The sequence below is a fragment of the Amycolatopsis arida genome, from assembly GCF_900115565.1.
In the GTDB taxonomy this organism is placed as follows: domain Bacteria; phylum Actinomycetota; class Actinomycetes; order Mycobacteriales; family Pseudonocardiaceae; genus Yuhushiella; species Yuhushiella arida.
In genome coordinates this window covers 479,651-536,452 of the sequence record NZ_FOWW01000001.1, presented here as the reverse complement: position 1 = coordinate 536,452, position 56,802 = coordinate 479,651, and the positions used below count along the sequence as shown (strand labels likewise).

Here is a 56,802-nt window from a genome sequence, read left to right as displayed (position 1 = left end):
GCTGGAGACGCTCGGCAAGCCGGTGGTGGCCGCGATCAACGGCGCCGCGCTCGGCGGCGGTCTGGAGATCGCGCTGGCCACCCACCACCGCATCGCGGCCGACGTCAAGGGCAGCCAGATCGGCCTGCCGGAGGTCACCCTCGGCCTGCTGCCCGGTGGCGGCGGCGTGGCGCGGACCGTGCGGCTGCTCGGCATCCAGAGCGCGGTGCTGAACGTGCTCGTGCAGGGCCAGCGGCACCGGCCGCGCAAGGCGCTGGAGCTGGGCCTGGTGCACGAGGTCGTCGACTCCGTCGACGAGCTGCTGCCCAAGGCGAAGGAGTGGATCAAGGCCAACCCCGAGGGCGGCGTGCAGCCCTGGGACGTCAAGGGCTACAAGATCCCCGGCGGCAGCCCGTCGAACCCGAAGTTCGCGGCGAACCTGCCGGCGTTCCCGGCCAACCTGCGCAAGCAGACCAAGGGCGCGCCGATGCCGGCGCCGCGGGCCATCCTGGCCGCCGCGGTGGAGGGCTCGCAGGTCGACATCGACACCGCCACGCAGATCGAGACGCGCTACTTCGTGAGCCTGGCCGTCGGGCAGGTCGCGAAGAACATGACCAAGGCGTTCTTCTTCGACCTGCAGCACATCAACTCCGGGGGCAGCCGGCCGGACGGTTACGACAAGTACACGGCCAAGAAGGTCGGCGTGCTCGGCGCGGGGATGATGGGCGCGGGCATCGCCTACGTCGCCGCCAAGGCCGGGATCGAGGTCGTGCTCAAGGACGTCTCGCTGGAGAACGCCGAGAAGGGCAAGGGCTACGCGGTCAAGCTCGAGGAGAAGGCGCTCTCCCGGGGCAAGACCACGAAGGAGAAGTCCGACGCGCTGCTGGCCCGGATCACCCCGACCGACAAGGCCGAGGACTTCAAGGGCGTCGACTTCGTGATCGAGGCCGTGTTCGAGAGCACCGAGCTCAAGCACAAGGTGTTCCAGGAGATCGAGCGCGTCGTGAACCCGGACGCGGTGCTCGGCTCGAACACCTCCACGCTGCCGATCACCACGCTCGCCGAGGGCGTGCAGCGGCAGGAGGACTTCATCGGCATCCACTTCTTCTCGCCGGTGGACAAGATGCCGCTGGTGGAGATCATCCGCGGGGAGAAGACCTCCGACGCCACGCTGGCGAAGGTGTTCGACTTCACCCTGCAGATCAAGAAGACGCCGATCGTGGTCAACGACAGCCGCGGCTTCTTCACCAGCCGGGTGATCGGCACGTTCATCAACGAGGCGATCGCCGCGCTGGGCGAGGGCGTGGAGCCGGCCAGCATCGAGCAGGCCGGGCTGCAGGCCGGGTACCCGGCGCCGCCGCTGCAGCTGATGGACGAGCTGACGCTGACCCTGCCGCGCAAGATCCGGCAGGAGTCCCGGGCGGCGGTGGAGGCCGCGGGCGGCACCTGGCAGGAGCACCCGGCCGAGGCCGTCATCGACCGGATGATCGACGAGTTCGACCGCAAGGGCCGCTCGTCCGGCGCCGGGTTCTACGACTACGACGCCGAGGGCAAGCGGGTCGGCCTGTGGCCGGGGCTGCGCGAGGCGTTCAATTCAGGTTCCGGCACCGTGCCGTTCCGCGACCTGCAGGAGCGGATGCTCTTCGCCGAGGCGCTGGAGACGGTGAAGTGCTTCGACGAGGGCGTGCTGAACTCGGTGCCCGACGCCAACATCGGCTCGATCTTCGGCATCGGGTTCCCGGCGTGGACCGGTGGTGTCATCCAGTACATCAACCAGTACGAGGGCGGCCTGAAGGGCTTCGTCGCTCGGGCCCGTGAGCTCGCCGAGCGCTACGGCGATCACTTCACCCCGCCGCGGTCCCTCGTGGACAAGGCCGAGAAGGGCGAGATCGTCGAGTAGTCGGGTGACGCGCGAAGGCCCGGTGCCGGTTCGTCCGGCACCGGGCCTTTCGTGTTCACCCCGGTGGTGCCGGAGATGCCCGAGCTGCGATGGTCGCGGGGGCCCACGTCATCCCTGTGCGACGGATGTCGACGTTTCGTCCTGGACGGGTCAGGGCCAGAGCCGGTCGATGACGACCGCCGTGGCGTTGTCCGTGCCGCCGAGCTCGTGGGCGGTGCCGACGACCGCGGCGGCGGTGTCGCGGGTGGACCGGTCGCCGGTGAGCAGCGCGCGGAGGTGGAGCAGGTCCAGCGGCTTGTGCACGCCGTCGGTGCAGAGCAGCAGTCGGCCGGGACCCGCGCCGATCCTGGCGTGGCCGAGGTCCAGCGGGCTCGCGGTGCGGACGGAGTCGATCACGACGTGCTCGGCGCGGGGCGCGGTCGGCACGCCACGGGCCCGCCAGAACTCGGCCAGGCTGTGGTCGACGGTGATCTGGTGCAGCACGCTCCCGTTCCACCGGTAGGCGCGGCAGTCACCCACCCAGGCGATGTCGATCGTCTCCTCCTGGCCGCCTGCCGGCGGCAGCACGGCCACCACCAGCACGCAGTCGGCCTGCTTCTGGTCGAACTCGGCGCGGAGGGCGCGTTGGGCGTCCAGCAGCCCGCCGGCCGGGCCGTGCTGGACGGCCGCGGTCGCGGCGGTGTGCGCGGCCAGCCGCGCGGCCCTGGCGGCGAGCAGGTGGTCGCCGATGCCGTCGGCCACGACGAAGGCGGCGCGGCCGGTGGCCGGATCGGTGGCGGTGGCCACCGCGTCGGCGTTGATCTCCCGCGGGCCGCGGCTACTGGCGGCGTCCGAACGGGTGAACCTGGGCGTGTTCAGGTGCGGTGTGGTCTGCACGGCCGACCTCCTCGGGATGGCCGACCCCCCGACGGCCGGCCTGCTTCCAGTGGACCACGCGAACCCGTCAAAACCCCCATAGAAGTCTGGGAGGAACCTGTGAGATCTACGTTCGGGACCGCGAGTTCGACGTTCGGGGCGCTGTGTCCGCGTTCTGTGCACACGTGTTCTGCGTCCCCGGGCGTGTTTGCCGTCCGCGCCACCCGCTCCGCCATCCGCGTCGAGGTGGTGCGTGGTTGCGGGTGTGCCCGTAGGTGGTTGAGTCCAAAAACCGTTCCGGGTAGGTGATTCCTACCCACGGGTCGTCCTGCGTGGGTGGTCGCCACGGAACCACCCACCCGGCTCGAACTCGGTGGTCACCTCACGAGGTGGAGCTTTTCGGGGAGGCGTCCGCCGAGCGGGCCGAGCGCGATTGTCGGCCGAGTTACCGAGTTGACCGCAGGGTGGCGAGGAAGGCCGACCAGGCGGCGGGGCGGACGTCGAGGTGGCCAAGGTCAGGGTCCTTCGAGTCGCGGACGAACGCGGTCGTCGCCGTGTGGGCAACCTCCACACAGTTGCCGACATTGCCGCTGCGGGTGCTCTTGTGCCAGGCTATTTCGACGCAGTTACCCTCATCGCCGCTGTGCTTGCTCTTACGCCAGGTCAGGCCCCCGTGGTTCACCGTCATCCGGCCCGTCCTCCGAGTCGTCGTACTCGCTTGCCAGCTCGGCAAGCCACAGCAGCGATTGTCCCTCATCGAGGGCAACGTCCGTGAGCTTGCCCAGCACCTTGCGGTACGTGACGATGTCCTGGGGTTTTTCCAGGAACAGACTCGAAGTCTGGTTCTCCAGGTAGACGGCCGGGTTGTGCTCGGTGAACTCCAGTAGGCGGAACGGTCCATTCAGGCCGGCGTGCGGTCCCACCAAGGCGGGTATCACTCGGACAGAGCAACGTGGCCGGGCCGCCATCGTCATCAGGTGCCGCACCTGCCGCTGCATGACATCTCGGCCACCGACCATCAGCCGGGCGGCGTTCTCGTGGATCAGGAACTTGGCGTGCGGTGGGTTGTACCGGCGCAGCAAGGACTGTCGCGCAAGCCGAGCGTTCACTCTCGGCTCGATCCCGTTCTTCGGCACCATGCCGACTTCGGTCAGCAGCGCGCGGGCGTAGTCCTCGGTCTGCAGCAGTCCCGGGATTCGAGCCAGCTCGAAGTCGGTGATCGTGGTGGCCTGGTTCTCCTGCACCACCAGCGACCGCAGCTGTTCCGGCAGTTGTTCGCCGTGCGGGCGCAGCCAGTAGCCGTCGTCCTGCTCGGCGGCGAGGTCGAGTAGGCGGTCCAGCTCCTTGCCGACCACGCCGCACGTGGTCAGGTAGATCGCCACGTCGATCACGGACACGCCGCGCCGGCCGCTCTCCATCCGGGAGATCTTGCTCGGCGACCAGTCCAGCATGTCCGCCAGGTCCGAGGCCAGGAACCCGGCGGCCTCCCGGGCTCGGCGCAACTCCTCGCCCAGCTCGCGGGCGCGGACGGTCGGGGCGATCGCCGGCATGACTCCTCCTTCACGGTCGGGAATGGACCCAACCTACGGCGGTCCGGCGACGAAACCGGGCCAGGACGCGGCGAAGTCACCTGGTCAGCAGGGCCCCTTTCCGGCATGGCAATCCCGCTCCGTACGGTTCGTGCGCCCGATCGTGGGGTGCCTGCACCCGAACGCGGGACTCGCGATACTGAGCGTGGAACTCGCGGTCCCGAACGTAGATCTCGCGGTCAGGTCGACGGGGACGTGATACCCCGCACGAGGGTGTCGATCGCCTCGCGCAGCGCCGCCCGGTCGTATCCGCCGAGGTACGGGCGGGTCAGCGCGTCGTAGAGCAGCCCGTCCATGTGGGCGATCAACAATCGGGCCATCTGGTCGGAGTTGGTCACCCCGGTCCGCCGAATGCCTTCGGCCGCGCGATCGATGAACCGCCGGTTGGCCGCTTCCAGCTCTGGCAACAGCTCCGCGCGCCGGGTCGCGTCCAGGTAGAGCTCCATCCGGGCGAGGGTGCGCGACCGTGCCGGACCCAGCCAGTGGACGAGTAGATCGGTCAGCATGTCCACGATGGCGGCCCGCTGGTCGGGAGTGTCCGTGCTCCAGCCCGCGTCGGGAACCGCCGCCACCACGGCTTCGTCGAGTTCGACCAGGCGATCCAGCACGCCCGCGAGCAGGGCGAGGCGAGTCCGGAAGCAGCTGCTGGTGCTGCCCGGCGGCAGTCCCGCCCTCGCGTCGACCGCCCGATGGGTGAGTCCGCGCAGTCCGTCGGCTGCGATCACCTCGATCGCCGCGTCCGCGGCCCGTTCCTTGCGGCTCCGCCCGTCGGCGTGCGCTGCCGGTGCCACGTCGTTACGCCGGAGTCCGCGCGACGACCTCGACCCGCAGACCGTGGTGCGGGCGCATGGAGATCATGCTGGACGGGCGGATCCGTTGGGCCGGCAGCCGAAGCGACGTCCTGGCCAGCAGCCTGGCGAGCATGACGGTGAGCTCGGTGACCGCCATCGTCGCGCCGATGCAGCGGTGCGGTCCCGCGCCGAACGGCAGGTACTCGTGCAGCGCCGGCTTACGGTAGCCGGGGTCGGCGGGGTTCCAGCGCTCCGGGCGGAACCGCAGCGGGTCCGGCCACACCTCGGGCAGCCGGTGCGTCACGTACGGGCTGATGGCCAGCATGCTGCCCTCGCGAACCCGCCGCCCGCCGAACTCGAAGTCCCGTGCCGCTTTGCGGCCGACCACCATGACCGTGGGGTACAGCCGCAGTGTCTCCTGTACGACGCCGTTCAGATAGCCGAGGTGTTTCAGATCCTCCGCGGCGGGCGGCCGGTGCCCCAGCACCTCCCGCACCTCGTGCTGGGCCCGCTCCCACACCCCCGGGGTGCTCAGCAGTGAGTAGATCGCCCAGGCCATCGCGGCGCTGGTGGTCTCGTAGCCGGCGACGATCAGGGTGACCGCCTGGTCGCGGATCTCGAGGTCACTCAGCGCCGCGCCGTTCTCGTCGCGCCCGTGGACCAGCGACGTCAGGACATAGCCGCCGGGGCCCCCGGGGCCGCCGCCCGCCTCGCGAAGGTGCGCGATCTCGGTGTGGATCCGCTCGTCGATCCGCGCGCGGGCGACCATCGCCCGGCGCCACTCGGGTGTGCGGAGGCGCCGTTTCCACGTCACGGTCTGCGGTAGCCCGTCGCACAGGTCGAGCAGGACCTGCACGTGGTCGCCGAAGAACCGCGCGTCGCCGGCCAGCCGCGGGCCGAACAACGCCTGCAGCGTGCTGCGGCGGATCGCGGTACGGAGTGCCGCGTAGACGTCCACCACCTGACCCGGCCGCCACGAGTCGATGGCCTGGTCCGCGTTGTCCGTCATCGTGTCGAGATAGCCGGCGATCTGCCGGTGGTGCATCGTCGGCTGCACCAGCCGGCGCCGGCGCCGGTGCTCGTCGCCGTCGCTGAGCAGAATCGACGTCGGCCCGTCGACCGGGACGAGCCACTCGAAGGCGTCCCGCCACCGGAAAAGATCGGAGTTGGCGAAGACGAACTTGTTGGCCTCGGGGCCCAGCAGGTAGGTGAAGCCGCTCCGGCCGGCCCCCACCTTGACCACCGGCCCGAACCGGCGGTGCAGGGCTGACAACAGCTCGCCGGGGAAGTACCGCACCGTGCGCTCCCGAAACCGCGGAACCGCGCGATGCGGGCCGGCCGTGTCCGGGACCTGCGTCTCGGTCATGTCACTCCCTCCGGCGCGCTACATCTGTAGCTCGCTACGTTTGTAGCGTAAGCTGACTGTTCGGTCAACCGCGACCCGCTCGTCGCGTTCCCAGCCGAAGCAGGTGTACCCCGTCGGTCATCGGGATCGGCAGGTCGCGCCGTACCTGGACGCGGGTGGCGCGGGTGGGCAGCCCGTATACCGTGCCGAGGAGCTTGCTGACCAGTGGCATGAACGACCCTCGTTCGTGGAGATTGGCGGCCTATGTGGACCAATCATCTCCACGTGTACCAAAACCCGTCCGCGGACACGGTGACGCGAACGGCGGACACGCGTGCAGGGAGCGCGGACACGCGTGCAGGGAGCGCGGACACGCGTCCGGGGTGTGGGTCAGAGGAGTGGGGGGACGTGGGCGTCGATGAGATGGGGGCCGGGTTCGGCCAGCGCGCGGGAGAACTGCTCGGCCAGCTCCTCGGCGGTGGTGGCGCGGCTGGCCGGCACGCCCATGCCCTCGGCGATCCGCACGAAGTCCATGTCCGGTGTGGACAGATCGAGCAGCTGGTTCGCCTTCGGGCCACTGGACTCCGCGCCGACCCGCTGCAGCTCCATCCGCAGGATCGCGTACGCCCGGTTGTTCAGCAGCACCGTGGTGACGTTCAGGTTCTCCCGCGCCTGCGTCCACAGTGTCGAGATCGTGTACAGCGCGCTGCCGTCGGACTCCAGGCAGATCACCGGCCGGTCCGGCGCCGCCACCGCCGCGCCGGTCGCCACCGGGATGCCCTGGCCGATCGCGCCCCCGGTGAGGGTCAGCACGTCGTGCCGGGGCGCGCCGGCCGTGGCCGCGGGCAGTAGCAGCCCCGAGGTGTTGGCCTCGTCGGAGATGATCGCGCCCTCCGGCAGCAGCGCTCCGATCACCTCCACCCAGTTCTGCGGCGTCAGCGGCCCGCTCGGCAGCTCCGGCCGCCCCGCCGGCTGCACCGGCGCCTCGACGTCCCCGGCCACCTGCGCGGCCAGTTCCTCCAGCGCCCCGACGACGTCGTGCCCCACCTCGGCCAGCGGGTGCACCCGCGTGCCCTCCGGCACCAGATCGCTGGCCTTGCCGGGGTAGGCGAAGAACGACACCGGCGCCCGCGTGCCCGCGACCACCAGGTGGCGCACGCCGTCGAGTTGGAACGCCACCTGCTCGGCCAGGTACCCCAGCCGCTCCACGTTCGGCAGGCCCGCGCCCCGCTCCAGCCGAGCCGGGAAGGTCTCGACGAACAGCTTCGCCCCGGTCGCCGCGGCGACCCGCGCCGCCGCCCGCAGCCCCGCCTCCCGGCAGGCTGGTCCGCCGATCAACAGGGCCACCGGCTCCCCGGCGCGCAGCACCTCGGCCACGGACTTCACCGTGGTCTCCGCCACCGCCTTGGCCGCCCGCGGTGGCACCGGCGCGCACACCTGGCCGCCGTCGCCCCACGAGGCGTCGGCCGGCAGCACCAGCGTCGCCAACCGCCCCGGCGGGTCCATCGCCGCGGCCACCGCGGCGGCGGCGTCGGCCCCCACGTCGGCCGGGCTCGTGGAGCGGCGCACCCACCCGTTCAGGGTGCCGGCCAGCGCCTCGATGTCCGACTCCAGCGGCGCGTCGTACTTCTTGTGGTAGGTCGCGTGGTCGCCGACCACGTTCACCACCGGCGTGAACGCCCGCCGCGCGTTGTGCAGGTTCGCCAGCCCGTTGGCCAGTCCCGGTCCCAGGTGCAGCAGCGTCGCCGCGGGCTTGCCCGCGATCCGCGCGTACCCGTCGGCCGCGCCGGTCACCCCGCCCTCGGACAGGGCCAGCACAGCGCGCATCTCCGGCCCACCGTGCCCGCCGGCGCTGGAGGCACCAACGCTGTCGAGTGCGGCGACGAAGTGCATCTCCGACGTGCCCGGGTTGCCGAAGCACACCTCGACCCCCGCGTCGGCGAGGGTGCGGATCAGGGACTGAGCGCCGTTCATGGAACTCCTCTGTGGACGGACCAGGGACTCACGGACGGGGGACTAGGTGAGCAGGACGCCGGGATTGAGAATGCCGACCGGGTCGAAGGACCGCTTGATCCGGCGCATCAGCTCGATCTTGACCGGGTCCTCCAGCTCGAGGAAGTGCTCCCGCTTGGCCCGGCCGATCCCGTGCTCGCCGGAGATCGCGCCGCCGAGCTCGACGCCCTCGGCGAAGATCTCGTGCAGCAGCTCCCGCCGGACGTCCGGGTCCTTGCAGAAGATCGCCAGGTGCACGTTGCCGTCCCCGGCGTGCCCGCAGCCGATCACGCCGGCCTCCCGTCGGTGCCCCGCCGCCCGCGCCGCGCCGAGGAACTGGGCCATCGCCGAGCGCGGCACCACGACGTCGATCACGTCGTCGGCGCCGGCGGCCTTGGCCGTCCAGAACGCCTTCTCCCTGGCCTCGATGAGCTTGCGCGCGGAGCCGCCGTCGAGCACGTACACGTCGGCCGCGCCGAGCTCGCCGAGCAGCTCACCGAGTACCTCGATGTCGGCGTGGAGCCGGTCGGCGTCGCGGTTCTCCATCCCGACCACGAGGTAGGACTGCGAGGCCTCGCGCACCTCGTCCGGCACGCCCAGCGCCAGCTGCGCGGTATGGGTGATCGCGGCCATGGTGAGATTGTCGATGTACTCCAGGATGGTCGGCGCGAGTCCGCTGGCGACGATCCGCGGGACGGCGGCGAGTACCCGGTCCAGGTCGGTGAACGGGGCCAGCACGGTCGCGCCGTGCGCCAGCCGCGGGTGCAGCCGCACGATCACCTCGGTGACCAGCGCGAGCGTGCCCTCCGAGCCGATGATGAGCTGGGTGAGGTCGTAGCCCGACGAGATCTTGGTGATCCGGCCGCCGGTGCGGATGATCTCCCCGGTGCCGAGTACGGCCTGCAGGCCGAGGACGTTGTGCCGGGTCACGCCGTAGCGCACGGCGCGCATCCCGCCGGCGTTGCTGCCCACGTTGCCGCCCACGCTGGCGCTCAACTCACCGGGGTAGACCGTGTACTGCAGCCCGGCCTCCGCGGTGCGGGCGTCCAGTTCGGACAGTGTGACACCGGGCTGCACCACGGCGACGTGGTTGCCGGTGTCCACCTCGAGCACGGCGTTCATCCGCTCGAACGACACGAGCAGCCCGTCCGGCCGGGGCCGGGCCGCACCGGAGAGACCCGTGCCCGACCCGCGCGCGGTCACCGGGACGCCGTGCTCGGTGGCCACCCGCAGCAGGCCGGCGACCTCCTCGGCGGTGGCCGGTTTCGCCACGTACCCGGGGCGCCTCGGCTCGCCGGTGAGCTCCTCGTCGTGGGCGTAGTCCTCGGGCACGGCATCGCCGCTCAGCAGGTGTGCCGCGCCGACGACCTCCGCCAGCCGTGCCGCCACGTCCTCGGCCATGGTGACGTCACCCGCCCTCTCGCTCCGATGCTCGCCGGAAGCCTAGTACGCCGCCGGTCGCACTCGCTATGAAAACGGTTCGCGTTTCACCCGTCTCGCGCCCCCGGCTCACTCCGCCCTGGCGAAGGTGAGGGTCTCGCCCTCGACGCCGCGGAGCCAGAGGTCCTGCGCCGCGGCCGCCATCTCGGCCAGGCCGTCGGTGATCGTGGCGAACACGTTGCCGGGCACCCAGCCGGCGTCGCCGTTGATCAGCAGGTTGTTGCGGCCGTAGAAGATCGCCAGGTCGGTGGCGCCCTGGTCGCCGTGCGCCTCGCTGCCCTCGTCGTAGCCGTAGGCCGGGTTGCCGATCTCCCACGCCTCGAACCCGAAGTACACGACATCGCCCGGGATCGGGGTGACCGTCGGGTTCTCCCGGCCCGGCTTCGGCTCGGCGAACGGCGGCACGAGGGTGTAGACCTCGTTGCGCGCGTACTTGGCGTGGTAGGCAGAGCCACTCTGCGGCAGCGCGTCCCACACCGCCCGGCAGGTCCGCGGCGCCTCGGCCTCGAGCAGCCGGGCGCGGCAGGACACCCCGCGCTTGTCCAGGGTGATCGTGATGTAGCGGGCCACGTGCTCCCTCACTTCCCGCCGGTCACGGTCGCGACGACGTCGGCCCAGATCTCCAGCGCCTCGTCGATTTGCTCGGCGGTGACCACCAGTGGCGGGATCATCCGCACCACGTTCATGTAGGCGCCGCAGGTGAGCAGCAGCAGCCCGCGCTCGGCGGCGGCCTTCTGCGCGGCCTGCGCGGTCGCGGTGTCCGGCGTGCCGTCCGGCGTGGTGAACTCCGACCCGACCAGCAGCCCGAGCCCGCGCACGTCGCCGATCGCCGCGGTCTTCTCCGCGACCGCCCGCGCGCCGTCGAGCAACTGGACGCCCCGGGCGGCGGCGTTGTCCACCAGCCCCTCCTCCTGGATGACCTCCAGGGTGGCCAGCGCGGCGGCGCAGGAGACCGCGTTGCCGCCGTAGGTGCCACCCTGCGAGCCCGGCCACGCCTTGGCCATCAGGTCCTTCGACGCGGCGATGCCGGACAGCGGGAAGCCGCTGGCCAGCCCCTTGGCGATCAGCACGATGTCCGGCCGCAGGTCGAAGTGGTCGTGCCCCCAGAACTTGCCGGTGCGGCCGAATCCGGTCTGCACCTCGTCGACCACCAGCAGGATGCCGTGCCGGTCGGCGCGCTCGCGCAGCCCGGCGAAGAACTCGGTGTTGCCCGGCACGTAGCCGCCCTCGCCGAGCACCGGCTCGACGAAGAACGCGGCGGTCTCGTTCGGCGCGCTCATCGTGGCGAACAGGTAGTCCAGCTCGCGCAGCGCGAACTTCGTGGCGGTCGCCTCGTCCCAGCCGTAGTGGAAGGCGTAGGGGAACGGCGCCACGTGCACGCCCGCCATCAGCGGGGCGAAGCCGGCACTGAACCGGGTGCCGGAGGTGGTCAGCGACGCCGCCGCGACCGTCCGGCCGTGGAACCCGCCCTGGAAGACCACGACGTTCGGCCGTCCGGTGGCCTGCCGGGCCAGCCGCAGCGCCGCCTCCACCGCCTCGCTGCCGGAGTTGGCGAAGAACAGCGAGTCGAGCCCCGGCGGCAGGACCTCGCCGAGCTTCTCGGTGAGCCGCAGCAGCGGCTGGTGCATCACCGTCGTGTACTGGCCGTGGATCAGCTTGCCGACCTGCTCCTGCGCGGCCCGCACCACCTTCGGGTGGCAGTGGCCGGTGCTGGTCACCCCGATGCCGGCGGTGAAGTCGAGGTGGCGGCGGCCGTCGGTGTCGTAGAGGTAGACGCCCTCGCCGTGGTCGACGATGACCGGAGTGGCCTGCTTGAGCAGTGGGGAGAGCTGTGCCATGGCAGCCTGGTCCTAACGGTGCGAGGGGTGTTGTCGATTGTTGACAATATTCGTAGCATGGCGGTCGGACCGGCGCAACGAACGCCGACGTGAAGGCTGGGAGCGGGATGAGCGAGATCACTGAGGCCAGGGAGCGGGCCGTCGTCGAGGCGGTCGCGAAGGAGCTGTTCATCGGCGGCAAGTGGACGCCGGCCACCGAGGGGCGGACCTTCCCGGTGCACGACCCGGCCACCGGCGCGGTGCTGTGCGAGGTCGCCGACGCCTCGCCCGCCGACGGAGCGACCGCGCTGGACGCCGCCGTCGCCGCGCAGGCCGAGTGGGCCGAGCACCCGCCGCGCGAGCGCGGCGAGATCCTCCGCCGCGGCTACCAGCTCCTCGTCGACCGCGCCAACGACCTCGCGCTGCTGATGACCCTGGAGATGGGCAAGCCGCTGGCCGAGGCGCGCGGCGAGATCGTCTACGCCGCCGAGTTCTTCCGTTGGTTCGCCGAGGAGGCCGTGCGCATCGACGGCGGCTACGCGGTGGCGCCCAACGGCAAGGGCCGCTTCCTCGTCCACAAGCAGCCGGTGGGCCCGAGCCTGCTGATCACCCCGTGGAACTTCCCGATGGCCATGGGCACCCGCAAGATTGGCCCCGCGGTGGCCGCCGGCTGCACGATGGTGATCAAGCCGGCCGCGCAGACCCCGCTGTCGATGCTCGCGCTGGCCGGCATCCTGGTGGAGGCCGGGCTGCCGGAGGGTGTGCTCAACGTGCTCACCACCAGCGACTCCGGTGGCGTGATGGAGCCGCTCATCCGGGACGGCCGTGCCCGCAAGCTCTCCTTCACCGGGTCCACCGCGGTCGGCCGGAAGCTGCTCGAGCAGTGCGCGGACAAGGTGCTGCGCACCTCGATGGAGCTCGGTGGCAACGCGCCGTTCCTGGTGTTCGACGACGCCGACATCGACGCCGCGGTGGACGGCGCGATGCAGGCCAAGATGCGCAACATCGGCGAGGCGTGCACCGCGGCCAACCGGTTCTACGTCCAGCGGGGGATCGCCGACGAGTTCGCCCGCCGGCTCACCGAGCGGATGGCCGCGCTGCCGATCGGCCGGGGCACCGAGGACGGTGTGGTGGTCGGCCCGCTGATCGACGAGGCCGCGATCGAGAAGGTCAGCTCCCTGGTCACCGACGCCGCCCAGCGCGGCGCGAGGGTGCTCACCGGGGGCGCCACGGTGGACGGGCCGGGCAACTTCTACCAGCCGACCGTGCTCACCGGTGTGCCCCGCGAGGCGAAGTTGGCGCACGAGGAGATCTTCGGTCCGGTGGCGCCGATCTCGGTGTTCGACAGCGAGGACGAGGCGGTGACCGCCGCCAACGACACCGAGTACGGGCTGGTCAGCTACGTCTACACCCGCGACCTTCAGCGGGCGCTGCGGGTGGTCGAGCGGCTGGAGGCCGGCATGGTCGGGCTGAACCAGGGCATCGTCTCCAACCCGGCCGCGCCCTTCGGCGGGATCAAGCAGTCCGGCCTCGGCCGGGAGGGCGGCACCGTCGGCATCGAGGAGTTCCTGGAGACCAAGTACGTCGCGGTGGCCCTGTGACCACGGCGGGCCGGGCGTACGCGATCGCGAGCATCCCCGGCGACGGCATCGGCGTCGACGTCACTCGCGAGGCCCGCAAGGTGCTCGACCGCGCCGCCGACCGGCACGGCTTCGCGCTGCGCTGGACCGAGTTCGACTGGAGCTGCGAGCGCTACACCCGCACCGGCTCGATGATGCCGGAGGACGGCATCGACCGGCTGGCGGAGTTCGACGGCATCCTGCTCGGCGCGGTCGGGTTCCCCGGCGTGCCGGACCACGTGTCGCTGTGGGGCCTGCTGATCCCGGTGCGACGGGCCTTCGCGCAGTACGTCAACCTGCGCCCGGTGCGGCTGCTGCCCGGCACCACCAGCGCGCTGGCCGGCCGTACGGTTGACGAGCTGGAGATGGTGATCGTCCGGGAGAACTCCGAGGGCGAGTACTCGGAGATCGGCGGCCGGCACAACACCGGCCAGCCGAGCGAGTTCGTGCTGCAGACCTCGGTGTTCACCCGGGTCGGTGTCGAGCGGATCATCCGCTACGCCTTCGAGCTGGCCAGGACCCGGGCCGGGCGGGTGTGCTCGGCGACGAAGTCGAACGGGCTCATCCACTCGATGCCGTACTGGGACGAGATCTTCACCGAGATCGCCGCCGGTTACCCGGACGTCCACAGTGAACAAATGCACGTGGACGCGCTGGCCGCGCGGATGGTGCAGCGGCCGGACCTGCTGGACGTGGTGGTGGCGTCGAACCTGTTCGGCGACATCCTCAGCGACCTGGCCGCCGCGGTCACCGGCGGGCTCGGCATGGCGCCGTCGGGCAACATCAACCCGCCCGGCGAGCACCCCTCGATGTTCGAGGCGGTGCACGGCAGCGCGCCGGACATCGCCGGCAAGGGCATCGCCAACCCGGTGGCGCAGATCCTCGCCGGCGCGATGCTGCTCGAACACCTCGGGCAGCTCGACGCCGCCCGGGCGGTGCACGCGGCGGTGGAGAAGGTGCTCGCCGAGGGTGCGGTGGCGACCCCGGACCTCGGCGGCACGGCGACCACGGCCGAACTCGGGTCGGCCGTCGCCGACGCCGTGGGCTGAAGCACGTTCGGCGGTCACCGGGCGCATAAACTCCGGCCGGACTGGGCACTCTGCGGTCCATGAACATGCTGGGCGTGCGGGTACCGAATCCGTTGTTCGTACTGGGGGCGGCCGGCGAGACGGTCCGGCAGGTGGCCGACCGAACTCTGCCGTCGCTGCCCGCCCTGCCGCGGCCGCTGTCCCGGCGACGGCGCCACGTGTGGTCGTGCCCCGGCCGGCTGTACGTCGAGGTGCACGGCGTGCACGGGGCCGGCGGGGAGCGGGTGGCCCGGCGGGTCGAGCGTGCCCTCGACGGGTGGCCGGGCGTGCTGTGGGCTCGGGTGAACGCGCCCACCTCGCGGGTGATCGTCGCGGTGGACGACCCGGCGCCGTCCCGCGCCGAGCTGGTCCGGCTGGTGGAGGAGGCCGAGGCGAAGCCGTCGTGCCCGGAGGAGCGGGAGGCCGAGGACGAGCTGCACCATCCCGCGGACGGCGCCCGCGGCACCCGACTGGTGCCCACCCTCGCCGTCGACGCGTTCGGCCTCGGGCTGTCGGTGCTCACCAGGATCGCGCCGTGGGCGCCGCTGCCGCCCGAGCTCGCGGCGCTGCCGGCGATCGCCGACCACCATCCGGCGCTGCGCGACCTGCTCGCCAAGCGGGCCGGGGGTCACGAGAAGGCCGACAGCGCCACGTCGATCGCCGCGGCCGTGGCGCACGGGCTGGCCGCGCGCAGCGAGGGCACGCTGCTGGACGTCGCGCAGCGCGCGGTGCAGTGGCGGGAGGCGCGGGCACACGAGCGGGCGTGGTGCGTCAAGGAGGACCAGCTGATCACCGGCCCGCGGGACGCCGCCGCCGACCCGGTGGTGTGCGAGCGCCCGGCACCCCTTCCGGAGGGTGCCGTCGAAGCGTACGAACGACGGGTCATGGCGCTCGGGGCGGCCGCGGGCGCGGCCGCCCTTCCGTTGGGCGGGCCGCGGCGGGCGGTCGCGCTGGGCATCGCCGCGTTGCCGAAGGCCGCCGAGTCCGGGCAGGTCGCGTTCGGCGCGCACCTGGGCCGGGTGCTGGCCGGCCGCGGCGCGCTGGTGATGGGCCGCGGCGCGCTGCGCCGGATGGACCGGATCAGCGCGGTCGTCCTCGACGACGCCGCCCTCGACACCGGCCGGCTGGTGCTGCACGAGCTGGTGCCGCTGGCCGGCGCCGACCCGAAGGAGGTCGCCGAGCACGCCTGGCGGCTGCTCGACCCGGACCGGCCGCGGGAGGTGCGGCGGGACGGGAACTGGTCGCTCGGCCCGGTGGAGGCGCTGTCACTGCGCGGCCGGACCGGCTCGAGGGAGCGTCGCGGGGTCACCGAGGGGGGCGCCGCCGCGGTGCTCGGCCTTGCCCGCGGCGACCAGTTGATGGCCGTGCTCGGGCTCGCCAGGGAGACCCCGGCCGGGGTGCCCGCGGTGGTGGCCGCGGCACGCCGGGGCGGGCTGCTGGTGGTCACCGCCGGCGAGTCCGACGACAGGTCGCCGCGGCACGCCGCCGACCGGACGGTGCCGGGTGGCGGCCGGCTGGTCGCGTCGGTGCGCGAGCTGCAGGCCGAAGGGCACGGCGTGCTGCTGGTGTCCAGCAACCGGCGGGCGCTGGGCGCGAGCGACTGCGGGCTGGGGGTGCACCGGTCGGGCGAGCCGCCGTCGTGGGGCGCGCACGTGCTGCTCGGCACCGACCTCGCCACGGCCGCCGTGGTCGTCGCCGCGGTGTCGGCCGCCAAGGCGGTGAACACCGAGAGCATCCGGCTCGCCCAGGCGGCGACCGGGGTCGGCGTGGTGACCGCGCTGCAGGGCCGGCGGCGCACCGCACCGGCCGCGCGCAGCATGCGGTCGGTGAACATCGGCGCCGCGCTGGCGATGGCCAACGCGCTGCGGCACGCCCGCCGGCTGCGGCCGCCGGAGGCGCCCGGCGCCGGCGACACCGTGCCGTGGCACCTGATGCCCGCGGCGGCCGCGCTGGACCGGTTGCGGTCCACCTCGGACGGCCTGGACGCCGCGGAGGCCAGGCGGCGGGCGCGCGAGCGGGGCATCGCCACCGACCTGCGCACCAGCCTGGGCGCGGCGTTCCTCGCCGAGCTGGCCAACCCGCTCACCCCGGTGTTGGCCGGCGGCGCGGCGCTGTCCGCGGCGGTCGGGTCGCCGGTGGATGCCGCGCTGGTCGCCGGGATCACCGGGCTGGCCGCGCTGATCGGCAGCATCCAGCAGGTGCACACTGACCGCGAGCTGGCCGACCTGCTGAACCGGTCGGCGGTGAGCGCGAACGTGCTGCGCGACGGTGAGGAGCGGGTGGTCAACGCCGGCGAGCTGGTGCCGGGCGACGTCATCACCCTCGACGCCGGCGACGTCGTGCCCGCCGACTGCCGGCTGCTGGAGGCCGAGGGGCTGGAGGCCGACGAGTCGTCGCTGACCGGCGAGTCGCTGCCGGTGGCCAAGGACCCCGCACCCGTGGTGGCGGCGAATGTCGCCGACCGGACGTCGATGCTGTACGAGGGCACCACCATCGCCGCCGGGGAGGCGACCGCGCTGGTGGTGGCCGTCGGCGCGGACACCGAGGCCGGGCGCAGCATGGCGATGGCTCGGGACGCCGCGCCGGTCACCGGGGTGGAGAGCCGGCTGGCCGAGCTCACCGAGAAGAGCCTTCCGTTGGCCGTCGGGTCGGCGGCGGCGGTGGCCGGTGCCGGGCTGCTGCGCGGGGTGCCGCTGCGGCAGAGCCTGTCCGCCGCCGTGAACCTGGCGGTGGGCTCGGTGCCGGAGGGGCTGCCGTTCCTGGTCAACGCCGCGCAGCTGGCCGCGGCCCGCCGGCTGGCCGACCGCGGCGCGCTGGTGCGCAACCCGCGCAGCATCGAGGCGCTGGGCCGGGTCGACGTGCTGTGCTTCGACAAGACCGGCACCCTCACCGAGGGACGGCTGACGGTCAGCGAGGTCGACGACGGGCAGTACCGCTGCCGGGTCGACGCGCTGCGCGACTCCTCCCGGGCCGTGCTGGCCGCGGCGCTGCGGGCCACGCCGCAGGCCGACGACCCGGCCGACCTGCCGCACGCCACCGATCGCGCGGTGCTGGCCAGCGCCCGGCGAGCCCGGATGAGCCCCGGGCTGGGCGCGGCCGGGTGGAAGCTGGTGGACGCGGTGCCGTTCGAGCCGTCCCGCGGCTACCACGCGGCGGTGGGGGAGACGAAGAAGGGCCGGCTGCTGAGCGTGAAGGGTGCGCCCGAGTCCGTGCTGCCCCGGTGCGCGCTCGACGCGAAGGCCCGCAAGCGGCTGTTCGGGCGGATGCAGCGGCTGGCCGCGGCCGGGCAGCGGGTGCTGGCCGTCGCCGAGCGCTCCCTGGACCGGGACGTGGCGGTAACCGAGACGGCGGTGCGTGACCTGACGTTCCGCGGGTTCGTGGCGATCGCCGACCCGGTGCGGGACAGCGCGGCCGAGGCGGCGGCGCGGCTGCGGGACGCCGGGGTGCACATCGTGATGATCACCGGTGACCACCCGGCCACCGGGGAGGCGGTGGCCGGCGAGGTGAACGGCTCCGCCGGCGCACTGCGGGTGGTGACCGGTTCCGAGCTGGACGAGCTGGACGACGCCGCGCTGCCCGAGATGCTGTCCGATGTGGACGTGATTGCCCGGTGCAGCCCGGCGCAGAAGGTGCGGATCATCCAGGCGTACCAGCGGCTCGGCCGAACGGTGGCGATGACCGGCGACGGCGCGAACGACGCGCCGGCGATCCGGCTGGCCGACGTCGGGATCGCGCTCGGCGGGCACGGCACGCCGGCGGCACGCGCCGCGGCAGACCTGGTGGTGACCGACGACCGGCTGGAGACGATCATCGCGGCGCTGGCCGAGGGGCGGGCGATGTGGGCGTCGGTGCGCGAGGCGCTCGGCGTGCTGCTCGGCGGGAACCTCGGGGAGATCGCGTTCAGCGTGCTGGGCGCGGTGGTCACCGGGCGCTCGCCGCTGAACGCGCGGCAGCTGCTGCTGGTCAACCTGCTCACCGACCTGGCCCCGGCGATGGCGATCGCGCTGCGCCGGCCCGACCCGGCGGTGAGCGCGGACCTGCTGCGGGAGGGGCCGGAGTCGTCGCTGGGCGGCGCGCTGCACCGGGACATCGGGGTGCGCGCCGGATTCACCACGCTCGGCGCGACCACGGCCTGGACGCTGGCGCGCTTCACCGGCCGCGGGCGGCGGGCCAGCACGGTGGCGCTGGCCGCGCTGGTCGGCACCCAGCTCGGGCAGACCCTGCTCACCGGCGGCTGGAACCGCTCGGTGCTCGCCGCGAGCCTCGGCTCGGCGGTGGCGCTCGGCGCGGTGGTCCAGACCCCGGGGGTGAGCCAGTTCTTCGGCTGCACCCCACTGGGCCCGATCGGGTGGAGCATCGCGTTCGGCAGCGCCACCGGCGCCAGCCTCCTCGGCACCCTCACCCGCTGACCCGCGTGTTCGCGCCCCCCCGTCACCGTGTTCGCCCGCAATGCCGGCGAGGCAGGAGTACGGTGCAGACGACAAGCGCCTGGTTGCCGCCGCTCGCCACCACGGCCTGCCGTTGGCCGCGCCGTCCTGAGCAGCGGCGTGCCCACGGTGCGGGTCAGGTGAGGGTGGTGCCGGGGACGAGGCGTCGGACGGCGTCCTCCATGTGGGCCTCCAGGTGGTCGAGCACGGCCTGCTCGTCGCCGGCGCGGAGGGCATCGATGATCCGGTTGTGCTCGCGCACCCGCTCCTTGACCGGCTGGTCGGTGCGCTGCAACAGCGACAGGCACATCCGGGTCTCGATCAGCAGCGTGCGGGCCATCCGCACCAGCCGTCTGCTCCCGGAGGCCTCGATGAGCGCCTCGTGGAAGCGCAGGTCGGCCTCGGACAGCGCGGTCGGGTCACCGGAGTGGGCCGCGTCGGCCATCGCCCGCACCGTCTCGGTCAGCAGGTCCGCCGCCCGCTCCCGGTCGCCGCGCAGCACCCGTAGCGCCGCCGCCCGCTCGATCGCCGAGCGCGCCACGTAGATGTCGTAGACGTCGTCGGGCTCGAGCTCGATCACGAACAGCCCGCGGTGCCGCTCGCTGCGCAGCAGGCCCTCCGAGACCAGCCGCTGCATCGCCTCCCGCAGCGGACCCCTGGACACCTGGAACTGCGCGGCCAGCTCGGTCTCGCCGAGCTGCGTGCCCGGCGGCAGTGAGCCGTTCATGATCGCCTCGCGGAGCTGTCTCGCGATGATCGCCGCGGTGGACTCCCGGCTCACCGGCTCGATGTCGGCCAGCGGCATCTCACTGCCCCTCCGATCGGAACAGTGTGCCGAGCGCGGCGACCGGCCGGAGCGCGCCGGCGAGCCGCAGCCCCTCCCACACGGTCACCTGGTTCGCGGTGAGCACCGGCTTGCCCAGCTCCTTCTCCAGGGTGTCCAGCAGCGCCAGGGTGCGCATCGCGGTGTCGGGCACCAGCAGCGCGTCGGCCTCCGGGTGGTCGTGCGCCCTGGCCAGCTCGCACACCGCGTCCGGGGTCAGCCGGCCGACCTCGGCGGCGGTGTCGATGCCGGCGCTGGACATCGCCACGACCTCGACCCCGCCCGCGGCGAGGAAGTCCACGAACAGCCGGGCCACGTCGTCGGGGTAGCTGGCCGCCACGGCCACCCGGCGCAGCCCGAGCGCGCTCGCCGCCCTGACGAAGGCGAACGACGTGCTCGACGCCGGCACTCCGCCGGCCGCCGCGGACAGCCCGGCGGCCTGCTCGGCCGCGCCGTCGCCGTAGACGAAGCTGCCGCTCGTGCAGGCCCACACCACCGCGTCGGGCTCGTGCTTGGCCAGCAGTCCGGCGCCCTCGGCCAGCCGCTCCGGGCTGCCCAGGTCCAGCAACTCGGGGACGGCGTGCAGATCGGTGCCGTAGATGTGCTCGACCACCAGCCGGACACCATCGTCCCGCTGGTCGAGCAGCCGCTCGGCCAGCGGGTAGTCGTCCTCCGCGGCGTGGTCGGGGTAGATGAAGCCGACGGTGACCATGCGCACCTCCCTGTAGATTGTCAACAATCCTAAACCGGTCTCACGACACCTCGCGCAGCCATGCCCCCGGCCCCACGATGGGCAGCTCCATCCGGTCGAGGCAGGCCCACATGGTCAGCTGGTTCGCGGTGAGCACCGGCTTGCCGAGCGCGGTCTCCAGTGGCTCGATCAGGTCGTAGGTGGGCAGGTTGGTGCAGCTGACGAAGATGGCCTCGGCGTCGGCGTGGTTGGCCGCGATGATCCGCTCCGCGATGGTGCGATAGCTGACCTTCCAGATGCCGCCACCGAGGCCGAGATGGTCACTCGACAGGACGTCGACCCCCAGTTCGGCCAGGAAGGCGTGCAGCTTGCCGGTGAGGTCGGCGTCGTACGGGGTGAGCACCGAGATCCGCCGCAGGTCCAGCCGCCGCAGCACCTCGGCCAGCGCTCCCGACGTCGTCACCGCCTCCGGGGCCCCGGCCTCGCAGATCGCCTTGCACAGCGAGTGCTCGTAGTCGACGCCGTTGACGAAGCTGCCCGAGGTGCACAGGTAGGCGACGACTTCCGGCTCCACGTGCAGCACGTCGCGGGTGGCCGCGGCGAGGTGCTGGCTGTTGCTGACCAGCTGGGCCATCTCCATGCTCACCGGCACCGGCTCGTACGGGGTGCGGGCCAGGTGCAGGGAGACCTCCATCGGCACCCAGCGCCACAGCTCGCGCTCCAGCGCCAGGTCGAAGGGGGCGATCACCCCGATGCCCCGCTGCGCCAGCGGCCCTTCGAACGCGGGGACGTCCAACGTGGAGAAATCCAAGGCTCAGCCTCCGGGGTGCATCTGAAGGAGTGGCCTCCGGGGTGGCTCCTCGGATTGTTGACAATCATACGACCGGCTCTTACCGTGTCAACGATGATCGGCACGGACTCCCCGGTGCTGGCGGTGCTGTGCGGCGACCAGCACCCCCCGGACATGGACAGCATCGAGCGGTCCGCGACGGTTCGTTACACCCGTGCCGACGGGCTGGCCGAGGCGCTGCGCGGGGCGGACGTCCTCTTCGTCTACGACTTCCTCTCCACGGCCGTCCCCGACGCGTGGCCCGCGGCCGACCGGTTGCGCTGGGTGCACATCGCCAGCGCCGGGGTGGACCCGGTGATGTTCCCCGAGTTGCGGGCCAGTGATGTCGTGCTGACCAACTCCCGCGGCGTGTTCGACTCCTCGATCGCCGAGTACGTGCTGGGCGTCGTACTGGCCTTCGCCAAGGACTTCGCCGGCTCCCTGCGGTTGCAGCAGGAGTGCCGCTGGCGACATCGGGAGACCGAGCGGATCGGCGGGCGGACCGCCCTGGTGGTGGGCACCGGGCCGATCGGGCGGGCCATTGCCCGGCTGCTGCGCGCCGCCGGGATGCGGGTGGCCGGGGTGGGCCGGAGGGCCAGGGACGACGACCCGGACTTCGGCACCGTGTACCCCTCCGAGCGGCTGACCGAGCACCTGCCCGGCGCCGACTACGTCGTCGCGGTGGCGCCGCTGACCGAGCAGACCAAGGGCATGTTCGACTCGGCGGCGTTCGCGGCGATGCGGCCGAGCGCGCGGTTCGTCAACGTCGGCAGGGGCGAGCTGGTGGTGACCGAGGACCTGGTCGCCGCGTTGCGTGCCGGCGAGCTGGCGGGCGCCGCGCTGGACGTGTTCGACACCGAGCCGCTGCCGCAGGACAGTCCGTTGTGGACGATGCCGAACGTGCTGGTGTCGCCGCACATGTCCGGCGACTTCGTCGGCTGGCGCAACGCGCTGGTGGCGGTGTTCGCCGACAACTTCCAGCGGTGGCGCGGCGGGCAGCCACTCCGTAACGTCGTCGACAAGACTCTGGGCTACGTGCCGTCGGGCCGGTGAGGAGAGAGATGGCAGCCAACACCAGCACCCTGCTGACGGCCAGCGAGCTCGTCGCGGCGTACTCCTCGGGAGAGGTGTCGCCGGTCGAGGCCACCAGGGCCGCGCTGGACGCCATCGACCAGCGTGACCAGGAGCTGCGCGCGTTCGCGCTGGTGGACGCCGACGCGGCGCTGGATCAGGCGAAGGGGTCCGAGCAGCGCTGGCGGGAGGGCAACCCGATCGGCTGGCTGGACGGCGTGCCGACCTCGATCAAGGACATGTTCCTCACCCAGGGTTGGCCGACGCTGCGCGGGTCGCGGTGCATTGACCCGAACCAGTCGTGGGACGTCGACAGCCCGGTGACCGCGCGGATGCGGGAGCACGGACTGGTGCTGCTGGGCAAGACCACCACTCCGGAGCTCGGCTGGAAGGCGGTCACCGACAACCTGGTGGACGGGATCACCCGCAACCCGTGGAACCCGTCCCGCACGCCCGGCGGCTCCAGCGGGGGCAGCGGCGCGGCGGTGGCGGCCGGGATGGGGGAGCTGTCGGTCGGCACCGACGGGGGCGGCTCGGTGCGCATCCCGGCGTCGTTCTGCGGGATCGTCGGGTTCAAGCCGACCGGCGGGCGGATCCCGCTGTACCCGGCGAGCCCGTTCGGTCCGCTCGCGCACGCCGGGCCGATGGCGCGGTCGGTGGACGACGTCGCGCTGCTGCTCGACGTGCTGGCCCAGCCCGACTACCGGGATCCTTCGGCGCTGCCGCCGCCGCTGAGCGCCTACCGGGAGGCGGTGCGCCGGGACGTGCGCGGGTTGAACGTGGCGTACTCGGCGGATCTCGGGTACGTGCGGGTGGACCCCGAGGTGGCGCAGGTGGTGCTGTCGGTGGTGGCCGCGCTGGACGAGGCGGGGCTGCGGGTGGAGGAGACCGACCCGGGCTTCGACGACCCTCGGGAGGCGTTCGAGCTGCTGTGGGCCACCGGCGCGGCGAAGTGGCTGAACACGTTCCCGCCCGGTTCGGAGGAGCGGGTCGACCAGGGCCTGCGCCGGGTGTGGGAGAAGGGGCTGACGTACTCGGCGGCCGACTACCTGGAGGCGTCGGCGACGCGGGCGGCGCTGGGGATCCACATGGGGGAGTTCCACACGCGGTACGACGTGCTGATCACGCCGAGTGTGCCGATCCCACCGTTCGAGGCCGGTCACGACGTGCCGCCGGGGAGCGGGTTCAGCAGTTGGCCGCAGTGGGCGTCGTTCAGCTACCCGTTCAACCTGACCCAGCAGCCCGCGATCAGCGTCCCGGCGGGCTTCACCTCGGACGGTTTGCCGGTGGGGCTGCAGATCGTCGGGCCGCGCCACTCCGACGACCTGGTGCTCGCCGTGGCGAAGCTGGTCGAGGAGGTCCGCCCCTGGCCCACCGACCGCCCCGCCGGGACCGTTCGGTAGTTCCAGACTTGGTACCTGATCAGGTACCAAGTTAGTAGACTGTTCGCATGCCCGCATTGAACCTGCAATTCTCTGATGAGGAGATGGCTGAGCTTCGCGCTGCGGCCGAGCGTGAGGGCAAGTCGTTGAAGGCTCTTGCGCACGACGCGGTGCTCGGTGTGGTGTCGTCTCGGAAGCACTTGGTTGAGCAGGCCGCAGCGCAGGTGGCAGGAATCAGTCGGGAGTTGAACGAGCGACTGGCGCGGTAGTGGGCAACATCTACTTCCTCGACATGGAGGACGTGCTGACCGCGGCCAGCCACGCGGCTGAAGGTCCGGTGGAGGTGTGGGACTTCGGCCTCCTCGCAGCCGCGGTCGCGAGGCCGGCGACAACGGTCTTCGGGCAGGATGCTTACCCCGATCTGTTCGCCAAGGCTGCCGCCCTGCTGCATTCCCTCGTGCGCAACCGCGCGCTCGTCGACGGCAACAAGCGAGCCGGGTGGGCGAGTGCTTGGGTCTTCCTGAAGGTGAACGGGGAGGAACTAGCCGATCCGTTGGACGTCGATGCTGCGGAGGAACTCGTACTGGCGGCGGCCCGAGGTGATATCGACGTACCGGACATCGCCAATGGGCTCCGCCGGTTCTCGAGGGCGTGATCTGGGTAGCGTCCGGATGCGTCGGTCCAGTGGTTGTGCTCTGCTTGGGGGGCATGCGGATGACGACACTGGGCAGGAGTGGACTGACCGTCTCGCGGGTCGCGTTCGGCACCTGGCAGCTCGGTGGCGACTGGGGCTCCTTCGACACCGACACCGCGATCGCCGCCATCCGGCAGGCCCGCGAGCTCGGCGTGAACTTCTTCGACACCGCGCAGGCCTACGGCTTCGGCAAGGCCGAGTCCCTGCTCGGCCGGGCCCTGCGCGACGAGCTGAACCGCGACCGGGACTCCGTCGTGCTCGCCACCAAGGGCGGCATCAACCCGGGCGGCGAGCGCGTCCGCGACGCCAGCCGCGGCTGGCTGCGGCAGGGCGTCGAGCAGAGCCTGCGCGAACTCGGCGTCGACCACATCGACCTCTACCAGGTCCACTGGCCCGACCCGGACACCCCGGCCGAGGAGACCGCGACCGCGCTGCAGGAGCTGGTCGACGAGGGCAAGATCCGGCACGTCGGAGTGTCCAACTACGACAGTGGCCAGCTCGCCGGGTTCGACCGCGTCCGCCCGGTGGAGACGCTGCAGCCGCCCTACCACCTGTTCCGCCGCGCCATCGAGACCGACCCGCTGCCCTACTGCCGCGAGCACGACATCGGCGTGCTCGTCTACAGCCCGCTCGGCAGCGGCTTGCTCACCGGCGCCCTCACCCCGGACACCACGTTCCCCGCCGACGACTGGCGCTCCAGGTCCTCCGCCTTCCAGGGCGACAACCTCCGCCGCAACCTCACCGTGGTCGACGAGCTGAAGGCCTTCGCCGCCGACCGCGGCGCCACGGTCAGCCAGCTCGCCATCGCCTGGACGTTGGCCCAGCCGGGTGTGCACGTCGCCATCGTCGGCGCCCGCAAGCCGCACCACATCGCCGACTGCCTCGCCGCCGCCGACCTCGACCTCACCGATTCCGACGTCGCCGAGATCGAGCGGATCACCGCCAAGGGCGTTCAGGTCGAGGGTGCCTCCCCGGAGGGCATCGCCTGAGCCGCGGCTCGCCCGCCGGCGGGGACCGGACCCCGACCCGGTTCCCGCCGGCGGGTCACCCCTCCCGGCCCTGCGCCACCAGGTCACCCTCCTCCTCGGCCGCCGGGGCCGCCGGGGCCGCCGACCCGGTGCCCGTCCCCGTTCCCCGGAGCAGCGCGGCGGCCGCGACCGTCACCCCGACCAGCAGCACCGTCAGCGCGACGCTCGCCCACTGCATCCCGGCCAGGAACGCCTCCCGGGTGACCGCCAGCAACGGCTCACCGACCCCGGCCGGCAGCTCCCCGGCGGCGGCCACGGCGCCGCCGAGCGTGTCGCGCGCCGCGTCGGCTACCGCCGGGGGCGTGTCGGCCGGCAACACGTCCGCGCTCACCCGCGCCCGGTACACCGCGGCGCCGATGCTGCCGGTGATCGCGACCCCGAGCGCGATGCCCAGCTCGTTGCCGGTCTCCGCGGTGCCCGACGCCGTGCCCACCCGCTCCGATGGCGCGCTGTTGATGATCAGGTCGTAGGTCAGCACCATCGCCGGGTTGAGCGCGAGGTTGAGCACGACGAACCCGGTGATGGTCAGGCCCAACCCCGGCGACCCGACCACCACCAGCAGCATGCCGACCACGGCGAGCGCGAAGCCGGCGGTGATCACCCGGACCGGCGGCACCCGCCTGGTCACCACCGGCACCAGCAGCGTGCCGGCGACACCCGCGGCCATCGCCGGCACGGTCCACAGCCCGGCACGCAGCGGCGAGAGCCCCAGCACGAGCTGCAGGTACTGCATCAGGAAGAACTGCACCGCGGCCAGCACGAACAGCGCGGTGACCTGCGCGCCCAGCGACACGGTGAACCCGCGCCGGGTGAACAGCGCCAGGTCGAGCAGCGGGTGCGCCAGCCGGCGCTGCCGCCGGACGAACGCCCAGCCGAGGAGCAGCCCCGCGACGAGGGTCACCAGCGGCAGCACGGCAGGCCCGTCCTGGGCGAGCTCCTTGATTCCGTAGACCACCGGCAGGATCGCCGCCATCGCCAGCACCACGCTGATCAGGTCGGCCCGGCCGGCCGAGTCGGAGCGGAACTCCGGCAACACGATCGGGCCGAGCACCACCAGCAGCGCCATCACCGGCACGGCCGGCAGGAAGACGGCGCCCCACCAGTACGCCTCCAGCAGCGCGCCGCCCACCAGCGGGCCGATCGCCCCGCCGGCCATGAAGCTCGACGACCACACCGCGATCGCCAGCCGGCGCTGGGTGGCGTCGGCGAACATCGTGCTGATCAGCGAGAGCGTCGACGGCAGCAGGGTGGCGCCGGTGACCCCGAGCAGGGCGCGGGCGGCGATCAGCATCGGCGCGCTGGTGGACAACGCGGCCAGCACCGACGCCGCGCCGAACGCCGCCCCGCCGGCCAGCAGCAGCCGCCGGCGGCCGATCCGGTCGCCGACCGTGCCCATGGTGATGAGCAGGCCGGCGATCATGAAGCCGTAGATGTCGACGATCCAGAGCATCTGCGTGCTGGTGGGCTGCAGGTCGGCGCTGAGGTGCGGCACGGCAAGGTGCAGCCCGGTGAAGTCCAGCGCGATCACCAGCGCGGGCAGGGCCAGCACGACCAGGCCGACCCACTCGCGCACCCCCGCCCGCGTCGCGGTCTCGGACATGAGAGCCTCCCGTGTGGAACGTGATCCCGCCGCGAGGCTAGAACTTCGAGCAAGATGGAGGTCAACAGCCGGGCTCGGGTCAGGCCCCGATCTCGTGCGTGGTGACCGCGCCCTCGTTGAGCCGACACTCGCGTTGAGCCGCTACCCAGGTCCTGGTCACGTGGGGTGCGTGGGGCGCGACGGATCCGTTGTTGCTGCCTCCCCACGGCGTGGGCTGGATTCGCCCACACCTGTTGGGGCCGCGCCGGCACAAGACGGGCGCCCGAGGAATCACCCGACGCGGGGCGTCCCCTTGGTTCTCCCCCGTCCCCTTCGTCCGTGCCGGTCCTGTGCGGGGTGGGGCTCGGGTCAAGGGTGAGCGCAGCGAATCGCGCAGCGACGCCGAAGGCGCCCTTGAGGCGAGCCCCACCCCGTCAGACACTGCCGGCTCCCAGAAGGGGACGCGGGAGGGTGCCCCCCGCCCGCCCCGGGGAGGGTGCGGCCCCGCCCGCCCCGGGGGCCGCCGAGCCGCTCCAGCGTATCGCCGCCCGGAGTGCTGGGACGGTGCGCGGGAAATCTGTGGATCCCTTTCGGGGGATGGGGACAACTCGACGGGTTCACGGCGAGGTGTCTCGCGCCGCGGGGCACATCTCGCATACCCGCTGCGGGTGCATCCCGTGTCGGGGTTACCGCGTCACGGGTGGTGTGGTCCCCACCCCGAAGCCTGATTGTGTTGACGGTCGTCGGCACCGTGTCAAGGCGGGAAAGAGTGCCTTGACACGGCACCGCCGACCGCACAGCGGCTTCGGATCGGGGTGGGGAGGGGGATGGGTGTTGCCCCTTGTCTGGTGGGGCGTGCCCCGACCCGGGTGGGAACAGCGGGTGCTCTCGCGCCTGGTGATGCGTTCCTCGAACCGGGTGGAAACGGCGGTGGTGCCAACGCCTGGTGAGGTGTTCCTCGAGCCGGGATGGAAATGGTGTTGACCCCTTGCTGACGGGGTGTGCCGCGAGCCGTGATCGGTTCAGGTGCCGAACCGGTGAACGGGGACATCGGTGGGTGCCGGAGTCGTGGCGCGGGCTGGACGGCGGGACCGCCGGCTGCTCACAGCACCAGCTCGGTGCCGTCCTCGGGGAGCTCGGCGCCGGCGTCCAGGACCGCCCGGTGCTCTGGCGAGTGCGGGTCCAGCACCGGATTCGTGTTGTTCAGGTGGGTGTACATCCAGCGCACGTCCGGGAAGTCGGCGCGTCGGGCCATGCTGCCGCCGGCGCCGGCGATCGGCAGGTGCCCCATCGACCGCTGCCCCCGACTGTCACCCGCCGCGGCGGCCATCTCGTCGCCGCCGTGGAACGTGCCGTCGAGCAGCACGCAGTCGGCGCCGGCGACGACGTCGTCGAACCCGTCCGGCCAGCTCGCCAGGCACGGCGCGTACACCAGCACCCCACCGGTGACCGGGTCGGCGATCCGATACGCCACCACCCAGGGACCGTCCACATCGGAGGACGCCGCGTACCGCGGTCGCTTGCCGCTCACCGGGACCGTGGTCACCCGCAACCCGCCCACGTCGACCGATCCCGCCACCGGCCGCCACTCCCACGCGCCGTGCCGGGCGAGCACGTCCCGCACGGCGAAGCCGTCCCGCAGCGCGTGCGTCACCGCCTCGGGCGCCCACACCGGCAGCCCGTCGCCCTCCCGCAGCAGCAACAGCCCGAGCACGTGGTCCAGCTCGGCGTCGGTGAGCAGCGCCCCGCGCAGCGGCGTCTCCCGCGGCCCCGGCCCCGGCGCGAGCGCCGGCGTGTCCAGGAGCTGCGCCCGCAGGTCGGGCGAGGCGTTGAGCAGATACCAGTGCGCGCCGTCTGCGCTGACCGCCAGGCAGTCCTGCGTCCGGCTCGCCCCGGACCGGCGCACCGACCGACAGCGCGGGCACGCGCAGTTCCACTGCGGCACCCCGCCCCCGGCGGCGGTGCCGAGCAGCACCACTCGCATCGCTACCCCCGCATCACGAACTCGACGTCGGCGGGCGCCCGCAGCAGCGCGTCCACCATGCCCCGATTCGGCGAGCGCGAGCACACCGGGTCGGTCGCCGCGGCGTCCCCGGTGAGCAGGAACGCCTGGCAGCGGCAGCCGCCGAAGTCGACGGTGCGCCGCGCGCAGCTTCGGCACGGCTCGGCCATCCAGTCCTCACCCCGATAGGCGTTGAACGTCTCCGACGCGTACCAGATCTCGGCCAGCGGCCGCTCCCGCACGCTCGCCACCGGCAGCGTGTCGATCACCGACGCCGCGGGGCACGGCAGCACCCGCCCGTCCGGCGCCACGGTGAATTGCCGCGACCCCCACCCGTACATGCACGGCTTGGGGAACTCCTCGTGGTAGTCGGCGAGCACGTACACGATCTCCATCCGGCCGCGCAGCCGCTCGGTGGCCGCGCGCACGACCGGCTCGGCCGCGGCGAGTTGCTCGCGGGTCGGCTGCAGCGCGGCCCTGTTCCGCAGCGCCCACCCGTAGTACTGGGTGTTCGCCAGCTCCAGCCGCTCGGCGCCCATCCGCTCGGCCAGCGCGATGATGCCGGGGAGTTGGTCGTGGTTGGCCCGGTTCAGCACGGCGTTGACGGTCAACGGCAGCCCGGCCGCGGTGACCACCTCGGCGGCGGCGATCTTGCGCTCGTGCGCCCTGGCCCCGGCGATCCGGTCGGCCCGCGCCGCCTCGGCGCCCTGGACGGAGAGCTGGACGTGGGCGAGGCCGCGGTCGGCGAGGTCGGCGACCCGCTCGGCGGTGAGCCCGAGCCCGCTGGTCACCAGGTTCACGTAGCAGCCCAGCTCGCTGGCCCTGGTGACCAGTTCGGGCAGGTCCCGCCGGGCCAGCGGCTCCCCGCCGGACAGGTGCACCTGCAGCACGCCCAGCGCACGGGCCTGCTCGAGCACGTCCAGCCACTCGGCGGTGTCCAGCTCGGCGGCGCGCGCGACCAGCTCGACCGGGTTGGAGCAGTACGGGCAGTGCAGCGGGCAGCGGTGGGTCAGCTCGGCCAGCATGCCCAGTGGCGCGGCTACACCGTCGGTCACGTCCATTCCACCACCCGCCGGTCGGCCAACCGGGCCAGCACGTCGCGCACGTCGGCGGGGCGCACCCCGCTGTAGCGCCGACTCAGCTCGGCGCCGATCTCGTCTACTGTGGACTCGCCGTCGCAGAGCCGGAGCACGGCGGCCGCGGTGGCGTTGGGCACCAGGACGCCCTCGGGGTAGAGGATCACGTGGGTACTCCGCGTCTCGTCGTAGGTCAGCCGCACCCCGCGGCGCAGTCGGGGCCGATTCCCGGTCACGCCGCCTCCGAAGCCGCCCGCTCGATGGCGTCGAGCATCGAGCACAGCACGTCGCACTTGAACGCGAGCGCCGCGACCGCCGCGTCCTGCTGCTCCCGGGTCCGGCAGTACCGCACCACGATGTCCAGCGCGTCCTTGCCCTCGCCGCTCACCGCGTCGATCCGGTTGGTGAAGTAGGCTAGGTCGTCCCGGCTGATCCACGCGTAGTTGGCGAGCAGGTCGGTGACCCGGCGGCGCATCAGGTGCCCGGAGAACATCTCGGTGAGTCCGGAGGCGACCGCCTCGACCCACGGCCGGGTACGCGCGAACGTCAGATAGGCGTCCACCGCGAACCGCACGCCCGGCATGACGTGCCGCTCGTCCAGCACCTCCTCGCGGTCGAGGCCGACCGCGGCACACAGCCGCAGCCAGCGCTCGATCCCGCCCTCGCCGGCGACCCTGCCGTCGTGGTAGACGATCCGGTCCAGCCACTGCCGGCGGATCTCCGGCACGGGACAGTTGCTGATGATCGCCGCGTCCTTCTGCGGCAGCATCCGCTGGTAGTACCAGCGGTTCGCCGCCCAGGCGCGCAGCTCGGGCGGAGTGAGGTCGCCGCCGTGCATTCGCCGATGGAAGGGGTGTGACCCCCAGTACCGTGGCTCCAGCTCACGCAGGGCGGCGACGAACTCGGCCTCACCGAGCGGTTCGCTCACTCCATCCGCGCCGCGTACGCCGTGACCTCCATCGGCGTCTCGTACTCGACGAAGTCGGGGGTGGTCCAGACCTCGAGCTCGTGCTCGACCATGGCGTCCTCCTGCGGCCTACCGGTACTTCTGATAGCGCTTTCAGCGTAGGAGCCGCCGGGCCGGCGCGCCAGGTGCGTCAGTCGGATACCGGTCGGTACGCAGGAAACTCGCCTGAGTGGCTCAGTTCTTTGGTGAGTTGGGTCACCAACTGTGTCTGAAACGTGCTTGCTCCACGCCCCTGCCGGTGGTAGCCGAGCGGTTTTCCGCCGTGCTTGGATGCCCCCGTACGCACGTTCGTGCCCCACATCCGTGCCCCGCCGCCGTTCCTCGCCCCGGGGCGCTTCCAAGGAGGCGAACCATGTCCTTGCGTTCCCCGTCCCTCCGCCGCGGCCTCGCCGCGGCAGCCTGCACGATCGCCGCCGCGGCCACCATCGTCGTCGGCACGCCGGCGGCCGCGGCACCCGCCGATGTCTCGCCGCTGGCGATCCGGCAGGTCGTCAGCGGCCTGAACCAGGCGTGGGCGATCGACTTCCTCCCCGACGGCACCCCGCTGTTCACCGAGCGGAACTCCGCCAAGATTCGCCGGATCGAGGGGAGAACGGCCGTCGACGTCCAGCGCATCCCCGGTGTCGCGGTGACCCGGGAGGGTGGCCTGCTCGGCCTCGCCGTGTCCCCGAACTACGCCCAGGACCAGACGGTCTTCATCTACTACACCACCAGCAGGGACAACCGGGTCGCGAAGTTGCGGCTCGGCCAGTCGCCCCAGCCGATCGTCACCGGCATCCCGCGCGGCCGCCAGAACCACCAGGGCGGCCGGATCAGGTTCGGCCCCGACGGCTACCTCTACATCGGCACCGGCGACGCGGAGAACGCCAACAGCGCGCAGAACCGGGACTCGCTGGCCGGCAAGGTGTTGCGGGTCGACACCAACGGCGCCGCCGCGCCCGGCAACCCGTTCGGCAACCGGGTCTACTCCTACGGCCACCGCAACGTCCAGGGCCTGGCCTGGGTGGGCAACCAGCTCTACATCACCGACATCGGGCCGAGCGACGTCGACGAGCTGAACCGGATCGAGGCCGGCCGCAACTACGGCTGGCCGCGCTGCTCGGGGCCGTGCAACATCGCCGGGATGACCAACCCGGTCAAGAGCTGGCCGACCAGCTACGCCACCCCGAGCGGCATGGCGTACTACCGCGGCATGCTCTACATCGCCTCGCTCAAGGGCGGCACGATCAAGGTCGACACCAGCGGCAACGGCGGCAAGATCTACACCGCCCAGGGCCGCACCCGCGACGAGGTCGCCGGCCCCGACGGCCAGCTGTGGGTGGTCACCCCGAGCGCGATCTACGCCGCCGACGGCACCTGACCCCGGTTCCTGCCATGAAGGCCACCTTCATCGCGTTCAACGCCACGAAGGTGGCCTTCATGGCGTGAGGGCGGCGCTGGCCGCGCGCCGCGAGTACCTCGGCCCGTGATCACGCCGCCGTGGCGGCCTCCAGCTCGGCGAGTGCGGTGTCCAGGTGGGTCAGGATGCGCTGCAGGTGTGGCACGCTGCGCCGGCAGCCGGTGATTCCGAAGTCGAGGTTGTCGGCGTTGCTGGTGAGCGTGATGTTCACCGCCTGCCCGTCGAGCAGCACCGACGCCGGGTAGATCCCGTCCAGCCGCGCGCCGTTCCAGTACAGCTGCCGGCGCGGCCCGGGCACGTTGGAGATCACCAGGTTGAACGGCGGCCGGGTGTTGGTGACCACGCCGGGCAGCGGCGAGGCGCCCAGCGCGGCGACGTTGAGCCCGGACAGCAGCAGCGTCTGCAGCGGGGTGAGCTCGCTGAACAGCCGCTTGCCGTCCCGCATGGACTCGGAGATGGTGGCCAGCCGGGCCGCCGGGTCCGGCTTGTGCGTGGCCAGGTTGCACAGCAGCGCGCCGATCGCGTTGCCGCTGGCGGCGCCGTCCTCCCGCCGCGGCCGCAACGACACCGGCACCATCGCGACGAGCGGCGCGTCCGGCAGTGCCCGCTGCTCGATCAGGTAGTCCCGCAGCGCGCCGGCGCACATCGCGAGCACGACGTCGTTGCGGGACACCCCGGCCGCGGCGGCGACCGTCCGCACCCTGGCCAGTGGCCACGACTGCGCGGCGAACCGGCGCGCGCCACCGATCGGCACGTTGAACATCGTCCGAGGGGCCTGCATGGGCAGGGTCAGCCGGTGCTCGCGGAACGCCTCGCCGGCCACCTTCATCGCCGCTGGCGCCAACCCGGTGAACTGGCCGAGCGTGCCGCGGGCCCCGGCCAGCAGCGACCGCGGTCGGTGCGCGGGCCGCGCCGGCTCCGGCTGCCGCGACCCCCACGGCGGCGGGCAGTCCCGCACCGCGGGATCATCGGACAGGATCGACTGGAGGTGCCGCAGCGCGGCCACGCCGTCCAGCAACGCGTGGTGCACCTTGTTGTACATCGCGAACCGGCCGTCGCGCAGCCCCTCCACCAGATGGATCTCCCACAGCGGTCGGTGCCGGTCCAGCAATGTGCCGTGCCAGCGCGAGGTGAGCTCCAGCAACTCGCGCACCCGGCCCGGCTGCGGCAGCGCGGAGTGCCGGAAGTGGTAGTCGAGGTCCAGCTCGGTGTCCTCGGTCCAGCCGAGGTAGCCGAGCGTGCTCACCGGCCGGGCCGGCCGGCGGCGGAACAGGCCGCGCACCTCGGTGTTGGCCAGCAGGTCGCGGCGCAACTCGCCGAGGTACTCCGGGCCGGCCCCCTCCGGTTTCTCGAACAGCTGCAGCCCACCGACGTGCATCGGGTGTTCGCGGGTCTCCACGAGCAGGAACATCGAGTCCGTCACCGGCATGAACGCCACCGCGACCACTCCCTTTCGCCCGACGGCACGGCCCACGAGGGGTGGCCGAGTCTACGCACACTGCCACCACCCGCCGGAAGATCTACGCTGGGGAACATGGTGCAGGGAACCGATCCGGAGACCGGGAAGTTCGTCCGCTCGCCGTTCCACTTCACCGACCGGATCACCGCCGACGGTGCCGACGGGTGGCCGGTGGAGCCGGGCCGCTACCGGCTGGTGGTCAGCCGCGCCTGTCCGTGGGCCAGCCGGGCGCTGGTGGTGCGCCGGCTGCTCGGGCTGGAGGCCGCGTTGCCGGTCGCGGTGGCCGACCCGATCCAGGACGAGAAGAGTTGGCGGTTCACCCTCGACCCCGGTGACGTCGACCCGGTGCTGGGCATCCGCTACCTCGCCGAGGCCTACGCGAAGGCCGACCCGACCTACGACGGCGGGATCAGCGTGCCGGCGATCGTCGACGTGCCCAGCGGCAAGGTGGTGACCAACGACGTCCCGCGGATCACCCTGGACCTCGAGACCGAGTGGACGGCCCACCAGCGGCCCGGCGCACCGGACCTCTACCCCGAGCCACTGCGGGACGAGATCGACGCGGTGAACGCCCGGGTCTACGCCGACGTGAACGCCGCCGTGTACGAGGCCGGGTTCGCCACCACGCAGTCCGCCTACGACGACGCGTACCGGCGGCTGTTCACCTGCCTCGACGAGCTGTCCGAGCGGCTGGCCGACCGGCGCTACCTGGTGGGCGACACCATCACCGAGGCCGACATCCGGCTGTTCACCACGCTGGTCCGGTTCGACCCGGTCTACCACGGGCACTTCAAGTGCAATCGGCACAAGCTCGCCGAGCTACCCGTGCTGTGGGCCTACGCCCGCGACCTCTTCCAGACACCCGGCTTTGGCGACACGGTCGACTTCGACCACATCAAGCGGCACTACTACGTGGTGCACGGCAACGTCAACCCGACCGGGATCGTGCCGAACGGGCCGGTCCTGGCGGAGTGGGCCACCCCGCACGGCCGGGAGGAGCTGGGCGGCCGGCCGTTCGGCGACGGCGCGCCGCCGGGGCCGCCACCACCGGCGGAGGTGCTGCCGCCCCAGTGGTGAGTGTCCGTTCCATCCATAGTGGACTCTATGCGGCTGGCCGGTGCGAGATCACCCTGACCACGACGAGGTGACCCTTCGAGCGGTTCGCGGGGCGTGGCGGGCACCGGCCGCACCGCATCGGCCGAGGGTCCCCTTGGCGGGGGGTGGGACCCTTCGTATCGTGGCGGACGTGCCGGACAGCGGAGCGCAGCATCTCGTCGACGCACTGGTCGAGCTCGGCGTGGAGGTGGCGTTCGGCCTCCCCGGCGTGCACAACCTGCCGATCTGGGACGCGATCGACTCCACCGGCATCCGGCTGATCGGCGTCCGGCACGAGCAGGCCGCCGGCTACGCGGCCGACGGTTACGCCAGGGCCACCGGCAAGCTCGGCGTGGCGATCGTCACCACCGGGCCGGGGGCCGCCAACACGCTGGGCGCGGTGGGCGAGGCCATGGCGTCGGCCAGCCCGGTGCTGGTCATCGCCACCGACATCGCGTCCACCCTGCGCCGGCCCGGGATGGTGCGCGGGGTGCTGCACGAGTCCAGCGACCAGCGCGCGCTGTTCGCGCCGGTCACCAAGGCGGCGCTCACCGTCGAGTCGGCCGGCGAGATCGCCCCCGCGGTGCTGCGCGCCGCGCGGGTGTCGACGGCGCCGCAGAGCGGGCCGGTGTACCTCGGCATCCCCACGGACTTCCTGGTGCAGCGGGCGGCCCGGCTGCCCGAGCAGGAGGGCACCGAGCGGATCCCGGCGCTCGACGTCACCGCGTTCGACCGCGCCCGCACCACGTTGACCGGGGCGGCGCGGCCGCTGATCTGGGCCGGGGGAGGGGCGCTACGCGCGGGGGCGGGGCCGGTGGTGGGCGCACTGGCCGAGCGGTTGGCCGCGCCGATCGTCACCACCTTCTCCGCCCGCGGGCTCGTCCCTCCCGACCATCCGTGCCTCGCGCCGAACCCGGTGCACGCGCCGGAGGTGGGGGAGCTGTGGGACGAGGCCGACGTGGTGCTCGCCGTCGGGACCGACTTCGACGGGCTGATGACGCAGAACTGGCGGATGCCGCGGCCGCCGACGCTGATCGCGGTGAACATCGACGCCGCCGACGCGGCGAAGAACTACCGGCCGGACGTCACCCTGGTCGGCGACGCCAAGGGGGTGGTGGCCGACCTGGTCGACGGGATGCCGCAGCGACCAGGGCTGCCGCGGCTGACCGAGCGGCTGGACCGGATCGAGGCGCGGGTGCGGCGGCGGGTGCGGCAGGAGGAGCCGCAGGCGGCGGAGTTCCTGGCCGCGTTGCAGGAGACCCTGCCGGACGGCGCGGTGCTGGTGTCGGACATGTGCGTGGCCGGGTACTGGATCGGCGGATTCCACCGGGTGCCCGGGCCGCGGCGGCTGGCGTACCCGATGGGGTGGGGCACGCTCGGGTTCGGGTTCCCGGCGGCACTCGGGGTCGCGGCGTCCCGCGTGGGGCGCGCGGTGTGTGTCAGCGGGGACGGCGGCTTCCTCTACTGCTGTGGCGAGTTGGCCACGGCCGCGCAGGAGAACCTGCCGGTGACCGTGGTGGTCGTGGACGACGGCGGGTACGGGATGCTGCGGTTCGACCAGAGCCAGGCGGGGTTGCCGCACCGGGGGGTGGACCTGACGACGCCGAACTTCGTCGCGCTGGCCCGGTCGTTCGGGGTGTACGCCGACCGGGTGGAGGGGTTCGGCAGGGCGTTCCGGCGGCTGCTGCGGGAGTTCAGCCGGGCCGACGAGCCGACGGTGCTGGTGGTGGAGGCGGCGCTGCGGCCGCCGTTGAACACCTCGCCCCGCTGGTACCGGCGCGAGGTCGCCTCCTAGCTGGCCGTCCGGGTCCGTTCGGGAATGCGGAGGGCGGTGCCGGCGCTGACCCCGGTGAGGGCGCTGTGGACGGTGGCGCCGGGAACGGGAGGTGGAGTCGGATGACCGACGTGGCGGAACGGGTGTTGCGCGAGGCGACGACGATCGCCGTGGTGGGGCTGAGCCAGCACCCGGAGAAGGCGGCGCACTCCGTGCCGGCGGCGCTGCAGGCTGCCGGCTTCCGGGTGGTGCCCGTGCACCCGAGCGCGGAGTCGGTGCTGGGGGAGAAGGCGTACCGGTCGCTGGTGGACGTTCCGGGGCCGGTGGACGTCGTCGAGGTGTTCCGGCCCGCCGCGGAGGCGCCGGAGATCGCCAGGCAGGCCGTGCGCATCGGGGCTAGGGCGTTGTGGCTGCAGCAGGGCATCGTGTCCGCCGAGGCACGCCGCATCGCCGAGGAGGCCGGCCTGGACTACGTCGAGGACCGGTGCATGGCCGTGGTCCGCGCGATCGCCGGCATCACCAGGCACCAGCGGTAGGTGGGTCACCCGCGAGCCCGAGGTGGCCGTGGGTACACCCGCGGTACCGAAGGCGACCCTGGGCCACGCGCCTGCCGGGTCTCTGTCTACTGACGACGACGTGGGGCCAGGTGACGTCGATTGCGTGCCGCGGTGACCGCCACCGTGGTGCAACGCATCGTGAAGCGGCCGCCCATGGCGTCGACGGCGGCCCCGACGGGCTCCAGCAGCGCGGCCAACACGTCCGGGGGGAGCCGGGTGAGGACGCCGGACGTGGGCAGTTGATCCAGCCACTCGTCCCGGGTGCAGGTCCGCTCCCAGTCGAACCGCCACCGCTCCGGCTCGCCGAACCCGCCCGACTCCCGGATCGCGTCGGCGGCCCCGGCGAACATCACCTGGTACCCGCCCAGGGGGTCCTTCGCCGGTGCCCGCGGGTCGACCGGAGAGTCGGGCAGCACCCGCTGGTAGGCCGCGGCGAGGGCGTCCGCCAGGTCGGGCGGTGGTTGGTCCACGTTCCAGAACACGGCCAGCCGGCCGCCGGGCCGCAGCACGCTGGCCGCCTTGGCCGTCCCGGCGGCAGGGTCCACCCAGTGCCAGGTCTGCCCGGCGACGACCGCGGCGAAGTCCCGGCCGGCGGGCTCCCAGGCCTCGAACGTCGCCACCTCCACCTCGACCCCGGTGTGGCGGGCGAACTCGGCCATCCGCGCGTCGGGCTCGACGCCCAGCACCCGGCAGCCGGCGGCTTGGAACTGCCGGGCGGCGATACCGGTGCCGCAGCCGACGTCGAGGACGTCGGGGTCGGGGCTCGCGGTGACGATCCGCCGCACCATGGCATCGGGATAGCGAGGGCGAGTCCGGTCGTAGCGCTCGGGGTCCACGCCGAACGACTCCGCCATCTGCCGGTGCCGGTGGGGCTCGTTCTCGGGCGGGCGCTCCGACGGTAAAGTGGGCATGCGCCCACTCTACCCTTCGTGGGCACGTGCCCACTCAACGAGGCGAGTCCGGTCGCGGACCGGCGGAGCGGAAGGAGCAACGCGCGGTGCCGACAGGGGTGGCCCTCCGCGAGGCGCGGCGGCAGCTCTTCGACGCCGCCGAGCGTGTCCTGCTCCAGGACGGGCCGAGCGCGCTCACCAGCCGGGCGGTCACCACGGAGGCGGGCTGCGCCAAGGGAGTCCTGCACCGGCACTTCGACGACTTCGACGCCTTCCTCGTCGAGCTCGTGCTCGACCGCGTCGACCGGGTCGACGCCCAGGCGGCCGCCCTGCGCGAGGCCGCGGGCGCCGGCACGGTCGTCGACAACGTCGCCGGCGCGCTGACGGCACTGTTCTCCTCGGTCGCCGTGGCGATGGTCGCCCTCGTCACCTTCCGGGACGAGCTGCGTGCCCGGCTGCGCGAGACCTGGCCGGCCGGCGTCCCGGTGCTGACGGACGCCGCGGCCATGATCGCCGACTACCTTCGCGCGGAGCGGGACCTGGGCCGCGTCGCGGCGGACGCCGACGTCGACACACTCGCTCCCACGCTGATCGGGGCCGGGCACCTGCTCTTCGCCGACCGGAAGGGCACGCCACCGGAGGCCGGCGCCGTCCGCGCCGTGGTGGCCACGGTCGTCGCCGGCGTCCTGCGCGAACCGGAGTGACGACTGGTCCGGCAGCACACCGGGAGTCCGGCCGGGTGACCGTGGCGCCTGGGTGAGTCCCTCCCCGGCCCAAGCCGTCCACCGTGGACAAACTGGACAACCCGATGTCGGCCCTCTCTCGGTACCTCGACCCCTGGTGACGTGTGGTGCGACCCTGCGGGGAGGTGCCCGCCGACTCGACGGGGCACCTCCCGGATCACAGCGTGTCGAGGTCGATGGCTTCGGCCATGGCGCGCATGCCGGCGTCGTTCGGGTGGATCCCGTCACCGGAGTCGTAGGCGGGGTTCATCCGATCCGGGTCGGTGGGATCGGCCATCACCCGGTCGAGGTCGACCACCGCGTCGTACTCGCCGCTGGTGCGCAGCCACGTGTTGAACTCGTCCCGGACCGCCTCCACGCGTGGGCTGTCGACGAACTCGCCCTGCACCGGCAGCAGCGTGGCTCCGACGACCTTCACCCCGCGGGCCTTCGCGTCGCGGATCAGCGCCCGATGGCCCTCGATCAGCTCGCGCGCGCTGACCTCGGGATTCGGCAGCATGCAGGGCTCGGTACCGAACTCGCTGAACAGGATGTCGTTGATGCCCTCGAGGACGATCACCGTCCGGACCCGTGGCTCGTCGAGCACGTCGCGGTGGAACCGGCTCAGCGCGTCCTCACCGAAACACGTCGAGTCGTTGAGCACCCGGTTCCCACTGATCCCGGCGTTGAGCACGGCCAGTGGCCGACGCGCGGCGACGAGCCGCTCGGCCAACTCGTCGGGGTAGCGGTTGTCGGCGTCGACGGTCGAGCCCACCCCGTCCGTGATCGAGTCACCGAACGTCGCCACGGCGTCGCGGCCACCGGGGGCCACGACCTCCACGCCGCTGAGGAAGTACCACGACTCGCTGGTCTCGGTGAACGCGGCGGCACTCCGGTCGAACCGGTGGTCACCGCGGGCGCGGTAGCTGGTGGCGGTGGCCCGCTCGTGGAAGGTCGCCGGGCCGGTCGGGGTCGCGAAGTAGAGCGTGATCGACAGCCGCTCCAGCGGCGCGACCGGGAGTGGAACGGGATCGCTGGTCAGCTCGGCGCCGGCCGGCACGGTGGCCGAGAGCGAGCCGCGGAACGTCACCGGGCGCAGCGTGCCGGGGTGAACGGCCGCGCCGTCGCCGGCCTTGCCGACGCTGGCGCCGGTGAGCCGGAGTGGTGTGTCGCCGTACGTGTTGGCCAACCGGATGCGCGGCGCCACCCCACCGGTGCTGGTGCGCACGACCTGGCGGACGGACTGGTCCGTGAAGCCCTCGACGGACCAGTTGGGCGTGCCCCACGGCGGGACGCTCGGTTCCTGGACGGCCGCCACCCAGGAGCCGCTCCAGGGCAGCGGGTGCGCGGTGGCGGGCGGCGCGGTCGGCACGGTCGCCGCGACGAGGCCGAGCAGCCCCAGTACGGCGGTGATCACTCTCGCCAGCCGGGTGGTACGGCGGCGGGGAACGGGATTCGGGGTCATGGAAGGAAAGGTAGCGGCGGGCTCCGACAGTTCGTGTCTCGTCGGCGGCTGCGTCCGGCAACTCTTCGTCCGACGACATCGTCGTGATACGCTCGTATCACGACGATGTCGAGCCGTGGGGGTCTGGCGATGACCGAGCGCAAACCACCGGGTGTGGAGTTCGAGTCGTGGGTCGAGCGGCAGATCCGCGCGGCGGCCGAGCGCGGCGAGCTGGACGACCTGCCCGGGGCCGGCAAGCCGCTGCCCGGCGCGGGCCGGCCCCCCGAGGAGCAGTGGTGGCTGCGGAACTACCTGCGCAGGGAGGGCCTGCCGGCCGAGGGGTTGCTGCCCACCCCGCTGCGGCTGCGCAAGGAGATCGAGCGGCTGCCGGCCACCGTCGCGCGGTTGCGCTCCGAGGACCAGGTGCGGGCCGCCGCGCGGGAGCTCAACGAGCGGATCCTCGAGTGGCTGCGGGCGCCGAGCGGCCCCCGGGTCGCCGTGGGACCGGTGGACGTCGAGCAGGTGGTCGAACGGTGGCGCGCGAACCGGCCACGACCACCGCAACCACCACCGCAACCACCACCGCAACCACCGCCGGAACCGGAGCGCCCCGCGCGGTCAGCGTCCCGGCGGTCCTGGTGGCGCCGCCTGCTCCCGCGGCGCTGATCCCGCGCTCGGGGTGCGGACGGCGACGACCTGGTTGCGGCCCCGGCGCTTGGCCAGTTCCAGCGCCGAGTCGGAGAGCCGTTCCAGCGCCGCCAGGGCCGACGCGCGTGGGGCGCTCGGCGGTGCGGTGGCCACCCCGATCGACGCGGTGCAGGCGGGCACGCCGTGCCGCCCCAGCCGCACCGGCGCACCGCCCGCGGGCTTGGTGATCTCGGTGTCCAGCGACTCGACCGCCCGCCGGATGCGTTCCGCGACCTCGGTGGCCGCGCCGGCGCCGGTGCCGGGGAGCAGGACGGCCATCTCCTCGCCGCCCATCCTGGCCAGCAGGTCGCCGTGCCGGGTCTGCCGGCGCAGCACCGAGGCGACCGCCTGCAGCACCCTGTCCGCGCCGGGATGGCCGAGCCGGGTGTTCCAGCCCTTGAAGTGGTCGAGGTCCAGCATGAGCATGCTGGTCGGCCGCCCGCTCGCGCGGTCGACCTCCACGGCGGCGGTGGCCAGTGGCGTGAACCCGCGCCGGTTGGGCAGGCCGGTCAACGGATCGGTGAGCGCGTCGATTCGCAGCCGCTCGCGCTCGACCTCCAACGCGGTGATCCGGCCGACCGTGCGGGTCTCCCGGACGGCGACCGCGAGCATGCCGAGCAGCCCGAGCGGTGCCACCGCGGCGACCAGTGCCGTGGCCATCGCCAGCAGGAGCGTGTGCCCGAGAAGCTTGTTGTCCTCCCAGGTGCCGATGGTGTCCGCCAGCCGCCACCGGCCCCAGCGGAGACCGCGGTACACGCCGATCGGTACCGCCTCCGCCAGGAAGTACACGACCACCGCGGCGAGCATCACCAGCACGGCGTGCGCACCGCCGGCGGAGTCGGCCGGCGGGGTCGCGGTGAGCCACGCCGCGCCGCCGAGCAGGTCCCGCGTCACGCCGACGCCGACGACGGCGAGCACGATCGTGGCGGTGGTGCTGATCCACAGTCCCGGTGGCTTGCGGGCGATGAAGTACCGGTGGGTGCGGACGACGAGGACCAGCGCCGTCGCCAGTGTCGTGGGGAGCACGAGCGCGGCGGCGCCGAACCACATGCTGGTCTGGTCGACGAACTCGACCTTGCCCCGGTCCAGCCGCGCGGCGCGCCGGCGTTCCTCCGCGGGGCGGGTGGCCGCCATGTGCGCTAGCGCGACCGCGGTGAACAGGGCGAACAGCAGCCAGTGCCGGTGACTCGGGGCCGGCGACACCAGGACGCCGAGGGTGCCGGCCGCGATGCCGGCGAGGTCGATCAGCAGCACCGCCGCGACGGTGCGCGGGCTCAGCGAGCGCAACGCGTCGCGGGAGCGACACGAATCGTCACCATAACGCGCTTCCATAGCTTCGACGTGCCGTGTCACGCTGACGTCGCCCCCATCCCTACCCTCGACGCGCGACGGTACGGGCGACCGGCGGTCCGGCGCCGTCGCGTCCAGGGGATGACGAGCGGCGGAGGTGACCCGTGCGCTGCTTCGCCGCGAGCCCGCGTCACCGCGTCGTGACGCGGTCCGGTGCCCCGGCGCACCCACCCGTCCATGCCGCGCGTCCTTCTCCCGTCGTCGGTGTCCCCGTCCCCGAAAGGAGGCTCACCATGCGCGCCGACCGCGACATGTGAGCGAGCGCACGAGCGAACCATTCAACACAGCGGCCTTGCGAGCGGCTTCGACGAGCGCCAGCGAGGAGGGGGCGTGAGCAGTGCTCCACAGCCTGCAACCGACACCCCCCTTTCCGACAGGTCCATTCGAGTTGGCTTGGCCACATCGACCGAAGGAGGCCAGCGATGCGCCGCGACCGTGACATGTGAGTTCCGTTCGTCACCGCCCACCGACCGTGGGCACCGTGCCGCCCGCTCGGGCACCCGTCCCGATCCCGCCCGGGCCGGCGGCATCCTGCTGCCAGGACCCGGTCACGCCGTCCCGCGCGTGACCACCGCGCGCACCGCTCGGAGCTGAGCTCGTTCGCCGCGTTCGACCACGCCGCCGGCGGTCGTGAAGGCGCGGTCCCGCGGCCTACACATGGTCGGCGGCCACATGCCCGTCCGGTGCGCTGTGGTGGGCGAGCCCATGGTCGGCCCCGGCGCGGAAACCTAGGTTCCTGTCGCATGACGAGTGTTCCGACTTCCACCGGACTCGCCGGCCGGGCGGCCATGGTCAGCGGCGCGGGCAGCGGCATCGGCCGGGCCTGCGCGCGGCTGCTCGCCGACGCGGGCGCGAAGGTGCACGTGGTGGACCGGGACGCCGGCGCGGCCGAGCGGGTGGCCGGCGAGGTCGGCGGCTGGGCCCACGTGGTCGACCTGGCCGAGCCGGGCTCGATCGGGCGGCTCCCCGTCGAGATCGACGTCCTGGTCAACAACGCCGGGCTGCAACACGTCGCGCCGCTGCCCGAGTTCTCCCTCGCGGTGTTCAGCCGCGTCCAGCAGGTCATGGTGACCGCGCCGTTCCTGCTCATCCGCCGGTGCGTGCCGCACATGTACGCCAGGGGGTGGGGCCGGATCGTCAACATCTCCAGCGTGCACGGGTCGCGGGCCAGCGCGTACAAGGCCGCGTACGTCGCCGCCAAGCACGGGCTCGAGGGCCTGTCGAAGGTCGCCGCGGTCGAGGGCGCCCCGCACGGCGTCACCAGCAACTGCGTCAGCCCCGGCTACGTTCGCACACCACTGGTGGAGAACCAGATCGAGGCGCAGGCGCGGGCGCACCGGCTGCCGGCCGAGGAGGTGCTGGAGCGCGTCCTGCTGGACCGCACGCCGATCCGCCGGCTGATCGAGCCGGACGAGGTCGCCGCGCTGGTGCTGTGGCTGTGCGGCGAGCACGCCCGGTCGCTCACCGGCGCGTCGCTGCCAGTCGACGGCGGCTGGACCGCCACCTGAACAGACCCGATCCCTTCACCGGACATCGAGGTGATCCGATGAGTTCCCGTTCCGCCCCGACCGCCCCGCCCCGGTCCCTGCTCAAGATCGTGTCGGCGAGCCTGATCGGAACCACGATCGAGCGGTACGACTTCTTCCTCTACTCGGCGGCCGCGGCGCTGGTGTTCAACACGCTGTTCTTCCCGACCTCCGACCCGCTCACCGGCACCCTGCTGGCGTTCACCACCTACGCCATCGGCTTCGCCGCGCGGCCCGTCGGTGGGCTGGTGTTCGGCCACTTCGGCGACAAGATCGGCCGCAAGAAGCTGCTGGTGCTGAGCCTGATGCTGATGGGCGGCGCCACGTTCGCCATGGGCCTGCTGCCGACCTACGCCACGATCGGGGTGGCGGCCCCGCTGCTGCTCACCTTCCTCCGGCTGGTGCAGGGCTTCGCGCTGGGCGGCGAGTGGGGCGGCGCGGTGCTGATCGTCTCCGAGCACGGCGGCGCGAGCCGGCGCGGCTTCTGGGCGTCCTGGCCGCAGTGCGGCGCGCCGGGCGGAAACCTGCTCACCACCGCGGTGCTGGCGGTGCTGGCCACCGTGCAGTCCGACGAGGCGTTCATGTCCTGGGGTTGGCGGGTCCCGTTCCTGCTGTCCGCGGTGCTGGTGGTGATCGGGCTGTGGATCCGGATCTCGGTGTCGGAGTCCCCGGTGTTCCTCGAGGCGGCCCGGCGGGCGCGGGAGCGCGGCGAGCCGGAGAAGCCGCCGATCGTGGAGGTGTTCCGGCACAGCTGGCGCGAGGTGCTGATCGCGATGGGCGCCAGGATGGCGGAGAACGTGTCCTACTACGTGATCACCGCGTTCATCCTCGTGTACCTCACCCAGGGGCTGGAGCTGAGCCGGTCGGTCGGGCTCAACGCCGTGCTGGTCGGCTCGGTGGTCCACTTCGCCACCATCCCGGGGGTGGGGTTGGCTGTCCGATGTGGTCGGTCGGCGGACGGTGTACCTGCTCGGTGCCGCCGGGATGGGCGCGTGGGGCTTCGTGTTCTTCGCCCTGCTCGACACCCGCTCGTTCGGCGTCATCCTGGTCGCCACCACCGTCGGGCTGGTGCTGCACGGCGCGATGTACGGGCCGCAGGCCGCGTTCTTCGCCGAGCTGTTCGGGACCAGGGTGCGCTACTCCGGCGCGTCGATCGGCTACCAGTTGGCGTCGATCCTGGCCGGCGGGCTGGCACCGCTGATCGCGGTGGCGCTGCTCGACGCGTGGGGCAGCACCCTGCCGGTGTCGCTCTACCTGCTGGGGATGTGTCTGCTCACCATCGTCGCCGTGACCCTCGCCAAGGAGACCCGCGGCGTGTCGCTGACCGGGGAGACCGGCGTCGTGTCCGCCTCCGCGACCCCGCCGGGTGAGGAGGTCCGGGTGCCACAATGACCGGGGTGGACGTGGCGCCCGACGCGGTGTGCCGGCTGCTCGACCTGCTCGCCGACGACGCGAGCGGCGAGCGACTGGCGCACGTCGCGGTGGCCGCGCGGGCGGCGGGGCTGGACCCCGCGGCGCGCGCGGCGGTGGAGCGGGCGACCGAGCGGGCGCTGGAGATCCGGCACAAGCTGGCCGAGCACCGGCGGCGCGAGGCCGAGCTCACCGCGCTGTTCGACACCGCGCGCGACCTGTCCAAGCTGCGCGACCTCGACGAGGTGCTGCGCTCGATCGTCCGGCGGGCCCGGATGCTGCTGCGGGTGGACCTGTCCTACCTCAGCCTCGACGACGAGCCGGCCGGCGCGGTCCGGATGCGGGTGGCGGAAGGCTCGGCGTCACCGCTGCTGCGGCGGCTGCGGATCGGGTACGGCGAGGGGCTGGGCGGGCTGGTGGCGCAGACGGCGAGCCCGTACGCCAGCGCCGACTACCTGTCCGACCCGCGGTTCCGGCACACCGCCCAGATCGACGAGGCGGTCGCCGCCGAGGGCATGGTCGGCATCCTCGGCGTGCCGCTGTCGCTCGGCCGCAAGGTCATCGGGGTGCTGTTCGCCGCCGACCGCGCCCGGCGGGAGTTCACCCCGGAGGAGGTCGCGCTGCTGTCGTCGCTGGCCGACCACGCGGCGATCGCGATCGACAACGCGCAGCGGATCGAGCAGGCGCGGCGGGCGAACGAGACGATCAGCGCGCACAACGAGGAGATGCGCCGTGGCGAGGACGCGCACGACCGGCTGATGGCGCTGGTGCTGCGCGGCGGCGACCTCACGGAGGTGGCGGCCGAGGTGGCCGCGATGCTCGACGGCGGGATCGTGCTGTTCGACACCGACGGAGTGGAGCTGGCCAGGGTGGGCGCCTCCGAGCGGGAGCCACCCGCGGCGGTGGAGCACTCGTCCGGCCGGGCGGTGCGGCACGGCGACGACTGGGTGTGCCCGATGCTCGCCGGGCCGGAGCTGCTCGGCAGCATGGCGCTCAGCGGCCGCCCCGAGCTCGGCGACGCGGACCGGCGGTTGTTCGAGCGGGCCGGGCTGGTGGCGGCGCTGCTCGTGCTGCTGCGCCGGTCGGTGGCCAAGGCCGAGGACGAGGTGCGCGGGGAGTTGCTGACCGACCTGCTGACCGCGCCGTCCCGCAACCCGGACGCGCTGCTGGACCGCGGGCGGCGGCTGGGAATCGACCTGGCCGCCCCGCACCTGGTGGCGATCGCGCACTGCCCCGCGGTCTCCCGGCGGCGGCTGGCGATGGCCGGGCGCCGGCACGCGACGCTGGTCGGGTGGCACGCCGAGCAGGTGGTGTTGCTGGTGGCCGGAGGGTCGCCGCAGCTGGCCGGGTCGCTGGCCGCCGATCTCGGGTCCGTCGTGGACGCCCCGGTGACGGTCGGCGTGTCGGGGCCGGCGCGCGGGCCGGCGGCGCTGGCGGCGGCCGCGGCCGAGGCGGCACGGTGCGTGCGGGCGCTGCTCGCGCTCGGCAGGGTGGGGGAGGGCGCGGCGCTGGCGGACCTGGGGTTCGTGGGGCAGCTGCTCGGCGACAGCACCGACCTGGACGGCTACGTCCTGGCCACGCTGGGCCCGGTGCTGGACTACGACGCCCGCCGCGGCACCGACCTCGTCGGCACCCTGCGGGCGTACTTCGACTCCGGTGCGAACCTCACCCGTGCCAAGGAACGGCTGCACGTCCACGTCAACACGGTGGCGCAGCGGCTGGAGCGGATCTCGTCGCTGCTCGGCGCGGACTGGCAGGCCCCGGACCGGGCGCTGGAGATCCAGGTGGCGCTGCGCCTGCACCGGCTCCACGGGCGGTGACGGTGCCTGGCCGGGCACCGTCACCGCCCGTCGGCTACGACAGCGCCGTGTCCGGCGTCAGGTGTTTGCCGGGCAACCACCCGGCCGGCACGTCGGTGACCCGCCACTGGGTGATGGCCAGCTCGATCGCCTCGACCGGCCCGGCCTCCACCAGCGGCTTGGCCTGCGGTTCCTTGCGGAGCAGCGCCTCGATGGTGGCCTCCTTGCCGGCCTCGTCCCGGATCGTGGCCCGCGCGCGGCCCTGGAGGAAGGGCTGGAACGGCCCGGCGGGGGCGATGACGATGGCGGCGGTCGGGTTGGCCCGCAGGTTGCGCAGCGTGGTGCCGTGCGTCTCGAGGACCAGGGTCAGCGTGAAGGGATCCAACTCGGCGAAGTAGGCGCCGGCGTTCCAGATGTCGTCTCCCGCGGTGGCCAGGTACATCTCGCTGGTCTGTCCGAGTACCTGGACGAGCTTGTCGTGGATCTCCTGCGTGCTGGGTTCCATGGTTCCTTCCGGTTCCGGTTTCCGGTGTGGGGGAGTTACGCCTTGCGGCCGACGCCGCCGAGGATCAGGTGCTGCTCGGGGTACATCTCGCGGACCCTCGGGCCGAGCGGCCACCAGTCCTCGAGCTCGACCAGGCCCGGCGGCAGCATCTCCAGGTCGTCGAACATGGCCTGGATGTCCTCCCGGCTGCGCCACCACCCCGAGCCGAGGTTCCTCATGCCCTCCTCGACCTCTCGGGCCAGCCGGTGCAGCTCGGGGTTCTCGTCGCCCGGGTCCCAGAAATGGCTGATCATCACGTGCGAGCCCGGGGCCAGCGCGTCGATGTAGCGCCGCATGACGCCGACGGGATCCTGCTCGTCGGGCACGTGGTGCAGGGTGCCGCACTGCATCAGCACGATCGGTCGGTCGAAGTCGAGCGCGCCGGTGATCTCCGGGTGCGCCAGCACCTCGGCCGGCTTGGTGAAGTCGCCCTGGACGAAGTGGGTGTGCTCGTTCTCCGCCAGCAGCGCTCGTCCGTGGACGTTGCAGACGGGGTCGATGTCGACGTAGACGACACGGACCTCGGGGTCGTGGTACTGCGCGACCTGGTGGGTGTTCTCGGCGGTGGGCAGCCCGCTGCCGAGGTCGAGGAACTGGTCGATCCCGACCTCGTCGGCGAGGTAGCGGACCACCCGGATCAGCCAGCGCCGGTTCATCCGGCTGACCGCGCCCTGGTGCGGCGCGGCCTTCTGGATCTCCGCCCAGACCTTGCGGTCGACCTCGTAGTTGTCCTTGCCGCCGAGACTGGCGTCGTAGACACGGGCGATCGTCGGCTTGCTCGTGTCGAGCACCATCGTCGTGGGGTCGGGATCGTTCATCGGCTGCTGCTCCTCGGTGGGGTGACTGCGGTCACCAACCTATCGCACGCCGGAGCAGCTCGGTAACAGGAAGTGGTTGATCGGTTATCCCTGGTGGGCAGGCGCCTCGGGGTAATCGAGCGCCCTTCGGCTCGCCGTTGGGCCGCGCGAGAATGGCGGGCATGGGTGTATCGAGCGGCCAGTTCCTCCGGCTGGTGGACCGGCTCGCGGAGGTCGAGCGGTCGTCGGCACGGGACTACACGGCCTTCAGCGTGCGCGGTAAGCGGTTCGGCTACCACTGGCCGCGGACGGAGACCGTCGGGCTGAAGCAGACGCTGTCCGAGCAGTTGGCGCTGGTCTCCGAGCGCCCGGACGTGTTCGAGGTGCAGTTCACCACCGGCGGGTTCGGCTGGGTGGTGGTGCACCTGCGCGGAATCGACGTGGCCGAGCTCACCGAGCTGCTGTACGAGGCATGGCGGCTGTCGGCTCCCGAGCCGCTCGTCGTCGAGCACCCCCTCCGGTAGCGCTCGCACCCTCGGTCGTCCGGTGTCGTGACACGGTGTTCCGGGGTGGTTCCCGTCCCGTCACGGGCCAGGGGGACCGTCTCCGGAAGAACCGAACATCACCGCGTTCTTCACCGGCATGGACCTGGTCGAACCCGGACTCGGCTGGCTCCCGAATGGCGGCCGGACGGCGCCGACCCCTTCAGCGACCGCCCCGAACGGTCCCGCGGCCTCGCCGACGTCACCCGCAGACCGTGAGAGCACGGTGCTACGGTCACGCCCGGCGGGGGAAGAGGGACGTCCATGAAGATCGTGATACCCGGGGGCACCGGGCACATCGGCAGGTTCCTGGGCCGGGCCCTGGCGGAGTCCGGTCACGAGGTGGTGGTGCTGAGCCGCCGGCCCGGTCCCGAGAACGGAGACGGTGTCCGCCACGTCCACTGGGACGGCCGCACCCAGGGCGCGTGGGCCGCGGAGATCGACGGCAGTGACGCGGTGATCAACCTGGCTGGCCGCAGCGTGAGCTGCCGCTACACGGCGGCCAACCTGCGGGAGATGATGGACTCGCGGGTCGACTCCACGCGCGCCGTGGGCGCGGCGATCGAGCGGGCCGCCAGCCCGCCGCGGGTCTGGCTGCAGATGAGCACCGCCACGATCTACGCGCACCGCTTCGACGCCCCCAACGACGAGGAGACCGGCATCATCGGCGGCGCCGAGCTGGACGTCCCCGACTACTGGGCCTTCAGCGTCGACATCGCCAGGGCGTGGGAGCAGGCACAGGAACAGGCCGCCACGCCGCACACCCGCAAGGTCGCGCTCCGGACGGCCATGGTGATGAGCCCCGGGCGCGGCGGCGTCTTCGACGTGCTACTCCGGATGGTCCGGCTCGGCCTCGGCGGGCCGGTCGCCGGTGGGGCCCAGTTCGTCTCCTGGATCCACGACCGGGACATGGTCCGCGCGGTCGAGTTCCTGCTGGACAGCGACAACCTGGACAGCGACGACCTGCGCGGGCCGGTCAACCTCGCCGCACCCCACCCCGTGCCGCAGCGCGAGCTCATGCGCACCCTCCGCGCCGCGGCGGGCGTTCCGTTCGGCCTGCCCGCGACCAGGTGGATGGCCGAGCTCGGCGCGTTCGTCATCCGCTCGGACACCGAGCTCCTCCTCAAGAGCCGGCGGGTCGTGCCCGGCCGGCTCCTCGGCGTCGGCTTCTCCTTCGACTTCCCGCGCTGGCCGGACGCGGCCGCGGACCTGGTACGCCGCACCCGGCACGGGCGGGACGGCGTGGCGTGACAGGGGCGCGCCCACCGGCGTGGGCGCGCCCCGTGCTCCACGAGAAACGCGTGCCGCTCAGTCCCCGTGTGCCCCGCAGGAGATGTTGACCTGGGTCGAGGTCATCGTGCGGGCACGGTCGGAGGCGACGAAGGCGGCGACCTGGCCCACGTCGGCCAGTGTGGCCGCCCGCCTGAGCAGCGTCGCGTCCGCGATCGCCTGCTTCTGTGGCTCCATCTCGGGCATGTCGGGGAACGACTCCGGGATCCCGCCGGTGAGAAGGGTGACCACGCGTACCCCGTGCTCGCCGAGCTCGCACGCCCACTGCCGGCGCAGCGACTCGACCACGTCCATGCCGATCTGGACCGTGCCGAGACCCGGCTGCTTCTGGTTGTGGTCGGATCCGCCGAAGAACAGGATCACCCCGGACTCCTGCTTGACCATGTGCCGGGCGGCGGCCTTGGTGGTCAGCAGCTGGGACGCCGCGACCTTCTCGATGGCCCGTGCGAACTCCGCCACGGGCATGTCGGCGAGCGGCGTGAAGATCGCGTCCTGGGTGATGACGTTCACGGAGATGTCGAGGCTCCCGGTGCGGGCCGCGACGGTGTCGGCGTGGTCGTTGACGGCCGCCTCGTCGAGGGCGTCGAGCACGGCGGTCTCGGCGTGACCACCGGCCGCGCGGATCTCCTCGGCGACCGCGTCGAGCGTGCCGGGTGTGCGGCCGACGAGGACACAACGGGCGCCCTCCGCGGCGAACCCCTTGGCCAACGCGCTTCCGATGCTCCCGCCGGCGCCGTAGACGACCGCGGTTTTGTTCTCGAGCAACATTTCAGTCTCTCCAGGTCGGGGAATCGGGTCGCTCGAAACGCTAGGCAGCGGGGCGCGGCACTCGCATCGGTCGAATGACTGGCCTCCACCGACCTGGTTACCGGGCCGGATCGTTCCTCGACTACAGCTCGAGTCGCGCGAGCTCGGTTCGCCTGCTGACGCCGAGCTTGGGATAGGCCTTGTACAGGTGGTGCCCGACCGTTCGTGGGCTGAGGAACAGCTGCGCCCCGATTTCCTTGTTGCTGTATCCGGACGCGGCGAGCCGCACCACCTGTACTTCCTGCGGTGTCAGCCGCTGGAGCGGATTCTTCGCCTGTGGCCGGGCGACGGGCCGCTCGCCGAGCGCGGCCAGCTCGGTGCGGGCGCGCTCGGCCCACCCCAGCGCCTCGAGGCGCTCGAAGGCGGTCAACGCGGGCGCGAGGTGGCTGTGCGCGTCGCCGCGCCGCCGGCGACGGCGCAGCCACTCCCCGTACAGGAGCCGGGTTCGAGCCAGGTCGAAGGGCCCCGCGTGGGCGTGCTGGAGGCGAAGCGCGGCCGAGAAGTGTTCCTCGGCGGTGTCGCCGGTGGCGAGCAGCGCGCGGCAGCGCAGGGACAGCGCCAGCGCGACGGGCGAGTCCACGTGCTCGGCCCAGTGGTCGAAGTCGGCGAGACGGTCCAGGACCCGGTCGGTGTCGCCGGTGCGCACCGCAGCCTCCACCAGGTCGGGGACGGCGCGGACGACGACGTCACGCCCGGCAGGGCCGGCGCACACGTCCTCCAGCGTGCGGAGTGCGTCGTCGCACCGTCCCGCCGCCAGGTCGAGCAGGCCCAGCCCCCAGCGGGCGAGCGCGGCGCCCAGCGGGTGGCGGGTGTCGAGCCGCGGCAACACCTCCTCGGTGAGCGACCGGCAACCGCGCTCGTCACCGCGTACCCCGGCCAGCCACACGGAGACGGCCTTCAGCACGAGGAGCTCGGTGTCCATGGCGAGCTCCTCGGCCATCGGCACGCCTTCCGCCACGCTGGCGTCCGCGTCGACGAACCTGCCCCGCATCAGGTGGCCCAGTGCGAGGACCTCCAGGGAGTACGGAATCCACGTCAGGGCACCGGTCGCCCGCGCGTCGGTCAGCGTCGCGCTCATCACCGCGATGGTCGCCTCGTCGTCGCCCAGCATCAGCCCGCTGAACCCGGCGATGATCCGATGGAGATGGTCCAGGGGACCCGCGCGCGCGGCCCGCAGGTGCGCCGCCATGGGGCCGACCGCCCTCCCGGGACGTCCGGCGAACATCTCGCCCCACCCGATCTGCGCCTCGACCACCGACCACAGGCCGGAGTCCGGGGGCAGGCGCAGGGCGCGCAGCCGCCGAACGCCGTGCGCGACGACGTCGAGCCGGCAGGAGTTCCGGCCGGCGCAGACCGCTTCGGTGAGGATGAGCACCGCCCGTTCGGGGTCGCCGCGCGGCACGAGCTCGGCCGCGTCCAGCGCCAGTGTCGCGTCCACGGCCGGGGACGTCCGTTCGTACTCCACCTGCGCCCGCAGGCTGAGGGCGTCCGCGAGGATGCTGGGGTCCTCGGTGAGCGATGCCACCTCGGCCGCGAGCCGGACGGCGCGGTCCGGCTTGCCGGCGTCGTAGGCGGCCTGCGCGGCCTTGCCGAGGCGCCGGGCCTTGCGTTCGTTGTCCGTGCTGAGCCGGCCCGCGCGGTCGTAGGCGGCGGACACGGCCATCGCGCCCCCGCGGTGCTGCGCCCGTAGCGCGGTTCGTTCGAGCTCCGCGGCGACGCTCTCGTCGGGCCCGGTGGTCGCCGCCGCGAGATGCCACGCCCGCCGATCGGCCCCCACGTCCCCCGCGAGGGCCAGCTCGTGCGCGAAGGCCCTGTGCACGGCGATCCGCTGGTGGTGCGGTGCGCTCTGGTAGGCGGCGGCGCGGACCAGGGGGTGCCGGAAGACGAGCCGGCTCGTGGAGAGTGTGACCAGGTGCGCGTGCTCGGCCGGTGCCAGGTCGACCGCCGTCGCGCCGAGCGTGCGGCCGACTCGCAGGATCAGGTCGAGATCCCCGCCGGCGTCCGCCGCGGCCGTCAGCAGCAGAGCTCGCGTGGCCCCGGGAAGCCCGGCGATCTGGGCGCGAAACGCCTCCTGGACCCGACCGGTGACCGGGAGTGGTGCCACCTGCTCGGTCGGATCGGCGTGCCCGAGCCCCTGAGCGGCTCCCAGCTCGATGAGGGCAAGCGGGTTGCCGTGTGCTTCGTCCAGCACCCGTTCCCTGGCCGGGGCGCTCAGCCCGGGGGACCGCTCGTCGAGCAGGGCGGCGGATGCCGAGCGGGGGAGCCCGGTGAGCCGGAGCGTGTCGATTCCGGGTGTGCCGAAGGGAACGGCGGTGTCCCGTACGGCGAACACCATCGCCACGGGGTCGGTCTGGAACCGCCGCGCGGCGAACAGGAGAGCGTCGAGGGAGCCCTGGTCGAGCCACTGCGCGTCGTCGATCAGGCACAGCAACGGCTCGTCGTCGGCCAGCTCGGCCAGCAAGGTCAGCGTGCCAGCGCCGATCAGGAATCGGTTGGTGTCGGGCCCTTCGACGAGCCCGAAGGCGGCGCTCAGCGCGGCGGCCTGCGGTACCGGCAGCGTGTCGAGCCGATCGAGGAACGGGAGCAGCAGCTGGTGCAGCACGCCGAAGGGGAGCTCGGCTTCCGACTCGATGCCCGTGCCGCGCAGCACCCGCATGGTCCCGGCCGTCGAGGCCGCGTCATCGAGCAACACGGACTTTCCGATTCCCGCCTCACCGCGAACGACCAGGGCGCCACTGCGTCCGTTCGCCGCGTCGACGAGAAGGCGGTGGATCCTGGCGCGCTCCGGGTTCCGCCCTACCAGCATGGCCCAACACTAGCCCGAGGGGCGTGCCGTTCATCCCTTGTCTCGCCAGCGGTGAATCCGTCACGAAAATCGGTTCCCGCCGCGCATCGGGAATGGTCAGGACGTCAGGCCCGACTGGTAGGCGTCGTCCAGGCGGGCCAGGCCGGGAGTGGGTGCCCGGTCCGGGTCGACCCCGCGCACGACGGCCAGCGTGCCGCGGACCTCGTCGAGCCCCTCGGTGCTGGTGCGGCTGATGGCGGTCAACGCCCGCTCGGCCTGCTCGGGCTTGGTCGCCAGCAGGTGCAGCGCCACGTCGGCCTGCATCTTGATCGCGAGGCCGTGGCCCACGACGTCGTGCACCTCCTGCGCGACTCGCAGCCGCTCCTCATAGAGCTGTTGCCGGATGGCACGCCGATCACCCCGAGCGCCCCGGCGAGCACGATGTCGGCACGGGCGGCCGCAGCGAGCGGAGCGGCCGCACCCAGCCCGCCCGCGCGACCGGGGCCTCGGCGTTCTCGCTCGCCCGGACCTCCCCGGCGACGTCGGGCACCACTCAGACGATGTCCCGGCGGTGCAGCAGCCACCCGCCGAGGACACAGAATGCCACCAGGTAGGCGCTCACCACGACGACGGCGTGCCCGGTGCCGGCGACGACCTCGACGCCCGGGGTGCCGGCGGGTGCCCCGAAGGCCGCGGCCAGCGTCCCGGCGTTCGGGCCGGGCAGCACCTTCTGCAGCTCTCGCCCGCACGGCCGTGCCCGCGGTCCGCGGTGACTCGGCGCCGAGTGCGGTGACCACCAGGATGCCCAGCGCGAGGTCGATGCCGAACCACGCCGCCGCGGACAGGATGCGCAGCACCAGGACGGCCCTGCGGGTCCGCCCCCGAGTCTGCGCGGGCGGCTCGTGGTGGCGGTGTGGGACATCGTCGTTACCTCGCGGTGAGTCGGTTCGGGTCGACGCGGTCCATGCTCGACCGGCCGGGCCGCCGGCTCGTCCGCTCGGACGACCATCTCTCCGTACGTCAGATCGCGTACGTCGTCGGCGACCCGGCGCGTGCGGGAACCGTGTCGAGAAGCAGGCACGACCGAGATGGGCAACCTGCTCTGATTCCGCAATTGCCGACTTTCGGCGGGCTGACACGATCGGGTGATTCCGGGAGTATCAAAGGGTATGAGGAAACCCCTGCAACTCCTCGCGGCAATTGCTATTGCCCTTCCGTTGACAGTCGTCCCCGCAACCACGACACCTACACCTGCGCAGGCCCGAGCGCCGCAGTCGCAGGAAATCGGAACCGAGGAATCGCTCTCGGTTCAGGTGGGTGGCACGACCCGTTCGACGACGCTCGAACGGCCAGGATCCGGGTACATCAAGATTCACTTCACCGACGTGCGCCTGAAGAGCGGCGACGTTCTGACCGTGTCGAATCCGGCCGGCACCGAGAAGTACACCTACACGCGCGACCTGGAATCCTCGCTGACCGCGACGATCGACGCGACCGGGTTCTGGTCCATGTCGATCACCGGCGAGAGGGCCGTGGTGAGCGTCACGAGCCCGGCCAGCCGGGTGCGGATCGACAAGATCACGCGCGGCTACACCGAGGCCGAGCTGGACGCGCAGATCACGCCGCAGAGCATCTGCGGCACGAACGACTACCGGGACGCCGTCTGCTACCAGTCCAGCAACCCGACGGAGTTCGGTCGCACGAAGTCCGTGGCCAAGCTGCTGCGCAACGGCCGCTCCCTGTGCACGGCGTGGCGGGTCGGCCCCAACAACCGGCTGCTGACCAACAACCACTGTTTCACCAGCACGGCCGGTATCGAGGTGTGGTTCAACTACCGGTGCCCGACCTGCGGCGGCCGCTCGTCCGCCCCGGTCACGAAGGTGCTCGCCGAGTCCGTGCTGCGAACGAGCTCCGCGCTCGACTACACCCTCTTCACCGTGAACAACTTCACGGCCATCAGCTCGTTCGGCTACCTGGAGCTGGACGCGCGGGTGCCCGCGGTCGGTGAGGAGATGTACGTCAGCGGTCACCCCGCCGGGAAGCTCAACAAGCTCTCCCTACGCGACGACCGCAACGGGGGCGGCTACTGCGCCGTGCGCGCGGTGCGGGTGAACGGAAGCTCGTCGCAGTCCGACATCAGCTATTACTGCGACACCGAGGGCGGCTCGTCCGGCTCGCCGGTGCTGTCGAGGCGTACGCACAAGGTCATCGGGTTGCACCACTTCGGTGGTTGCCCGAACCAGGGCGTGCGCATCGACCTCGTCGCCGCGCAGATCAACTCACTGCTCTGAGGATCTCCGCCGTCTCGGCGGCGGACGGCCCGGCCCCCGTGGGTCCGGTCGAGCTCGAGGCCGCGCTCGTGCTCCAGCGAGTCGAGCGCGGCCTCGCCGTTGGCGCCTCTGGTCAGGGCTTGACAGGTAGGATTTTTCCTACCTAACATGACCGCATGAAGATCTCCCGGATCATGACGATCACCGTGCTGGTGGCCGACCAGGAACGCGCTCGCTCGTTCTATGTGGACAGTCTCGGGTTCGACGTGCGCACGGACGTGCGCATGGGTGAGAACCGGTGGCTGGAGGTGGTGCCCCCGGCGGCGGAGACGTCGATCGTGTTGCACGAGCCGTTCCCTGGCACGACGGCCGGTTCCTCACAGGGGGTGATTCTCGAGTCGGCGGACATCGACGCGGACGTGTCGGCGTTGCGTGCCAACGGGGTGCGCGTCGAGGGGCCACACGACATGCCGTGGGGTCGCCAGGCGACCTTCGCCGACCCGGACGGCAACGGCTTCGTGCTCTCGGCGACCTCCGTGCGGAGCGGCTAGCCGCCGAGTGTCCCGACGCTTCGTGATCGCGCGCTCGTCGAACGCGGCTAAGGTGGTGCGGCGACAGCAACACCCGGGACGGAGGTTGTCGTGCCGCTTCGCGCCAAGGACTCGTCGACCGACCAGGTGTTCGGAGCACTC

General features: G+C 72.6%; 51 protein-coding genes and 1 pseudogene (2 of these 52 only partly in view). 23 read left to right on the top strand and 29 right to left on the bottom strand.

All coding sequences use genetic code 11. The features are described 5' to 3' along the window. Positions 1-1,879, top strand: partial view of a 3-hydroxyacyl-CoA dehydrogenase NAD-binding domain-containing protein gene (locus BM051_RS02560; protein WP_092527296.1) — the 3' portion only. Its footprint begins 293 nt before the window's first position; 1,879 of the gene's 2,172 nt are visible here — the last part of the coding sequence; its start codon lies beyond the left edge, outside the window; the stop codon is at positions 1,877-1,879. A gap of 150 nt (positions 1,880-2,029) precedes the next feature. Here BM051_RS02560 and BM051_RS02555 read toward each other — a convergent pair whose 3' ends face one another. From BM051_RS02555 to BM051_RS02515, 9 genes are all read right to left on the bottom strand, one after another. Next, on the bottom strand, positions 2,030-2,755 hold the full coding sequence (locus BM051_RS02555; RefSeq protein ID WP_243859511.1) for a PP2C family protein-serine/threonine phosphatase: 726 nt from the start codon (positions 2,753-2,755) through the stop codon (positions 2,030-2,032). A gap of 424 nt (positions 2,756-3,179) precedes the next feature. After that, entirely contained in the window at positions 3,180-3,422 is a 243-nt protein-coding gene (locus tag BM051_RS02550; protein ID WP_092527293.1) for a DUF397 domain-containing protein, read from the bottom strand. After that, positions 3,388-4,284 (bottom strand): helix-turn-helix domain-containing protein, encoded by an 897-nt coding sequence (locus tag BM051_RS02545; RefSeq protein WP_092527292.1) that lies wholly within the window; start codon positions 4,282-4,284, stop codon positions 3,388-3,390. Before BM051_RS02545 ends, BM051_RS02550 begins: the two co-directional genes overlap by 35 nt. Positions 4,285-4,502: 218 nt before the next feature. Then, positions 4,503-5,114: a TetR/AcrR family transcriptional regulator gene (locus BM051_RS02540; protein WP_092527290.1), complete on the bottom strand. Its 612-nt coding sequence runs from the start codon at positions 5,112-5,114 to the stop codon at positions 4,503-4,505. Between the two features lie 4 nt (positions 5,115-5,118). Beyond that, positions 5,119-6,480: a cytochrome P450 gene (locus tag BM051_RS02535; protein ID WP_092527287.1), complete on the bottom strand. Its 1,362-nt coding sequence runs from the start codon at positions 6,478-6,480 to the stop codon at positions 5,119-5,121. A 369-nt stretch (positions 6,481-6,849) separates the two neighbouring features. Next, on the bottom strand, positions 6,850-8,433 hold the full coding sequence (locus tag BM051_RS02530; protein WP_092527281.1) for an acetolactate synthase large subunit: 1,584 nt from the start codon (positions 8,431-8,433) through the stop codon (positions 6,850-6,852). A 42-nt stretch (positions 8,434-8,475) separates the two neighbouring features. Next, positions 8,476-9,852: an FAD-binding oxidoreductase gene (locus tag BM051_RS02525; protein ID WP_092527279.1), complete on the bottom strand. Its 1,377-nt coding sequence runs from the start codon at positions 9,850-9,852 to the stop codon at positions 8,476-8,478. Between the two features lie 108 nt (positions 9,853-9,960). Further along, positions 9,961-10,461: a DUF3830 family protein gene (locus BM051_RS02520; RefSeq protein ID WP_092528422.1), complete on the bottom strand. Its 501-nt coding sequence runs from the start codon at positions 10,459-10,461 to the stop codon at positions 9,961-9,963. An 8-nt stretch (positions 10,462-10,469) separates the two neighbouring features. Continuing rightward, positions 10,470-11,729, bottom strand: coding sequence for an aspartate aminotransferase family protein (locus tag BM051_RS02515; protein ID WP_092527277.1), 1,260 nt, complete (start codon positions 11,727-11,729; stop codon positions 10,470-10,472). 107 nt (positions 11,730-11,836) lie between these two features. Between BM051_RS02515 and BM051_RS02510 the strand changes: the two genes are divergently transcribed. Genes BM051_RS02510 through BM051_RS02500 form a run of 3 tightly spaced genes read left to right on the top strand, consistent with a single transcriptional unit; the run spans position 11,837 to position 18,803 of the window. Next, complete coding sequence (locus tag BM051_RS02510) at positions 11,837-13,309, top strand: NAD-dependent succinate-semialdehyde dehydrogenase (RefSeq protein WP_092527275.1); 1,473 nt, start codon at positions 11,837-11,839, stop codon at positions 13,307-13,309. Further along, positions 13,306-14,376, top strand: a complete 1,071-nt coding sequence (locus BM051_RS02505; RefSeq protein WP_092527273.1) for a tartrate dehydrogenase — start codon at positions 13,306-13,308, stop codon at positions 14,374-14,376. Before BM051_RS02510 ends, BM051_RS02505 begins: the two co-directional genes overlap by 4 nt. Before the next feature lie 59 nt (positions 14,377-14,435). Further along, positions 14,436-18,803, top strand: coding sequence for a cation-translocating P-type ATPase (locus BM051_RS02500; RefSeq protein WP_092527271.1), 4,368 nt, complete (start codon positions 14,436-14,438; stop codon positions 18,801-18,803). A 154-nt stretch (positions 18,804-18,957) separates the two neighbouring features. Here the strand turns inward: BM051_RS02500 and BM051_RS02495 are convergent, their stop codons facing one another. From BM051_RS02495 to BM051_RS02485, 3 genes are read right to left on the bottom strand one after another with little or no spacing between them, the layout of a single operon-like run. Then, on the bottom strand, positions 18,958-19,626 hold the full coding sequence (locus BM051_RS02495; protein ID WP_092527268.1) for a GntR family transcriptional regulator: 669 nt from the start codon (positions 19,624-19,626) through the stop codon (positions 18,958-18,960). Between the two features lies 1 nt (position 19,627). Continuing rightward, on the bottom strand, positions 19,628-20,356 hold the full coding sequence (locus BM051_RS02490) for a maleate cis-trans isomerase family protein (RefSeq protein WP_092527265.1): 729 nt from the start codon (positions 20,354-20,356) through the stop codon (positions 19,628-19,630). 40 nt (positions 20,357-20,396) lie between these two features. Continuing rightward, complete coding sequence (locus BM051_RS02485) at positions 20,397-21,146, bottom strand: maleate cis-trans isomerase family protein (protein ID WP_092527263.1); 750 nt, start codon at positions 21,144-21,146, stop codon at positions 20,397-20,399. Positions 21,147-21,239: 93 nt separating this feature from the next. Between BM051_RS02485 and BM051_RS02480 the strand changes: the two genes are divergently transcribed. From BM051_RS02480 to BM051_RS02460, 5 genes are read left to right on the top strand one after another with little or no spacing between them, the layout of a single operon-like run. Next, complete coding sequence (locus tag BM051_RS02480; RefSeq protein WP_092527261.1) at positions 21,240-22,217, top strand: D-2-hydroxyacid dehydrogenase; 978 nt, start codon at positions 21,240-21,242, stop codon at positions 22,215-22,217. 8 nt (positions 22,218-22,225) lie between these two features. Continuing rightward, positions 22,226-23,638 carry an amidase gene (locus BM051_RS02475; RefSeq protein ID WP_092527258.1) on the top strand — a complete coding sequence of 471 codons (1,413 nt, stop codon included), beginning with the start codon at positions 22,226-22,228 and terminating at the stop codon, positions 23,636-23,638. Between the two features lie 47 nt (positions 23,639-23,685). Continuing rightward, positions 23,686-23,886 carry a hypothetical protein gene (locus tag BM051_RS02470; RefSeq protein ID WP_092527255.1) on the top strand — a complete coding sequence of 67 codons (201 nt, stop codon included), beginning with the start codon at positions 23,686-23,688 and terminating at the stop codon, positions 23,884-23,886. Then, the gene (locus BM051_RS02465) at positions 23,886-24,272 is read left to right on the top strand and encodes a type II toxin-antitoxin system death-on-curing family toxin (protein WP_243859510.1); all 387 of its coding nucleotides are present in this window, start codon (positions 23,886-23,888) and stop codon (positions 24,270-24,272) included. Before BM051_RS02470 ends, BM051_RS02465 begins: the two co-directional genes overlap by 1 nt. Before the next feature lie 53 nt (positions 24,273-24,325). After that, on the top strand, positions 24,326-25,300 hold the full coding sequence (locus BM051_RS02460; protein WP_166677699.1) for an aldo/keto reductase: 975 nt from the start codon (positions 24,326-24,328) through the stop codon (positions 25,298-25,300). Between the two features lie 55 nt (positions 25,301-25,355). Here BM051_RS02460 and BM051_RS02455 read toward each other — a convergent pair whose 3' ends face one another. The 6 genes from BM051_RS02455 to pqqA form a co-directional block, all read right to left on the bottom strand. Further along, positions 25,356-26,939 (bottom strand): MFS transporter, encoded by a 1,584-nt coding sequence (locus BM051_RS02455; protein ID WP_092527253.1) that lies wholly within the window; start codon positions 26,937-26,939, stop codon positions 25,356-25,358. A gap of 1,081 nt (positions 26,940-28,020) precedes the next feature. Then, positions 28,021-28,902 carry a pyrroloquinoline quinone biosynthesis protein PqqB gene (pqqB, locus tag BM051_RS02450; protein ID WP_092527249.1) on the bottom strand — a complete coding sequence of 294 codons (882 nt, stop codon included), beginning with the start codon at positions 28,900-28,902 and terminating at the stop codon, positions 28,021-28,023. Positions 28,903-28,904: 2 nt separating this feature from the next. Continuing rightward, a complete protein-coding gene (gene pqqE / locus BM051_RS02445) occupies positions 28,905-29,981 on the bottom strand; it encodes a pyrroloquinoline quinone biosynthesis protein PqqE (RefSeq protein ID WP_092527246.1) in 1,077 nt (358 codons plus the stop codon). Next, the gene (gene pqqD, locus BM051_RS02440) at positions 29,972-30,232 is read right to left on the bottom strand and encodes a pyrroloquinoline quinone biosynthesis peptide chaperone PqqD (RefSeq protein ID WP_092527243.1); all 261 of its coding nucleotides are present in this window, start codon (positions 30,230-30,232) and stop codon (positions 29,972-29,974) included. The genes pqqE and pqqD overlap by 10 nt, the downstream gene beginning before the upstream one ends. After that, complete coding sequence (gene pqqC, locus BM051_RS02435) at positions 30,229-30,924, bottom strand: pyrroloquinoline-quinone synthase PqqC (protein WP_092527240.1); 696 nt, start codon at positions 30,922-30,924, stop codon at positions 30,229-30,231. The genes pqqD and pqqC overlap by 4 nt, the downstream gene beginning before the upstream one ends. Beyond that, positions 30,921-31,016, bottom strand: a complete 96-nt coding sequence (pqqA, locus tag BM051_RS02430) for a pyrroloquinoline quinone precursor peptide PqqA (protein WP_092527237.1) — start codon at positions 31,014-31,016, stop codon at positions 30,921-30,923. Before pqqA ends, pqqC begins: the two co-directional genes overlap by 4 nt. 299 nt (positions 31,017-31,315) lie before the next feature. Between pqqA and BM051_RS02425 the strand changes: the two genes are divergently transcribed. Next, on the top strand, positions 31,316-32,323 hold the full coding sequence (locus BM051_RS02425) for a PQQ-dependent sugar dehydrogenase (RefSeq protein ID WP_092527234.1): 1,008 nt from the start codon (positions 31,316-31,318) through the stop codon (positions 32,321-32,323). Positions 32,324-32,432: 109 nt separating this feature from the next. On the opposite strand, the gene BM051_RS02420 is transcribed toward BM051_RS02425, so the two are convergent. Further along, positions 32,433-33,800: a WS/DGAT/MGAT family O-acyltransferase gene (locus BM051_RS02420; RefSeq protein ID WP_092528417.1), complete on the bottom strand. Its 1,368-nt coding sequence runs from the start codon at positions 33,798-33,800 to the stop codon at positions 32,433-32,435. Positions 33,801-33,896: 96 nt separating this feature from the next. Between BM051_RS02420 and BM051_RS02415 the strand changes: the two genes are divergently transcribed. The 3 genes from BM051_RS02415 to BM051_RS02405 all read left to right on the top strand — a co-directional run bounded on the left by BM051_RS02415 (position 33,897) and on the right by BM051_RS02405 (position 37,226). Next, positions 33,897-34,898, top strand: a complete 1,002-nt coding sequence (locus tag BM051_RS02415) for a glutathione S-transferase family protein (RefSeq protein WP_092527227.1) — start codon at positions 33,897-33,899, stop codon at positions 34,896-34,898. 169 nt (positions 34,899-35,067) lie between these two features. After that, on the top strand, positions 35,068-36,711 hold the full coding sequence (locus BM051_RS02410; RefSeq protein WP_092528415.1) for a thiamine pyrophosphate-binding protein: 1,644 nt from the start codon (positions 35,068-35,070) through the stop codon (positions 36,709-36,711). A 101-nt stretch (positions 36,712-36,812) separates the two neighbouring features. Beyond that, entirely contained in the window at positions 36,813-37,226 is a 414-nt protein-coding gene (locus tag BM051_RS02405; protein WP_092527224.1) for a CoA-binding protein, read from the top strand. Between the two features lie 86 nt (positions 37,227-37,312). Here BM051_RS02405 and BM051_RS02400 read toward each other — a convergent pair whose 3' ends face one another. Then, the gene (locus tag BM051_RS02400) at positions 37,313-38,101 is read right to left on the bottom strand and encodes a class I SAM-dependent methyltransferase (RefSeq protein WP_208325950.1); all 789 of its coding nucleotides are present in this window, start codon (positions 38,099-38,101) and stop codon (positions 37,313-37,315) included. 143 nt (positions 38,102-38,244) lie between these two features. On the opposite strand from BM051_RS02400, the gene BM051_RS02395 reads away from it, so the two are divergent. Then, positions 38,245-38,841, top strand: a complete 597-nt coding sequence (locus BM051_RS02395) for a TetR/AcrR family transcriptional regulator (RefSeq protein ID WP_092527218.1) — start codon at positions 38,245-38,247, stop codon at positions 38,839-38,841. 196 nt (positions 38,842-39,037) lie between these two features. Here BM051_RS02395 and BM051_RS02390 read toward each other — a convergent pair whose 3' ends face one another. Continuing rightward, positions 39,038-40,324 (bottom strand): SGNH/GDSL hydrolase family protein, encoded by a 1,287-nt coding sequence (locus BM051_RS02390; protein WP_092527215.1) that lies wholly within the window; start codon positions 40,322-40,324, stop codon positions 39,038-39,040. 129 nt (positions 40,325-40,453) lie between these two features. Between BM051_RS02390 and BM051_RS02385 the strand changes: the two genes are divergently transcribed. Further along, a complete protein-coding gene (locus tag BM051_RS02385) occupies positions 40,454-40,969 on the top strand; it encodes a DnaJ family domain-containing protein (RefSeq protein ID WP_177216877.1) in 516 nt (171 codons plus the stop codon). Here the strand turns inward: BM051_RS02385 and BM051_RS02380 are convergent. Then, positions 40,922-42,244, bottom strand: a complete 1,323-nt coding sequence (locus tag BM051_RS02380; protein WP_166677698.1) for a GGDEF domain-containing protein — start codon at positions 42,242-42,244, stop codon at positions 40,922-40,924. The genes BM051_RS02385 and BM051_RS02380 overlap by 48 nt on opposite strands. An 839-nt stretch (positions 42,245-43,083) precedes the next feature. Between BM051_RS02380 and BM051_RS02375 the strand changes: the two genes are divergently transcribed. The 3 genes and pseudogenes from BM051_RS02375 (at position 43,084) to BM051_RS02365 (ending at position 47,096) form a co-directional block, all read left to right on the top strand. Beyond that, positions 43,084-43,848 carry a 3-hydroxybutyrate dehydrogenase gene (locus BM051_RS02375; RefSeq protein ID WP_092527206.1) on the top strand — a complete coding sequence of 255 codons (765 nt, stop codon included), beginning with the start codon at positions 43,084-43,086 and terminating at the stop codon, positions 43,846-43,848. Positions 43,849-43,886: 38 nt separating this feature from the next. After that, positions 43,887-45,258: pseudogene (locus BM051_RS02370) on the top strand (MFS transporter). Continuing rightward, positions 45,255-47,096 carry a helix-turn-helix domain-containing protein gene (locus BM051_RS02365; RefSeq protein ID WP_092527203.1) on the top strand — a complete coding sequence of 614 codons (1,842 nt, stop codon included), beginning with the start codon at positions 45,255-45,257 and terminating at the stop codon, positions 47,094-47,096. Before BM051_RS02370 ends, BM051_RS02365 begins: the two are co-directional and overlap by 4 nt. Before the next feature lie 34 nt (positions 47,097-47,130). Here the strand turns inward: BM051_RS02365 and BM051_RS02360 are convergent, their stop codons facing one another. Then, positions 47,131-47,580, bottom strand: coding sequence for a pyridoxamine 5'-phosphate oxidase family protein (locus BM051_RS02360; protein ID WP_092527200.1), 450 nt, complete (start codon positions 47,578-47,580; stop codon positions 47,131-47,133). Between the two features lie 35 nt (positions 47,581-47,615). After that, entirely contained in the window at positions 47,616-48,437 is an 822-nt protein-coding gene (locus tag BM051_RS02355) for an SAM-dependent methyltransferase (protein WP_092527197.1), read from the bottom strand. 161 nt (positions 48,438-48,598) lie between these two features. Between BM051_RS02355 and BM051_RS02350 the strand changes: the two genes are divergently transcribed. Together BM051_RS02350 and BM051_RS02345 are read left to right on the top strand one after the other, a co-directional pair. Continuing rightward, complete coding sequence (locus BM051_RS02350) at positions 48,599-48,940, top strand: MmcQ/YjbR family DNA-binding protein (protein WP_092528413.1); 342 nt, start codon at positions 48,599-48,601, stop codon at positions 48,938-48,940. Between the two features lie 282 nt (positions 48,941-49,222). Beyond that, entirely contained in the window at positions 49,223-50,209 is a 987-nt protein-coding gene (locus tag BM051_RS02345) for a TIGR01777 family oxidoreductase (protein ID WP_092527194.1), read from the top strand. Positions 50,210-50,266: 57 nt separating this feature from the next. Here BM051_RS02345 and BM051_RS02340 read toward each other — a convergent pair whose 3' ends face one another. The 5 genes from BM051_RS02340 to BM051_RS28900 form a co-directional block, all read right to left on the bottom strand. Then, entirely contained in the window at positions 50,267-51,016 is a 750-nt protein-coding gene (locus BM051_RS02340; protein WP_092527191.1) for an SDR family NAD(P)-dependent oxidoreductase, read from the bottom strand. 121 nt (positions 51,017-51,137) lie between these two features. Next, positions 51,138-53,861, bottom strand: a complete 2,724-nt coding sequence (locus tag BM051_RS02335; protein WP_092527188.1) for a helix-turn-helix transcriptional regulator — start codon at positions 53,859-53,861, stop codon at positions 51,138-51,140. A 96-nt stretch (positions 53,862-53,957) separates the two neighbouring features. Beyond that, a complete protein-coding gene (locus tag BM051_RS29575; RefSeq protein WP_279587048.1) occupies positions 53,958-54,218 on the bottom strand; it encodes a histidine kinase dimerization/phosphoacceptor domain-containing protein in 261 nt (86 codons plus the stop codon). A gap of 37 nt (positions 54,219-54,255) precedes the next feature. Beyond that, positions 54,256-54,390 (bottom strand): hypothetical protein, encoded by a 135-nt coding sequence (locus BM051_RS30250; RefSeq protein WP_279587050.1) that lies wholly within the window; start codon positions 54,388-54,390, stop codon positions 54,256-54,258. Positions 54,391-54,393: 3 nt separating this feature from the next. Next, a complete protein-coding gene (locus BM051_RS28900) occupies positions 54,394-54,567 on the bottom strand; it encodes a hypothetical protein (RefSeq protein ID WP_166677697.1) in 174 nt (57 codons plus the stop codon). A 658-nt stretch (positions 54,568-55,225) separates the two neighbouring features. On the opposite strand from BM051_RS28900, the gene BM051_RS02325 reads away from it, so the two are divergent. The 3 genes from BM051_RS02325 to BM051_RS02315 form a co-directional block, all read left to right on the top strand. After that, the gene (locus BM051_RS02325; RefSeq protein ID WP_166677696.1) at positions 55,226-56,131 is read left to right on the top strand and encodes a trypsin-like serine peptidase; all 906 of its coding nucleotides are present in this window, start codon (positions 55,226-55,228) and stop codon (positions 56,129-56,131) included. A gap of 155 nt (positions 56,132-56,286) precedes the next feature. Next, on the top strand, positions 56,287-56,661 hold the full coding sequence (locus tag BM051_RS02320; RefSeq protein WP_092527181.1) for a glyoxalase superfamily protein: 375 nt from the start codon (positions 56,287-56,289) through the stop codon (positions 56,659-56,661). A 90-nt stretch (positions 56,662-56,751) separates the two neighbouring features. Next, positions 56,752-56,802: the start of an ArsR/SmtB family transcription factor gene (locus BM051_RS02315; RefSeq protein ID WP_092527179.1), read on the top strand. The gene runs 312 nt beyond the window's last position; 51 of the gene's 363 nt are visible here — the first part of the coding sequence; its start codon is at positions 56,752-56,754; its stop codon lies off the right edge, out of view.

Coding starts and splice junctions, on each gene's coding strand:
- BM051_RS02550 (WP_092527293.1), bottom strand. CDS start 3,422: ATGACGGTGAACCACGGGGGCCTGACCTGGCGTAAGAGCAAGCACAGC.
- BM051_RS02545 (WP_092527292.1), bottom strand. CDS start 4,284: ATGCCGGCGATCGCCCCGACCGTCCGCGCCCGCGAGCTGGGCGAGGAG.
- BM051_RS02535 (WP_092527287.1), bottom strand. CDS start 6,480: ATGACCGAGACGCAGGTCCCGGACACGGCCGGCCCGCATCGCGCGGTT.
- BM051_RS02530 (WP_092527281.1), bottom strand. CDS start 8,433: ATGAACGGCGCTCAGTCCCTGATCCGCACCCTCGCCGACGCGGGGGTC.
- BM051_RS02525 (WP_092527279.1), bottom strand. CDS start 9,852: ATGGCCGAGGACGTGGCGGCACGGCTGGCGGAGGTCGTCGGCGCGGCA.
- BM051_RS02515 (WP_092527277.1), bottom strand. CDS start 11,729: ATGGCACAGCTCTCCCCACTGCTCAAGCAGGCCACTCCGGTCATCGTC.
- BM051_RS02510 (WP_092527275.1), top strand. CDS start 11,837: ATGAGCGAGATCACTGAGGCCAGGGAGCGGGCCGTCGTCGAGGCGGTC.
- BM051_RS02500 (WP_092527271.1), top strand. CDS start 14,436: ATGAACATGCTGGGCGTGCGGGTACCGAATCCGTTGTTCGTACTGGGG.
- BM051_RS02495 (WP_092527268.1), bottom strand. CDS start 19,626: ATGCCGCTGGCCGACATCGAGCCGGTGAGCCGGGAGTCCACCGCGGCG.
- BM051_RS02490 (WP_092527265.1), bottom strand. CDS start 20,356: ATGGTCACCGTCGGCTTCATCTACCCCGACCACGCCGCGGAGGACGAC.
- BM051_RS02480 (WP_092527261.1), top strand. CDS start 21,240: ATGATCGGCACGGACTCCCCGGTGCTGGCGGTGCTGTGCGGCGACCAG.
- BM051_RS02475 (WP_092527258.1), top strand. CDS start 22,226: ATGGCAGCCAACACCAGCACCCTGCTGACGGCCAGCGAGCTCGTCGCG.
- BM051_RS02470 (WP_092527255.1), top strand. CDS start 23,686: ATGCCCGCATTGAACCTGCAATTCTCTGATGAGGAGATGGCTGAGCTT.
- BM051_RS02460 (WP_166677699.1), top strand. CDS start 24,326: ATGCGGATGACGACACTGGGCAGGAGTGGACTGACCGTCTCGCGGGTC.
- BM051_RS02455 (WP_092527253.1), bottom strand. CDS start 26,939: ATGTCCGAGACCGCGACGCGGGCGGGGGTGCGCGAGTGGGTCGGCCTG.
- pqqB (WP_092527249.1), bottom strand. CDS start 28,902: ATGCGAGTGGTGCTGCTCGGCACCGCCGCCGGGGGCGGGGTGCCGCAG.
- pqqE (WP_092527246.1), bottom strand. CDS start 29,981: ATGGACGTGACCGACGGTGTAGCCGCGCCACTGGGCATGCTGGCCGAG.
- pqqA (WP_092527237.1), bottom strand. CDS start 31,016: ATGGTCGAGCACGAGCTCGAGGTCTGGACCACCCCCGACTTCGTCGAG.
- BM051_RS02425 (WP_092527234.1), top strand. CDS start 31,316: ATGTCCTTGCGTTCCCCGTCCCTCCGCCGCGGCCTCGCCGCGGCAGCC.
- BM051_RS02415 (WP_092527227.1), top strand. CDS start 33,897: ATGGTGCAGGGAACCGATCCGGAGACCGGGAAGTTCGTCCGCTCGCCG.
- BM051_RS02405 (WP_092527224.1), top strand. CDS start 36,813: ATGACCGACGTGGCGGAACGGGTGTTGCGCGAGGCGACGACGATCGCC.
- BM051_RS02400 (WP_208325950.1), bottom strand. CDS start 38,101: ATGGCGGAGTCGTTCGGCGTGGACCCCGAGCGCTACGACCGGACTCGC.
- BM051_RS02390 (WP_092527215.1), bottom strand. CDS start 40,324: ATGACCCCGAATCCCGTTCCCCGCCGCCGTACCACCCGGCTGGCGAGA.
- BM051_RS02385 (WP_177216877.1), top strand. CDS start 40,454: ATGACCGAGCGCAAACCACCGGGTGTGGAGTTCGAGTCGTGGGTCGAG.
- BM051_RS02375 (WP_092527206.1), top strand. CDS start 43,084: ATGACGAGTGTTCCGACTTCCACCGGACTCGCCGGCCGGGCGGCCATG.
- BM051_RS02365 (WP_092527203.1), top strand. CDS start 45,255: ATGACCGGGGTGGACGTGGCGCCCGACGCGGTGTGCCGGCTGCTCGAC.
- BM051_RS02360 (WP_092527200.1), bottom strand. CDS start 47,580: ATGGAACCCAGCACGCAGGAGATCCACGACAAGCTCGTCCAGGTACTC.
- BM051_RS02355 (WP_092527197.1), bottom strand. CDS start 48,437: ATGAACGATCCCGACCCCACGACGATGGTGCTCGACACGAGCAAGCCG.
- BM051_RS02350 (WP_092528413.1), top strand. CDS start 48,599: ATGGGTGTATCGAGCGGCCAGTTCCTCCGGCTGGTGGACCGGCTCGCG.
- BM051_RS02345 (WP_092527194.1), top strand. CDS start 49,223: ATGAAGATCGTGATACCCGGGGGCACCGGGCACATCGGCAGGTTCCTG.
- BM051_RS02340 (WP_092527191.1), bottom strand. CDS start 51,016: ATGTTGCTCGAGAACAAAACCGCGGTCGTCTACGGCGCCGGCGGGAGC.
- BM051_RS02335 (WP_092527188.1), bottom strand. CDS start 53,861: ATGCTGGTAGGGCGGAACCCGGAGCGCGCCAGGATCCACCGCCTTCTC.
- BM051_RS02320 (WP_092527181.1), top strand. CDS start 56,287: ATGAAGATCTCCCGGATCATGACGATCACCGTGCTGGTGGCCGACCAG.